This is a genomic window from Bradyrhizobium sp. (assembly GCF_035484855.1).
Lineage (GTDB): Bacteria > Pseudomonadota > Alphaproteobacteria > Rhizobiales > Xanthobacteraceae > Bradyrhizobium.
In genome coordinates, this window is the sequence record NZ_DATHOP010000171.1 from 1 (window position 1) to 50,550 (window position 50,550).

The window sequence follows — 50,550 nt, forward strand, 5'->3', positions numbered from 1 at the left end:
ACGGGCGGCCTGCTAGCAAAGATGCAAACAGGTCAGGAAATGACCGCGCATTTGAACACCACCGGGAGGAAAGCGATGAAGCGTCGCGATTTCATGAAGTTGAGCGCAGGGTTTGGCGCGGCGGGTTTGACGGCTGGTCTGGCGACGCCCTCGCCTGTCGCTGCGCAAACCAAGGCGGTCTTCAAGGCATCCGACGTTCAGCCTCCGGGTTATCCGACGGTGGCAGCGACGGAAAATCTCGGCAAGAAACTCAGCGCGGCTACCGACGGCCGGCTCTCGGTGCAGATGTATCCGTCGATGCAACTCGGCGGCGAGAAGGAAACCATCGAGCAGACGCAGATCGGCGCGATCCAGCTGTTGCGCGTCAGCGTGGGATCGATGGGGCCGATCGTCGACGACATCAACGTCGTCAATATGCCGTTCCTGTTCAAGAACACGGCGCATGCGCAAAGAATGATGGATGGACCGATCGGTCAGGAGTTGCTCGATAAGGTCACGGCGGCGCCCAATGCCGGACTGGTCGCGTTGTGCTGGATGGATTCCGGCGCCCGCAGCCTTTACAATACCAAGAAGCCGATCAAGACCATCGAAGACCTCAAGGGCTTGAAGTTTCGCGTCATCGGCAACCCGATCTTCATCGACATGATGAACGCGCTCGGCGGCAACGGCGTTGCGATGGGCTACGATCAGGTGTTCAGCGCCTTGCAGACCGGCGTCATCGACGGCGCCGAGAACAATCCGCCGAGCTATGTCTTTTCCAATCACTACACGGCGGCAAAATATTTCTCGCTCACCGAGCACCTGATCATTCCCGAAGTGCTGGTGTTCTCCAAGAGGGCATGGAGCCAGCTCTCCGCCGACGATCAGGGCCTGATCAAGAAGTTCGCCCGCGAGGCGCAACTGGAAGAACGCGAACTCTGGAATCAGTATCAGCAGAAGGCGATGGACAAGGCCAAGGCGGCCGGCTGCGAGATCGTCGACATCGCCGACAAGGCGCCGTTCCAGAACGCGGTCAAGCCGGTATGGGACAAGTATGGCCCGAAATACCAGGACATGATCAAGCGCATCCAGGCCATCGCCTGACGCGCGCGGTCGGCTTTGCGGGGCGTCGACGACGCCCTGCAAACGCCCGGCCGACCATCGAAAGATCCAAAGCATGGCCGCACTGTATCGACGAACGATGGACGCGCTCTACCTGGTTTGCGTCATCGTCGGCTGCACCGCGCTGGTGCTGATTTCGGCCGTGATCCCGTGGGCGGTCTTTACCCGCTACGTGCTCAACAGCGCCGCGTCCTGGCCGGAACCGATGGCCGTGCTGCTGACCATCGTGCTGACCTTCGTAGGCGCTGCCGCGGCCTATCGGCTCAATCTGCACATGAATGTTTCCTACTTCGCCGACCAGTTGCCGGGGAGATGGCGCCGCCTGCTCGATCTCGTGGTTCAGTTGCTGATGGGGCTGATCGCGACCTTCATGATCGTGTGGGGCGCGCGCCTGGTCGAAGTGACCTGGTACAACACGATCGCGGATTTCCCGTTCCTGTCGGTGGGCGTCACCTATCTGCCGATCCCGGTCGGCGGCGCCTGCCTGCTGCTGTTCATCATCGAGCGGATTTTTTTGGGCGCACCTCCCGATCCGCTTTCACAAGATCATGAAGTCGTGCCGTTCGACTGACCCGGGGCAAGCGATCCAATGGATATCTTCGTTCTGCTTGCCACCATGCTGGTCTGCTTCGTCATCGGCATGCCGATCGCCTATTCGCTGGCGCTGGCCGCGATCGCCGGCGCCTGGTCGATCGGAATTCCGCTGGAAGCGGTGATGCTGAAAATCTCCGACGGCGTCAGCAAGGTGGCGATGCTGACGATCCCGTTCTTCGTGCTCGCCGGCGCGATCATGGCCGAAGGCGGCATGGCGCGGCGCCTGGTCGCATTCGCCGATGTGCTGGTCGGCTTCACCCGGGTGCGCGGCGGTCTTTCCATCGTCAACGTGCTGGCGACGACATTCCTGAGCGGCATTTCCGGCTCGGCGGTGGCCGATACCTCCGCGATCGGTTCGGTGATGATTCCGCAGATGGAGAAGACCGGCTTTCCCCGGGTGTTCGCCACCAATCTGACCATCACCTCGTCGGTGCAGGCGCTGCTGGTGCCGCCGAGCCACAATGCGGTGCTGTATTCGCTGGCGACCGGCGGCACGATCTCGATCAGCGCGCTGTTCATGGCCGGCGTCTTTCCGGGGCTCCTGCTCGGCTTCTCGCTGATCGTGCTCTGTCTGGTCGTCGCCTACCGTGACGGGCATCCACGCGGCCAGACGGTGCCGGCGAAAGACGCGCTCAGGATCACCATCGACGCCGCCTGGGGCATGGTGACGCTGCTCATCATCCTCGGCGGCATTTTGGGCGGCATCTTCACCGCCATCGAGGCCGGCGCGGTGGCTTGCGTCTGGGCGTTTTTCGTCACAATGTTCATCTACCGCGACTATCGCTGGCGTGACCTGCCGGTGCTGCTGCACCGGACGTTGCGTACGGTCGCGATGGTATTGACGCTGATCGCCTGTGCTTCCAGCGTCGGCTATGTGATGGCGCTGACGCAGATGCCGGCCAAAATGACGGCGTTCTTCCTGTCGATCTCCAGCAATAAATACGTCATCCTGTTCCTGATCAACATCCTGCTATTGGTGCTCGGCACGCTGGTCGACATGGCGCCGTCGATTTTGATCGCAACCCCGATCCTTCTGCCCGTGACGCAGAACTTCGGCGTCGATCCCGTTCATTTCGGCATGATCATGCTGCTCAACCTCGGCATCGGACTATGCCATCCGCCGGTCGGATCGATCCTGTTCGTCGGCTGCGCGGTCGGCAAGGTCACGATCGAGCAGGTGATGCGGAAAATCTGGCCGTTCTACGCGGTGATGTTCGTGGTGCTGATGTGCGTCACCTATATTCCGGAAGTGTCGCTGTGGCTGCCGCGGCATGTGCTGCGCTGAGACGGCGGGCTATGCTACGCTCTGATCTGAGCGAGGTCACCGGCCCTATCGTCCGTCGGCGCAGGCCGCGGTGCGCAACTGGCAGCGGCCCTGCGATCGTTCATCCGAATTGCATCTTGTCATCGCTGCGTTTTGCGCTTCCGGGTAGGTTTCGCCTCCCGCCGTGAAGGACAGGTCCCAGCGCCGCCGCCTGTAGGATCCGATAAACGTCGCCAGCGCCGCGCATTGCTTTCCGGAAAAGCTGACGACCTGACAGCCGCCACGACCGAATGCCGCGCATTTCTTGGCGACCTCCGCCTCGGCTTCCGGTTTCGAGGGCACCTTCCAAATCGAGGAATAGGAGCCGTCCGCGGTAAAGCCGATGGCGCCCCACAACTCCGACGGCTGCTGGTCCGGTTCGTCCGGAGCGGACTGGCTGGGCTGGAGACTTGGCGGAATATAATCGGCCTTTGGCGGCGGCAGAGGCGCGGCCGGCGCCAGCGGCGGCGCGTGGGGATCATGTGAGCCCATGGGCGCCTGCGCGATAATCAGACGGCGCGGCATATCCTGCACGGCTTCGCCGGCGACCGCGTAAGACAGCTGCGGCAGCGCGATCTGAAACGCCGTAATGGCCGCCGCAATCGATGTGACAATGAGTCGAACGGCTCGCATCTTTCGGGATTCCGAACCAGGAAAATCTATAGGGTGCCGATAATGTCCCAAGAATCCCGCTCCCGGACAAGAGCCGAACCCGGCAGCGCGGCGAGATTTTCCCAATGCTTTCCAGGAAGCTCGACACGGCACTGGCCATGGTCAGCTGACTGTCGCATCGAGAAGATCCTCGGTTGTGATCCGTGACAGGTCGGCAACCGCGTCCGTCGAGATGCGGATGGCTTGCGCCTCGCGCGCCTTTTCCAGCAGCGTGCGCATCGACCGTGCATTACCCCAATCGGGCAACCTCGATCGCCCTTCAATCCATGCCGTCAAGGCGCTCGCGAAATCGCCGGGAAGCGTGAAGTGTTGACGTTCCGCCATGCGCTTGAGGATTTCGCAGAGATCGCCGGTTCCATAGGCGGGAAAATCAATCGTCTTGGTGAAGCGGCTGCTCAGGCCCGGATTGCTCTCGATAAACCGCCGCATGTCGTTGGGGTATCCCGCGACGATGACGACGATGCGATCCCGGTTGTCCTCCATGAACTTCAAAAGCGTGTCGATGGCTTCCTTGCCGAAATCATGACCGACGCCGAAACCGGCGTTCGCCGCCAGCGTATAGGCCTCGTCGATGAACAGGATGCCATCGAGCGCCTCGCGGCATTTGTCGAGCGTTTTTGTCGCGGTCTGCCCGACATAGCCGGCCACCAGGCCCGAACGGTCGGTCTCCACGATCTGTCCCTTGCGCAGAACCTTCAGCGCCCGGAAAATCTCGCCGATCACGCGCGCGACCTCGGTCTTGCCGACGCCGGGCGGTCCGGTGAACACCATGTGCTGGCTGAGGGCGACGATCGGAAGCCCCTGCGCGCGGCGTTTCTGCTCGACTTCGAGCCGCGCCGAGAGCCGTTTGACTTCCTGCTTCACCGGCGCAAGACCAACCATGGCGTCGAGTTTCCCGAGCGCGGCGGCAATCGAGACTTCGTTATCTTCCTGCTGCTGGCCGGTTGCCAGAACGACATCCTCGATCGTGACCTTTGAAACATCGGCTGACGGATCGGTCGCGAGCCGCAAGGCCTGTGATTCCCGCGTTTTCTCCAGCAGGGTCCGCATTTCGCGGGCATTGGCCCAGTCTTCCGCTTTCGAGCGGCCCTCGATCCAGGGCCTGAGCTTGGCCTCGAACCCATCGGGCAGAGCGAATTGCTGATGCGCGGCCATGCGCCGGAAGATTTCGCAAAGCTCGCTGGAATCGTAGGAGGGGAACTCGATGGTCTTGCTGAAGCGGCTGTTCAGGCCGGGATTGCTGTCGATGAAGCGCCGCATCTCGTTGCGGTAGCCCGCGACGATCACGACGATGCGCTCGCGATTGTCCTCCATGAATTTCAGCAGCGTCTCGATCGCTTCCTTGCCGAAGTCATGACCTATGGTGATGCCGGCCGGCGTACCCAGCGTGTAGGCCTCGTCGATGAACAGGATGCCGTCGAGCGCCTCGCGGCATTTGTCGAGCGTTTTTGTCGCGGTCTGCCCGACATAGCCTGCCACCAGGCCGGCCCGGTCGGTTTCCACGATATGTCCCTTGCGCAGCACCTTCAGGGCCCGGAAAATCTCGCCGATCAGGCGCGCGACTTCGGTCTTGCCGACGCCCGGCGGACCGGTGAAGACCATGTGCTGGCTCAGCGCGGCGACGGAAAGTCCCTGCTCGCGGCGCTTCTGCTCGACCTGCATGCGTGCGACCAGTCCCTTCATCTCCTGTTTCACGGGGACGAGACCGACCATGGCGTCGAGCTTCTCCAGCGCAGCGGCAATTTGAGCTTCGTTGTCCTCGCTCTGCTGGCCGGTCGCCACGACGACGTCCTCGATCGTGACCTTTGAAACATCGGCCGATGGGTCACTGGCAAGGCGCAATGCCTGGGCCTCCCGCGTTTTCTCCAGCAGGGTTCGCATTTCGCGGGCATTGGCCCAGTCCTCGGCCTTCGAACGGCTTTCGACCCAGGGCCTGAGCTTGGCCTCGAAGCCGTCGGGCAAGGCAAACTTCTGCCGGGCGGCCATGCGGCGGAAGATTTCGCAGAGTTCGCTGGAATCGTAGGAGGGAAACTCGATGGTCTTGCTGAAGCGGCTATTCAGACCCGGATTGCTGTCGATGAAGCGGCGCATTTCATTGCGGTAGCCCGCGACGATCACGACGATGCGCTCGCGATTGTCCTCCATGAATTTCAGCAGCGTCTCGATCGCTTCCTTGCCGAAATCATGAGCTATGGTGATGCCGGCCGGGGTGCCCAGCGTGTAGGCCTCGTCGATGAACAGGATGCCGTCGAGCGCCTCGCGGCATTTGTCGAGCGTCTTGATTGCAGTCTGCCCGACATAGCCCGCCACCAGGCCGGCCCGGTCGGTTTCCACGACGTGTCCCTTGCGCAGCACCTTCAGGGCCCGGAAAACCTCGCCGACGACACGCGCCACCTCGGTCTTGCCGGCGCCGGGCGGGCCGGTGAACACCATGTGCTGGCTCAGCGCCGCGACCGGGAGTCCCTGCTCGCGGCGCTTCTGCTCGACTGCCATGCGTGCGACCAGCCCCTTCATCTCCTGTTTCACGGGGACGAGTCCGACCATGGCGTCGAGTCTCTCGAGCGCGGCGGCAATTTGGGCTTCGTTGTCCTCGCCCTGCTGGCCGGTTGCCACGACGACGTCCTCGATCGTGACCTTTGAAACATCGGCAGATGGATCATTGGCAACCCGCAATGCCTGCGCCTCCCGCGTTTTCTCCAGCAGCGTTCGCATTTCGCGGGCATTGGCCCAGTCTTCGGCCTTCGAACGGCTTTCGATCCAGGGCTTGATCTTGGCCTCGAACCCATCGGGCAGCGCAAACTTCTGCTGGGCGGCCATGCGGCGGAAGATTTCGCAGAGTTCGCTGGAATCGTAGGACGGAAACTCGATGGTCTTGCTGAAGCGGCTGCTAAGCCCCGGATTGCTGTCGATGAAGCGGCGCATCTCGTTGCGGTAGCCCGCGACGATCACGACCAGCCGACCGCGATTGTCCTCCATGAATTTCAGCAGCGTCTCGATCGCTTCCTTGCCGAAGTCATGACCTATGGTGATGCCGGGTGGCGTACCCAGCGCGTAGGCCTCGTCGATGAACAGGATGCCGTCGAGCGCCTCGCGGCATTTGTCGAGCGTTTTTGTCGCGGTCTGCCCGACATAGCCTGCCACCAGGCCGGCCCGGTCGGTTTCCACGACATGTCCCTTGCGCAAAACCTTCAGTGCATGGAAAACCTGACCGACGACACGCGCGACCTCGGTCTTGCCGGCGCCGGGCGGACCGGTGAACACCATGTGCTGGCTCAGCGCGGCGACGGGAAGTCCCTGATCGCGGCGCTTCTGCTCGACTGCCATGCGTGCAACCAGTCCCTTCATCTCCTGTTTCACGGGGACGAGACCGACCATGGCGTCGAGTCTTTCGAGCGCCGCGGCGACCTGCGCTTCGTTGTCCTCGGCCTGCTGGCCGGTCGCCACAACGATGTCTTCGATCGTGATCAGCGAAAGATCCGCCGATGGGTCGAGCGAGATCCGCATCGCCTGCGCCTCGCGCGCCTTTTCCAGCAAGGTGCGCATTTCGCGGGCATTGGCCCAGTCCTCGGTGGTCGCGCGGCCCTCGATCCATGCGTTGAGCCTGACCTCGAAGCCCTCGGGCAGGTTGAACTGTTGCCGGGCCGCCATGCGCCGGAAGATTTCCGATAATTCGGCGGGACTATAGGAGGGAAACTCGACGGTCTTGCTGAAGCGGCTGTTCAGACCGGGATTGCTGTCGATGAAACGCCGCATCTGATTTCGATAGCCGGCGACGATCACGACGATGCGGTCGCGATTGTCCTCCATGAATTTCAGCAGCGTGTCGATCGCCTCCTTGCCGGGATCATAATTGTCGCCGTGCGCCGCGGCCAGGGTGTAGGCTTCGTCGATGAACAGGATGCCGTCCAGTGCCTCGCGGCATTTTTCCAGTGTTCTTGTTGCGGTCTGCCCGATGTATCCAGCCACCATGCCGGCACGGTCGGTCTCGACGACGTGCCCTTTGCGAAGCACCTTCAAGCCTCGAAAGATATCGCCGACGAGACGGGCGACTTCGGTCTTGCCGACGCCGGGCGGTCCGGTAAACACCATGTGCTGGCTGAGCGCGGAGACATCGAGACCCTGATCCCGGCGCTTCTGCTCGACCGACATGCGCGCGACCAGGCTTCTGATCTCCTGCTTGACCGGGGCGAGCCCGACCATGGCGTCGAGCCTGGTAAATGCCATCTCCAGGGGTGACGTCTCGGGCGTGTCGTCAGCGTCGACAATTGTGATGGGACGGATCAGATCGGGCGAATTCGCCATCGAGGGCTGAGCGTGCTGCTGCACCAGCCGCACGGCGATGAACGTCACGCTCAACCCTGCGGTGAGAATGAATACGATCGTGAGCGCCGTTATCGTCATATCATGCTAGCCGCGGCCCGTTGCCCGCATCAGATCCGCGATTTCGATGCGCGAAAGGTCGGCGGACGGATCCACCGAGATGCGCATCGCTTGCGCCTCCCGCGCCTTTTCCAACAGCGTGCGCATCTCCCTCGCGTTGGCCCAGTCCTGGGCGCGTGATCGCTCGCTGATCCAGGGCTTGACCCTGGACTGAAAGCCTTCTGGCAAAGTGAAATGCTGCTTCGCCGCCATGCCGCCAAAGATTTCGCAGAGATTGTTGGCACTATAGGCTGGAAAATCGATCGTCTTTGTAAACCGTCCGGCAAGGCCGGGATTGGCGTCGATGAAACGGCGCATCTCGTTGGGATAGCCGGCGACGATCACCATGATGCGGTCACGGTGGTCTTCCATGAATTTCAGCAGTGCGTCGATCGCTTCCCTGCCGAAGTCTCCGCTCGATCCGGGCGTACCTGCAAGCGTGTAGGCTTCGTCGATGAACAAAATTCCATCGAGCGCTTCCTTGCATTTATCCAGCATTTTGGGCGCGGTTTGCCCGATGAACCCTGCGACGACGTCGGCGCGCTGAACCTCGACCAGGTGTCCGACGCGTAGCGCCCGAAGCGATCGGTAGATTTGTCCAAGCGCGCGCGCGACCTCGGTCTTGCCGACGCCCGGCGGCCCGGTGAACACCATGTGCAGGCTCATCGCGGCCGTGGGTAGCCCCTGGGCGCGCCGCTTTTGCTCGACCTGCAGCCGGGCGATCAGGCCGTTGACCTCGCGCTTGACCGGCACCAGCCCCACCATGGCTTCAAGGTCCTCGATGGCCTTGTTGGGTGGCGTATCGGGAACGGTCCGCTGCGGAGCGAACAGCATTTTGATCACGTCGGACATGCCGCCGGTCGGGGCCGGCTGCAGCGCCCCGGTGCGTGCGCCGACCGACGCGGCAATTGTCAGCAGCAGGCCAACGCTGGCGAGCACCAGGACGATCATGGTGCCGCCCAAGACGGCCTGCGTCGAGGGTGACAGACCCTTGATCCATCCCGCCGGCCCCGATTGCGGATTGAAAATCCAGGCGGTGATAACCGCAGCCGCAACTCCCCCGACGATGATCGGGAGGATCGGCTGGTCCTTGAACGGGTTTTTCATCTCGGACCGCGGTTCAGCTAGCAGGGGTTCACGGGACGCCATACGACGGGGATGCTCTGAGCAGCGGGGAGGTCTATCATAACCCTTGTCGGGGTGAGACCAAGGATTGCACCGTGAGCGTTGCCTTCAACGACAATGGTGCCGACGCCTGATCCGTAAGGCGCCGGATAGGGTACCGCGACCCTCTGCATGCCCTCCGTGACGGTAAAATAGGGAGAAACGTAGCTACCCGATCGGATTCGAATTGTGCTGCCGATATCGGCTGCTCCCCTGTCGATCGTCATCGAGACCAGCGGAATCTTGCAACTCTCCGCGTCCTGCACCAGTGGTCCCGCTGCCGACGGCGTCAGCGTAGCCGCGGCGGCACGAATGTCGCGCTGGGCTACATATGAAAGCGTCGGTTGAGCCGAACTGCCCGACATCGGGCTGAGATCGGTTTTCTGCAGCACCAGCCCGACAGCCCCGGCGACAAGCAGAAAGCCCGCCACGGCGATGATTGCCGCGCGCGGACCGGGGCCGCCGCTCGCTTTGGATCGAGGAGCCGCGCTCGCCGCTTTCTCGCTTGCAGTTGCCGGCGTTTGCCCGGATTCAGACATTGCCCTCGCCCCCTGACCAACCGCCCATCAGCCGCGAATAGTCTACTCAAACCGCAAAAGGGCGCAAAGAAATTTGTCGGGCCGCCTGTCAAAAAAGCCTGTCGCCGGGCGCTTTTACGCCTCACGGTTCCGCCCGCTGACGGTCTTGTGCGAAGCTCAGCGGCGTTGCTCCGGCGCGATGCTTCGACGGCGTTTCCACTTGTTGGCGCAGGATATGCAGGATAATTTCTCGAGGCGATGCTTTAACAACGCAGGCGCAAGGCGGTTGTCGTCCATCGGGCACGCTTTCTGGCTATGAAGTAGAGGCCCTGCAAAGGACCAGGTCTATGAACGCGAGGACTTCTTCCTGGCTGCAAGATCACGGTCGGCTTTGGTATGACGACCGATGGTATCGGATGTCATGGATCATCTGGCCTCAGGCGATTGCGATGCTGGTCTTCGTTCTGGCATGGACGCATCCTGGCAGCATTCCCTGGGGCAAGCCGGCCGAGAGCGTTCCCCAAAAGCCGGCGGAGCAAGTCGATGTTGTGGGATCCGCGTGCAGATCGCAGGATTTCAACCAGCGCATCACGGCATGCTCAAGTCGAATCGCTTCGGGCGAGCTGAAAGGCAACCAACTTGCCGAGGCATACTACCTGCGGGGATATGCTCACTATTCCCTGAAGCAGGCTCAATTGGCGATGAGCGATTACAATCAGGCGCTCGCAATCGCACCTGCCAGTCCGTACTTCCTGAATGATCGAGGCGTCCTGTTTCGCGATCTTGGCGACACCGATCGCGCCATGCAGGATTTCGATCAAGCCATCTCCTTGAATCCCAACTATGCGCTCGCCCATGCCAATCGGGGTTACATGCTCAGAAGCAAGCAACGGATGGACGAAGCGATCGCGGAAACCTCCACGGCGATCAAGCTCGATCCCAAGCTGCTATGGGGCTATGAGAATCGCGCGTTCGCCCTTGAAGACAAGAAACAGTGGCGCGCGCTGTTCGACGATGCCCAAAAGATGATCGAGCTCTCTCCCGATTATCGGCTGGCCTACGAATTTCGGGGGCATGCTTATCTCGAGGTCGGCCAGTACCAGGATGCAATCACGGATTTTACAAGATGCATTTCAATGGATTCGACCACAATCTATGGCTATCGCATGAGGGGCCGTGCATACTATTTTCTCAATCAGTACGACAACGCGGCAGCGGATTTTCAGGCTGCGCTGCGCATCGATCCGAACGATCAAACGACGATTTCCTTTGTCAATGACTTGAAACGTCGGAGGCCCGCGAGTCCATCGCCGTCCAGCCCCCAGCAGTCCCAGAATTTTGCCGACGAGCTGACTGACTGGGGCGTCGCGCCGCAGAGCGAATTGAAAATGGAGGTTGGCAGCCAAACGCCGCTCATCATTCCCGGCGGCCGCCGCGTCACGACTGGCGAAATGGTCAATCTGATCAACACCGACGCGATCGTGGTGGACGTTCTGAGGGACACCACCGGCGGTCACCGCACGCTTCCCGGAGCAATCTATATGCCCGGCGCAGGCGATCCCGGCACCTTCAGGGATCGCCTTCAACGCAGATTTTCCTCGGTACTCGCCCAGTTGACCTCGCAGGACGCCAGTCGAACCTTGGTGTTCCTGTGCCAGGGTTCGAAATGCTGGGAAAGCTACAATGCCGCGCTGCGAGCCATGCAATTGGGATATCGCAACGTCTTGTGGTACCGCGGCGGGCTTAGCGCCTGGATCGCGGCAAACCAGCAGCTGCAGCAACCGGCAGCCGTTCGCGACGTGTCCAACTAGAGACGTGTCCAACTAGAGACGTGCGAACAGCGACGACGCGATGTTCGCCCGCGTCAATCGGCCTTGACGCTGCGGATTTCGCCGGCCGGCTGCGCCAGCTGGGTGGGAGCCGCATCCGGCACGATGAAGCCGGCTTCGGCCTGCGCCGCCTGCGCGATCCAGACGGACGCCTCCGGCTTGGCAATCACCAACGCGACCATGGCGACCGCGATGATGACGGGCAGTGCCAGAAATCCGATGCCTGAACCGCGGTTGCCATCGTCGTTGCGAGTTTCGCGTGACCGCTCGAACGTGCCGTGCATGAAAGCCTCCATCTTGCCGATCACCCCGGCACGACTTAACCCCAATGCAGGCAACACCACTGTGAATTGGCTCACACTGGCTGCGAATTGAAATTCCGGAACCCGCGTCCCGCCAAACGCGATGGTTGTACCGCAGCTCGTATGCAAGATTCGTGAGAGACGATGCGGACGATGCGCGGCGGACCGACCGCGCTCTAATCGTCTTCGGTTGCCGCTCCGGCTTCCGCCAGCGCCTGCAGCGGCACTTCATTCAACACCACGATGGCGCCGTGCTCGAGGCGGACCCAGTTGCGCGCCGCCCAGACCCGCAGCTGCTTGTTGATGCTCTCGCGCGTCATGCCGACCATCTCGCTGATTTCCTGTTGGGTCACGGCGATGGTGCGGCCTCCCGGCGCAAGCTTGTGCTTGTCGGTCAAACGAAGCAGCGCGCTGGCGAGCCGCCCCGGCAGGTTCTGCAGAATGATCTGTTCGACCTGGTCGCTGGTCCATCGCAGCCGCGTGCACAATAGTTCGATAAACTTCATCGCCAGCTCCGGCTGGCTGCGAACGAAGGGCAGGAATTCACGGCGGTCGATGATGAAAACCTCGCAATTGGTATTGGCAATGGCGTCGGCGGACCGCGCCTGGCTGTCGAGCACCGACATTTCCCCGAAAATCTCGCCGGGGCCGATCAGGTTGAAGATTGCGTTGCGGCCATCGGCGGAGGAGATGCTGATCTTCACCGTGCCGCTGATCACCGCAAACAGGCAGGTGCCGGCATCGCCCCTGGAGAAGATCGTGGCGCCGCGCTTCAGCGAAGCGTGCTTGGCGTAGCGGCAAAGCTGGTCGAGGGCGTCGGGATCAAGATCGCAGAAGATCGGATGCTTGCGCAGGACCGAAAGCTTGCTGCTCGGAAATGGCCGAGCGTCACCCGTCCTGTCCTGAGGCACGAAGGTCACGATTAATCAACAAGCCCGTTTTTGGCGGATCGGCTCGATGCGGCTGGAACAGAGCGATCAATCCGCTGGAGATGGAAATTATACCCCTTCGCAACCGCAACAGCAAGAAAGCCGGACCGCCTTGCAAGCCTTCAATCGATGCCCGCGCCGCGGCGTCCGGCCGCACTATTGCAACCGGCGGGGAAGGAGACCGCCACCAATGCTGGTTTTTCGATAATTTGCACCTGCGCCGGTTGCAAAACAGTCACCACCTTTACGGAACCGTCGCGCTATTCCTGCGGGATTCCGGTGTCCTTGATCACGCGCGCATATTTGGCGAGCTGATCGCGGGTCAGGACATCCAGCTCCCTGGCCGACGTCCCGCGCACCGTGAATCCCAAATCCTCCAGCTTGCGGCGAACCTCGGTATCGGCGATTGCGTTGAGAACCTCTGTATTCAGCCTGGCGACGATGTCCCTCGACGTGCCGGCGGGAGCCACGATCGCGAACCAGGAATTGAAGAAAAATCCGGGCAGGCCGGACTCAGAGACGGTGGGCACATCGGGGAATTGCGGCAAGCGCTTTTCGGTGGTCACTCCGATCAATCTGAGCTGACCGCCGCGCACCAGCGCTGCGACGGTCCCGATGCCCTGGAAGCCGACCGGAATCTGGCCAGAGGCGACGTCGGTCGCGGCCTGCGTGGCGCCCTTGTAGGGCACATGGGTCAGCGAGATGCCGGCAGCGGAGGCGAACATTGCCATCGCCAGATGCTGCGGGCTGCCGGGTCCCCCCGAGCCATAGTCGATCTTGCCCGGCGCGGCCTTGGCGGCGGCGATCAGGTCGGCTGCGGTCTTGTAGGGGGTCTTGTTGCCGGCGATCAGTCCCCACTCGACGGTTGCCACCAGCGACACCGGCTCGAAGTCCCGGATGATGTCCCAGGGCATGCTCGCATGCAGGTTGGGCACCATGGTCATGACGCTGTCGTTGAAGCCGCCGATCGTGTAGCCGTCAGGCTCGGCTTTGGCGACCTGCTCGGCGCCGATCAAGCCGGAGGCACCCGGCTGGTTGATGATGACGATTTGCTGGCCCATGTTCTCGGACATCTTCTGCGTCACGATGCGGGCTGCGACATCGACGGCGCTCGCGGCCGCCAGCGGCACGATCATCTTGATGGGCCGGTCGGGATAGACCGACTGCGCGAGCGCGGGCGAACCGACGAGCAGCGCCACCGCCGCAGCCAGCAAACGAACCAGACCCATAGCGGATTTCCCTCTATCTCTCGCCAAATTGCACGACGGCTCTCCGAATTCGGGCCGCGAACTTCTTAAGGGAATCATTGCCCTCTCGCTTCCGGCTTGGCAATGTACGCGGAAGAAATCAAGAACAGCCCGTCAGGGAAGGAACAAGAATGACCACCACCCGGAGAAACTTCCTGAAGGGCGCGGCGGCGAGCGGGATCGTCTTCTGCGGTTGCGGGCTGCAGCACGGCGCGCGAGCCCAGCCGGGCACGGCCCGCCTGCCCGTCAAGGTCGGCGGCAAGCGGGTCATGACCGTCGATGCGCACACCCACTGCTATTTTCATGAAGCTCTCAATTTGATGGGAGATGCCGCCGACAAGATCTTGCCGCCGGTCAAGGGCGTCCCGGAGCATTTCATCGTCATCGAGCAGCGCCTGAAGGAAATGGACGCGATGGCGATCGACATGGAGATATTGTCGATCAATCCGTTCTGGTACGGCAAGGACCGCGACACGGCGGCCGCGATCGTCAAGGTCAACAACGAGAAGCTCGCCGAACTATGCGCGTCGCGGCCGGACCGGTTCGGGGCTTTCGCAACGCTTTCCCTGCAATTTCCCGACCTCGCCGTGCAACAACTGGAAACGGCGATCAAGAAGCAGGGCCTGCGCGGCGCCGCCATCGGTGGCAGCGTGATGGGGGAGGATTTTTCCGATCCCAAATTCCACCCCGTCTGGGCCAAGGCCGAAGAACTCGGCGCCGTCCTGTTCATCCATCCGCAGAGCACGCCGGAACTCGCCAAGCGCTTCAAGGGCAATGGCTGGCTGTCGAACACGATCGGCAATCCGCTCGATACCACGATCGCGCTACAGCATTTGATCTTCGAGGGAACGCTCGACCGCTTCCCGGGCCTGAAAATCCTGGCCGCACACGGCGGCGGCTATCTCGGCTCGTACGCGGCGCGCGACGACCATGCCTGCTTCGTCTCGCCGCAGAACTGCAATCCCGACATCAAGCTGAAGAAGCAGCCTTCGGAATATCTCAACCAGCTGCATTTCGACGCCCTGGTGTTCACGCCGGAGGCCTTGCGCCATCTGGTGGCGCAGGTCGGCGCGAGCCAAATCGTGATGGGCACCGATCATCCGATTCCCTGGGAGCAGCACCCGGTCGATCACGTCTTCGCCACAACTACTCTGTCAGATAAGCAGAAGGTGGCGATTTTGGGCGGCAACGCGGCGCGCCTGTTCGGACTGAAGCAGGCTTGAGATGGTGCCGGGCCACCCGGCGCCAATACTGGTGGCGATCGGCGGCCTGTCCGGGACCGGAAAATCGGTGCTGGCGCGCGCGCTCGCGCCGTCCCTCCTGCCGAGGCCGGGCGCCGCGGTGCTGCGCAGCGACGTGCTGCGCAAGCAGCTGTTCCATGTCAACGAAACCGACCGCCTGCCCGAGAGCGCCTACCGGCCGGAGATTACGGCGCAGATCTACGAAATCCTGACGCAGCGTGCGATGCGGATCCTTTCGCAGGGACGTTCGGTCGTGGCCGACGCGGTATTCGCCGAGCAAGCCGAGCGAGAGGCGATTTTCGAGGCCACGCGGCGGCTCAAGGTCCGGTTTACCGGCTTCTTTCTCCGGACCGACCTTGCGACCCGGCTGAACCGGGTCGGCCGCCGCGAGAAAGATGCATCCGACGCCACGGCCGACATTGCCGGGCTTCAGGAGCGCTATAATATCGGCGCGCTCGACTGGACCATCATCGATGCTTCCGGAACGCCGGAGCAGACCCTGAAACAATGTAAGATCGCGCTCTGAGGGGCGTCACAGGCACCCCGGAAACATCGATGCCACCCTCCTCGAAACCTGCGAAAAAAGCCACCGCACGGCAGGCAGCTGGGCGCCGCAGCCCCGCGCCGCGGCTCGACGCGATGATGGCATGCGATACGGCATTCCGGATGGTGGGGCGCCGCTACCTCGGGGACTTGACCGCAAATCATGAAGCGACCTGCAAGGGCGACGCCAGTGCCCTGCATCGAATGCGCATCGCGCTCACGCGTTTGCGCACCGCCATCCTGTTCTTCTCGCCGATGGTTGCCGACATCAGGCAGACCAAAATCAGGCATGAGTTGAAGTGGCTGAACGGGCACCTCGGCCTGCTGCGCGACCTCGACGTCGCGATCGAACGGCTGAAGGCGCTCGACAAGCAGAAGCCGCGGGCCATCCCCTATTACAGATCCTGGGTGGCGAAACGGTCGGAAAGCCATCGCCAGCTGGCGCGGGCGTTACGCTCGGTTCGTTATCGGCATCTGGTCGAAAGCACCGCCGACTGGATCGAGAGCGGACCCTGGTCCACGTCGGGAGAAAGCCACGCCGCCGGACAGCGCGCTGTCCCGATCGTCGAATACAGCGCGGCGAAACTGGCGCAATGGCTCGCGAAACTGCTGCGGAAAAGCCGCAGGCTTCTGAAAATGGATGCGGAGGAACGCCATCGATTGCGGCTGCTGAACAAGAAATTGAGCTATTCGATCGAGACCTTCGAAGACCTGTTTTCGCACAAGAGATTTTCGCGGCTCGAGGCCGGGCTGAAGCATCTGCGCCGGGCGCAGCGCGCGCTCGGGCAGTTGAACGACGATACCAGGGGCCACGCCCTGGCGGCCGCGTTGCCCCAGGATGGGGCCGCAGTGTCCTTTCGATTTCTCAGCCCGAAGCGCGAAAAACGTCTGTTGCAGACCGCGGTCGAGGCCTACCGCAAGCTGGCGGCGTCGACCGAAGGGCGGGGCAAAGGCTGACTGAGGCGGACTGCCGGATCATTTCACCTCAAGCCAGCGCAATATCCAGCCAGCCGAGCGCATTGACGGCGACGCGATCGCCGTCGCCGACGATGACCGTCGTCGTCTCGGCCTCGATAACAGCAGGGCCTGCGAAAGCGTGGCCCGGCCGGAGCGCGGCGAGCGAATAGACGGGAACCTCGCGCCATCGGCCGAAGAAGGCCTGCCGTGTCGTGCGCGGTGAGCATGTCGATGTCGCGGCTGAGGGCGCGGCGCCGGCGTCGCTTCCGCGCTCCGACACTTCGCCGACCGCCGCGACGCGCGCGTTCACGAACACCACCTCCTGGTCGCGCGAGGCGTAGGTGTAGAGCTCCTCGTGGCGGCGGTGAAAGCGATCCTCGATCCGGTCCACCAGCCCGGCCGCGTCCCAGTCGATGCCATCGAGCGGGACGTCGATCTCGAAGATCTGCTCGCCGTAGCGCATTTCCGCCGATCGTTCGATGGTAAGGCGACCGCCGAACCAGGCGCGCAACCGGCCTGCCGCCTGCTGCTCCAATTGCGCAAACAGCCCGCGCACCTCGTCTGCCGAGATGCGCGAGCCCGCGCCATAATGCGTGCGGCTCACCTCGTAGCGCAAATCGCTGGTCAACATGCCCCATGCCGACAACACCGACGCGGCCGACGGCACGATGATGCGCTTGATCTCCAACTCGCGCGCGACCTCGGCCGCATGCAGGCCGGCGGCGCCGCCAAAGCTGAGCAGCGCAAAGCGGCGGGGATCGACACCGCGGCGCAGCGTCATCAGCCTGATGCCATCAGCCATCTTCAGGTTGATCATGCGATAGATGCCGGCCGCCGCCTCGAGCCGCGTCAGGCCCAGCGCCGCTGCGACCCGATCGACCGCCGCTTCCGCGGCGGCGCGGTCGAGCGGACGCTTTCCTCCCATGAAGGCGCCAGCGTCGAGGTAACCGAGAATGACATTGGCATCGGTGACGGTTGGCGCCGTACCGCCGTTGCCATAGCAGGCCGGTCCCGGGACGGCGCCGGCGCTTTCCGGACCCACATGCAGGGTACCGCCAGGATCGACGCCGGCGATGGACCCGCCTCCGGCGGCGATGCTGCCGATGTCGAGGCTGCGCAAGGCGATGCGTTGCCCGGCAAGCATGCCGTCGGCGGAAAGCGACGCGCGCCCCTCCGTAACCAGCGAGATGTCGGTGCTGGTGCCGCCCATGTCGAATGGCACGAGATCGGCAATGCCGAGAAGGTCGGCGCATCGCCTGGCGCCCGAAATGCCGCCGGCGGGCCCCGACAATACCGTACCTGCGGCAAGCCGCGTGGCTTCCTCAACCGGCGCCATGCCGCCATGCGACAGGATGACGAACAGACTACCCTTGAATCCGGACTCGACGAGCCGCCGCTGCAGGCTGGCGAGATAGTGCCGCACCAGCGGGCCGACATAGGCGTTCACGATCGTGGTCGAGACCCGCTCATATTCCTTGATCTGCGGCAGCACGTCGCTCGATGCGGAAATGCTGACGTGGGGCAGTTCGCGTGCCAGCCGCTCGACGGCTGCGATTTCGTGCACGGGGTTGAGGTAGGAGTGCAGGAAGCAAACCGCGACCGACGTCGCGCCGGAGTGTCTGACGGCAGCGATCGCCTCGCCCAGCGAGCGATCGTCGAGCGGTATCGCGATCTCGCCATTGGCCTTGAGCCGTTCGCTCACGCCAAAGCGCCGTTCGCGCGGCACCAGCGGCTCCGGCGGCGGCGAACGCAGGTCGTAGCGGTCGCCCTTGAGACCTTCGCGCATCTCGATCACATCGCGATGGCCTTCGGTCGTGATCAGCGCGACCTTCGCGCCTTTTCGCTCCAGCAGCGCATTGGTCGCCACCGTCGTGCCGTGAACCAGCCGGTCGGCTCTCGCGAGCATCTGTTCCCGCGACAGGTTCAATCTCGCGGCCAGCTCTTCCAGTCCGGCCATGACGCCGACCGACTGGTCGGCAGGAGTCGACGGCGATTTCGCGAACACGGTTCTTCCGTCCTCGGAGATCGCGACCACGTCCGTGTAGGTGCCGCCGACGTCAACTCCGATGGTGAACATCGTCAGGACGCCCGCGCGGACGTCGCGCCGTCATGCGTCAGGCCCTGCTCACGGTCGCGTTGGCGGGCGTGTCCGGACCGCAACGCCGGCGGGCCCCATCCGCCGCCGCCGGATGAGCGGACTTCGAGGCAATCACCGGGGAGAATTTCGATGCCGGTTTCCTTGGTGCGCAACACCCGAGGCGCGCGTTCAGCCGATGTTAGGCGATAATCGTGGGGAACGCCGTCCTCGCCGCCGAGCATGCCGCAGGGTCCGTAGCGCGCGCCATCGCCCGCGGTATTGCCCCGCGCCGGCTTTTCGGTTTCCAGCACCAGATCGAGCGCGACGCCGAGGCCGCCGCGAAACTGCCCGTCGCCGCCCGAACCGGCGCGATATTCGTGGTGACGGAAATGCAGCGGAAAGCGCACCTCGGCGACCTCGATGCTGCCGAACTTGATGCCGCCGACCGAATGCCATTCGCCGATCGACGACCAGCCGTCGCCGCCGGAGGAAGCGCCGCCGCCCGGTCGCGCCTGGAACATGTGCCAGATGAAATTCCGCCGCGTGCGCGGATCCTCGCCCTGGATCGCGATCCGGAAGCGGCGGCCCCATCCGGCCATGGCGCGCTCCGGGCATGAGGCCGACATCGCCTTGATGATGGCCTCGACGATTTCGTTGGACGGATGGCTGGTGCACAGCGTCACCGGCCGCCCGGGATCGGCCCAGACGATGGTGCCCTGTTTGGCGATGATGGTGAGCGGCCGCAAGGCGCCGGCATTTTTTGGAATCTCGGGATCGATCAGATAGGCAAAGGCCATCACCACAGCCGCCTGCATGTTGGCATGCGATGAATTGACGAAGCTGGTCGATTGCGGATCGGAGTCCGACAGATCGACCTCGATATCGCTGCCCTTTTTCGTCACCTTGGCCGCGATCCGGATGTCGTTGCGGCCATGGCCGTCGTCGTCGAGGAAGGCCTCGCCGTAGAACACGCCGTCCTTCCAGGTCGACACCACCGCACGCGCCTGCTGCTCGGCCGTATCCAGGATGGTTTCCACCGCGGCCTCCACGACATCAGCGCCGAATTCCGCAAACAGCCGTGACAGCCGCCGCTCGCCGAGATGCGCGGCGCCAACCATCGCCGCGAGATCGCCGCGAAACTCCCGGGGGTTGCGGATATTCAGCGCCAGCAGGTCGAGCAAATCGTCGCGCAGGCGCCCGGCTTCGTACAACTTGACCGGCGGAACGCGCAACCCCTCCTGATAGATTTCCGTCGCATCGGGATTGTAGCCGCCATGGGTGGCGCCGCCGATGTCGCTCTGATGCGCGCGCACGATGGTCCACAACAGCCGCCGCTCCCCGTCGAACACCGGCACGAAAGCGGTGAGATCGGGCAGATGGCTGCCGCCGTGATAGGGATCGTTGAGCAGGATCACGTCACCGGGCCGGACATCCTGAAACCGCGCCTCGACCGCGCGCGTCGCCCAAGGCAGCGCGCCGACGTGAACCGGGATGTGATCGGCCTGCGCGATCAGGCGCCCGCTTGTGTCGCAGATCGCCAGCGAAAAATCGCGGCTGGAATTGAGGATCTGCGAATAGGAGGTGCGGAGCATGGCTTCGCCCATTTCCTTGACGATCGAGCTCAGCCGGTGCTGGACGACGGATCGGGTGATGGGATCGATGGTGAGCGACATGGGCTCCTGGGGGATGTAGTTTGCGTCAGGAAGCGAGGTTGCCACCTTCACGGATCAACTTCCACCCCTCACAACAACTTCCCATCCTTGCCAAAAAACGGGTGCGGCCCGTCGAACTCCCCGATCGGGACCTGATGGGTCACGACGTCCCCAAATCCCTCCCCCGGCCACCAGACATGCAAATGAAACGCCGGCGGCTCGACCTTGAAGGAGGGCTCGCGCTGTTCGGCCAGATCGAGATCGACGGCGTGGTTGGGCGCGGGGCAAATCGTGGTTGCGACGCCCGCGAATGTCGCAAACGTCGCGCGGTGGACGTGGCCGGTGGCGATGCGTTGGACGCGCGGGTGGCGTCGCACAATGGCAGCGAGGTCGGCCGCGTTGCGGAGATTCTGGCGGTCCATGTGGCCGATGCCGGTCAGGAACGGTGGATGGTGCAGGAACACGAGCGCCGGCCGGTCCGATGAAGACGCCAGCACGGCCTCGAGCCATTGCAGCGTCGGCGCATCGAGCTGGCCATGCGGTTTGCCGTGGACGCTGGAATCCAGCAGCAGCAGGTCGAGCCCGCCGATTTCGATGCGCTGATCGAGCGGCCCGGATGGCGACGCGTAGGCCGCGGATGGAAGCGCGGCGCGCATCAGCTCGCGGGAATCGTGATTGCCGGGAATGCCGGCGAAGGGCAATTGCAGCGGCGCCAGCAGGCGCTGCAGATGCTGATATTCCTCCGCCACCGGCGTATCGGCCAGATCGCCGGAGATCACCACAAAATCGGGCGTTGGCCCGAACGCGTTCAGCGCCGCCACGCATCGCACCAGCGCGGCTGCCGTGTCGACGCGGCCGTAAGCCAGCGATCCCGGCGGCTTGATGTGCAGGTCGGAAATCTGCGCGATCAGGACTGGCTTTTGCGGCATCAACGTTCTCAGTTTTCCGGTGGCAATAGCCTGACGGCTTCCGGCGCGATCGAGAGCCCTACCCGTTCGCCGGCCCTGGCCAGAACCGTGTTCGGGGCATCGACGGTGAGCAATTTTGCCGATGCGCCGGAGACGATGATGCGTTGCCGGTCGCCGATGAAACTGACGCTGTCGATCATCCCCGCGAGCGGTGCGCCCTCGGCTTCGACGATGCGGATGGTCTCGGGGCGGATCATGGCGATGGCGGCCGGCACGCTGGCGTCGCCGCCGACCGGCTGCCGGCCGCCCGGCAGCACCAGATGGCCCGCCTCGAGCGGCGCCTCGATGATGTTGGCGGCGCCGATGAATTCGGCGACGAAGCGATTTTTCGACGCGAAATAGATTTCGCGCGGCGTGCCGATCTGGGCGATCGATCCCTTCTGCATCACCACGATGCGGTCGCCGAGTTCCATGGCCTCGGACTGGTCGTGCGTGACATAGATCGCGGTGATGCCGAGCGCGCGCAACAGCCGGTTGAGTTCCCCACGCAGCCGGTCGCGAAGTGCCGCGTCGAGCGCAGTCAGGGGCTCGTCGAGCAGGAGGATGCCGGGCCGGATCGCGACCGCGCGCGCGAGCGCCACGCGCTGGCGCTGGCCGCCGGAGAGCTGGTGGATGCGGCGGTTCTCCAGCCCCGAAATATTGGTGAGCCGCACCAGTTCGGCGACGCGCGCGGCGCGCTCCTTCGCCGCCATGCCGCGGATCTTCAGGCCGTAGCCGATATTGTCGGCGACGCTCATGTTGGGAAACAGCGCGTAGGACTGGAACACCATGCCGACATTGCGGCTCTCGATCGGCACCGACGTCATGTCGCGGCCGTCGAACAGCACGCGCCCGCCGGCATCCGGCAATTCCAGGCCGGCGATGATGCGCAGCATCGTGGTCTTGCCGCAGCCGGAAGGGCCGAGCAGCACCAGCGTCTCGCCGCGGGCGATGTCGAGAGTTGCGGGCGCCAGCGCACGGGTGCCGTCGGCAAACGTCTTGCCACAGTTCTCGACGCGCACCGCGGCGCCGTGTCCGATGGCCGCGTTCATCGCGCCTGCTCCCTGTCGGCAAATATCTGCATCGCCACCAGTAGCGGAATGATCATGACAAAGAAGATCAGCGTATAGGCGGAGGCCACTTCCAGCCGCATGGAGGCGTAAGCGTCGGCAAGCCCGATGGGCAGCGTTTTTGTCAATGGCGTATGCAGCATCCAGGTCAGGTTGAATTCGCCGAGCGACAGCGTCACCACCATCAGGCTGCCGGCGAGAATTCCCGGCAGCGCGTTGGGCACGATCACGTCGCGAAACCGCCGCCAGGGCGAGGCGCCGAGCGAGGCCGCGCCCTCGTCGAGCGTCCTGATGTCGACGGTCGCGAACACCGCCATCACCGAGCGCACCATGAACGGCATCGTGAAGACGACATGGCCGGTGAGGATGAACAGCCAGGAGCGGCGAAAATCACTGAAACCCTGGTAGGTGAGCAGCAGCGCCAGCGCGATCGCAAGCCCGGGGATCGCCAGCGGCAAGGTGATGATCTCCTCGACCACGCGCGACAGCCGCCCTCCCCGCACGTGCAGGGCATAGGCCGCGGGAACGCCGGCGAAAAGCGTAACCGCCAGCGTCGCAAAGGCGATCAGGAATGAGAGCAGGATGGTGCCGGCATAGAGGTCCCAGACCTGAAACACCCATTGCAGGGTGAGCCCCGACGATATGCCGCGAAAATAGTTTACGGTAACACCCGCGATGATCGACTGGATCGCCGGCACGACCAGGAAGGCTGCGACCAGCAGCGTGAAGATCAGTTGGCCGGTGAAAATCAGGCGGTCTCGCATGGTCTCATCCAGCCGCCGCGACCGCGCTGCCGCTGAAGGAGCGGGCGAGCGCCAGGATGGCCCAGGTGATGATGCCGAGCCCGATCGACAGCGCGGCCGAGGTCGCGAAATTCGCGGCCAGCGTGAACTCGGTATAGATCAGCATCGGCAGCACATCGATATTGGTCGCAAGCGTAAACGCGGTGCCGAACGCGCCCATCGCGGTGGCAAAGGCGATCGCGCCGGAGGCCACAAACGCCGGCCCCAGCGCCGGCAGCACCACGTCGCGCTGCACCGCCCAGGGGCTCGCGCCGAGCGAGCGCGCGGCTTCCTCGAGGCCGGTGTCGAGCTTCTGCACTGCCGCCATGATGGTGAGGATGACGCGGGGGATCGAGAAATAGAGATAACCCAGGAACAGCCCGTAGATCGAATAGGCAAACACCAGTTTTTCGCCGAACAGGCGGTTGGTGAGATCGCCGATCAGGCCCTGTCTCCCGGCGAGCAGGATAATGAGGAAACCGACGACGACACCGGGAAACGCCAGCGGAAAGGTCAGCATTGCGATCAGCACCGCGCGGCCGGGAAAGCGATGGCGCTGCAGGAACATCCCCGCGACGGTGGCGATGGCAAGGGTTGCGACCGTGGTCGCGGCCGCCAGCAGCACGGTGTTGATCAGGGTGGCGCGGTAGCGCGGCTCGGTCAGGATCGCGAGATATCCTGCAAGCCCTTGCGGGCCTTCGGCTCCCGTCACCACCAGCCGCGCCATCGGCAACAGAAAGAACGCCGTCGTCATCACGGCGAGCGGCAGGAGACAGAGCCAGACGAAAGATCGATGCGACATGAAGAAATGATGCCCCTGGCGCGGGGCATCATAGTGCATCAGCGGACCTCGGCGAGATAGCGGTCGACAAAACCTTTTTGCACGCCCTCCATCTGGCCCCAGTCGACGGCCTTGGCGCGGGCGTAATCGCTGTCGGGCAGGAATTTGGCTTTCACGGCTTCCGGCAATTCGATCGGGCGCGCCGGGCGCAGATAGGCGTTGGTCCAGATCGCCTGGCCCTTGTCGGACAACAGATAGTCCAGCACCTTCTCGGCCTTGGCCTTGTCGGGCGCGTTCTTGACGAGGCCGACGACATAGGGGAATACGACGGATCCCTCGCAGGGGATCACGAACTCGAAATTGCCCTTCTCCTGGTATTTCGCGCGATAGGCGTTGAAGTCGTAATCCAGCAGGATCGGCATCTCGCCCGAAACCACGCGGGCGTAAGACGTCTGCTTCGGCACGATCGGATCGTTCTTGCGCAGCTCCTTGAAGAAAGAGATGGCCGGATCGAAATTCGACGCCGAGCCGCCGAGCGCCAGATTGATCGCGACCGCGCCGACATAGCCGACAGCGGCTGATGACGGATCGAGATAGCCGACCATGCCCTTGTAGTCCGGCTTCAGCAGGTCCTTCCAGCAGGCCGGCACCGGCTTGCCGCCGAGCGCGTCCTTGTTGACGAATAGCCCGAGCGTGCCGGAATGGATCGTGGTCCAGTAGCCGTCGGGATCCTTCAGACCCGCCGGCACCTGGTCCCAATGGGCGGGCTTGTAGGGCTCGAGCGCACCCTCCGCCTTGGCCTTCATGCCAAAAGTGACGCCGAAATAGCCGATATCGCCGACCGGGTTGCTCTTCTCGGCCAGGATCTGCGCCAGCGCCTGGCCCGAATTCTTGTTGTCGTGGGGAATATCGTAGTTGAGATCGGCCTTGACCGCCTTGAGCATCGAGGCCCAGTCCGCCCATTCCGGCGGGCAGTTGTAGCAGATCACGTCGGCCGCCTTGGCGGAGTTGAGCGGCGCCAGCAACGACAGCGCCAGCAAGGCGAGGAAAAAACGGACGGTCTTCATGAAATGGGCTCCGGTTTTGAAGGAATTTCCCGGCCGATCGGGACGTCGACATCAACGGCGACCAAGTATAGGCCGCGGATGAAGGATTTGCGACGACGGGGTTTTTGCGCTGCCGCAAAGCTGTGGAGCGGCATCCATCGCTGGATTCGCGAAATAGAATCGTCAGCTTCAGCAGGCGCCGCTGCACCTCTCCCGCTTGCGGGGGAGGTCGGATCGCATCGAAGATGCGATCCGGGTGGGGGAATTCTCTCCGCTTCCGCCGGCGTTCCGGTCGGGCACCCCCACCCCAGCCCTCCCCCGCAAGTGCGCGCAAGTGCGGGAGAGGGAGCGCACCGGCCGGTGTTTGCCTCACTTTGAGGGGTGATCCGCCGACGCGCCCGCGCATTGGCGATGGCTGGGTTGCAGGGATAGAAGCGACGGCGCCTTGCGGTGCAACAGCGGTTGCAGGTATCCTGAGGTTACTGGCAGTCCTGTCGATCACCCGTCCCAACAGAGAAGCTCCATGACCCCTCCCGTCAATTCTCCCGCCATCCGAGCAGTAAAATCGGTCCGCGAACAGGTGAGCGCGGAGGAGTGGCAAACCCGCGTCGATCTCGCCGCCTGCTACCGCCTCACCGCGATGTACGGCATGACCGAGATGATCGCCAACCACATCTCCTGCCGCGTGCCCGGCACCCACGATCACTTCCTCATCAACCCCTATGGGATGCTCTATGAGGAAATCGATGCCTCCTGCCTGATCAAGATCGACCTCGACGGCAACGTGCTGTTCAACGCCTCCGACTATGGCGTCAACGCCGCCGGCTTCGTCATTCACAGCGCCATCCACATGGCCCGCCACGACGTGGATTGCGTCGCGCATACCCACACACCCGCCGGCATGGCGGTCTCGGCGATGGAATGCGGGCTGCTGCCGCTGGCGCAGACCTCGATGCGGTTCCTCCACATCGGATACCACGATTTTGAGGGCATCGCCGACGATGTCGGCGAGCGCGAGCGGCTGGTGCGAGACCTCGGCGACCACGAGGCGATGATACTGCGCAACCACGGCCTGCTGGTGGTCGGACGCACCGTCCCCGCGACTTTCAACATCCTGTATCGCATGGAGCGCGCCTGCGAGGTGCAGGTGATGGCCTTGTCCTGCAATACCAAGCTGGTCTACCCGCCGCAGGACGTACTGGAAGCCACCTTCGACAAGGTCAAGCCGCGCGCGAACCTGCCCAACCGCAACGGCGATCTGGGCTGGCCGGCGCTGTTGCGCAAGCTCGACCGTGTCGATCCGTCGTATCGGCACTAGCGCCTGAGGTCATCGAGACCGCCAACGGATGTCCGCTATCCAGAGATAGCGGACATATTTTTGTTTTTGCGGGCCGCTTCAGCGGAAATGGCAGGCGACCCAATGCCCGTCGGAACTTTGCTTGAGCGCCGGCTTCTCGCTCTTGCATAGCGGAAACTGCGCGATCGGGCAGCGGGTGTGAAAATGACAGCCCGACGGCGGGTGCGTCGGGCTCGGCACCTCGCCGCGCAACCTGACGCGCTGCCGTTTCACCTTCGGGTCGGGAATCGGAACCGCGGAAAGCAGCGCTTCCGTATAGGGGTGCAGAGGCGAGGTATAAAGCTCCCGCGCACTCGCGGTCTCGACGATGCAGCCAAGATACATCACCGCGACGCGCCTGCTGATATGCTCGACGACGGACAGGTCATGGGCGATGAAGAGATAGGCAAGCCCGAACTTCTGCTGCAGGTCTTCCAGAAGATTGATGACCTGGGCCTGGATCGATACATCGAGCGCCGACACCGGCTCATCGCAGATGATCAGCTTTGGTTCGACGGCGAGCGCGCGCGCGATGCCGATGCGCTGGCGTTGCCCCCCGGAGAACTCATGCGGATGACGGCTCAAATGATCGGCCTGCAAACCGACGGTCTCGAGCAGGCTGACGACACGCTCCTCGAACTGCCGCCTGGTGGTGGTCAATTTGTGGATGATCAGGGCTTCGCCGACGATCGCGGCGACGCTCATGCGCGGATTGAGCGACGCATAGGGGTCCTGAAATATGATCTGGATATCGCGGCGCAGGTTGCGAAGCTCGCCGGCATGCAGCGCTCGGACATCCTTGCCCTCAAACTTGATCTCCCCCGAGGTCGGTTCGATCAGGCGAAGCACGCATCGTCCGGTGGTCGATTTGCCGCAGCCGGATTCGCCGACCAGGCCAAGGGTTTCGCCGCGGTCGATATGAAAATCGACACCGCTGACCGCATGGATGCTGCCGGCGTGACCGCTGAACAGGCCGCCCTTGAGCGGGAACTGCTTGGTCAGGCCGCGGACACCGAGCAGAGGTTGATTCATTGCAAGGCCACCGCCTCCGCATGGATGCACGCCACCTTGTGGCCCGGCTCGAGTTCGCGCAACGCCGGCTGCACGCGCCCGCATTCATCCGTCGCAAACCGGCAACGCGGGGCAAAACGGCAGCCGGGAGGCGGGTCCAGCAGCCTGGGCACGACGCCGGCGATGGTTTCCAGACGAGTCTTGCGGAGGATCGTCATGTCGATGCGCGGAATCGAGCGGATCAAGCCCCGGGTATAGGGGTGGCAGGGATTTGCAAACAACCGCTCGACCGATGCCTCCTCGACGACCTTCCCGGCATACATCACCACGACGCGCTGCGCGACCTCGGCCACCACGCCCATGGCATGGGTGATCAGCATGATCGACATCCCGAAGCGGGATTTCATGTCCTGCAGCAGATCCAGGATCTGCGCCTGAATCGTGACGTCGAGCGCCGTCGTCGGTTCGTCGGCGATCAGCAGTTTTGGACGGCACGACAGTGCCATCGCGATCATCACGCGTTGCCGCATTCCCCCGGAGAACTGATGCGGATAATCGTGGACGCGGCGGGCCGGATTCGGAATCTGAACCAGCGCCAGCATGTCGATGGTCCGTTCCAGCACGGCGCGGCGGCTCAGTCCCTCGTGCAGCGCGATCACTTCGCCGATCTGGTCGCCGATGGTGTAGACCGGGTTGAGGGAAGTCATCGGCTCCTGGAACACGATGGCGATTTCGCGGGCGCGGATGCGGTTCATCTCGTCGGCCGGCAACGGCACGATGTCGCGGCCCTGCCACAGGATCTGGCCGCCGGCGATGCGTCCCGGCGGCATCGCGATCAGCTTGAGCACGGACAGTGCCGTGACAGTCTTGCCGCAGCCGGATTCTCCGACCACGCAAACCGTCTCGCCGCGTTCGACGGTGAGATCGACGCCATCCACCGCATGCACGGTGCCGTCGTCGGTCGTAAAATGTGTCTTGAGCCCCCTGATATCGAGCAGCGCGGCTTCGCTTGCGGATTTGCCGTCGAGGTCCATCGCTCGATTCACATGACTTTCCGGGGATCGAGCACATCGCGCAATCCGTCGCCGATGAAATTGATGGCAAGCACGGTCAGGAAGATGGCGCCGCCGGCAAAAAGCGCCCAATGCGGCGCGATGTCGAGATAGTCCTTGGCATCGAACAACAACCGCCCCCAGGTCGGAATATCAGGTGGAAAGCCGAGGCCAAGGAACGACAGCGTCGATTCCGCGATGATCGCCGCCGCGACGTCGATGGTCCCGGCCACGATGACCGGTCCGAGCGAATTCGGCAGGATATGCCTGATCACGAGGCGCGGCGTCGTGGCGCCGAGCGCGCGGGCCGCTTCGACGAATTCCTTCTCGCGCAGCGACAGGAACTGGGCCCGGACCAGCCGCGCCACCGGCATCCAGCGAAAGCCGCCGATCACGAGCACGATCATGATGAAGACGCCGCCCTCGGGGCCGACCAGGCTTTTGAGATAATCCCGGAACAGATAAATCACCAACAACAGCAGCGGCAATTGCGGCAGCGACAGGAACAGGTCGGTGATCCACATCAGCACGGCATCGACGCTGCCGCGGGAAATGCCCGAGATCGCGCCGATCAGCGTGCCGGCGACCATGGCAACCGCCATGGCCGCGAAACCCACCGCCAGCGAAATCCGTCCGCCATAAAGCATGCGCGCCAGCAGATCCTGACCGAGATCGTCGGTACCGAACGGGTGCTGCCATGATGGCGCACTGAGCCGTGCGGTAAAATCGATCTCGTTGATCGGCACGCGCCAGACCAGCGGGCCGAACAAGACGGCCAGGGCGATGGCCGTCAAAATCACCACGCTGGCAACGGCCATGCGATGGCGGCGAAACTTCCGCCACGCCTCGAGCCCCGGCGAAATGCGGCGCCGGCTGCCCTCGCGCGGGAGGACAACGTCAACGGTAGGAGATGCGTGGGTCAAGCCAGCCATAGATGATATCGGCCAAGAGGTTGAAGATGACGACGAGGCAGGCGAATACAAAGGTCACCGCCATGATGACGGGTGTGTCATTGGCGAGGATCGCAGTGATCAGCAGCGAGCCGATGCCCGGAATGCGGAAGATCTGTTCGGTGACGATGGCGCCGCCGAACACCGCGGGCATCTGCAGCGCGACCAGCGTCACCACCGGGATCAACGCATTGCGGACCACGTGCTTGAGGACGACCTTGCCCTCGCTCAGTCCCTTGGAGCGCGCGGTCGTGACGTAGTCGAGCCGGATGACGTCGAGCACCGCGGAGCGCACGTACCTGGTGTAGGACGCCGCCTGAAACAGCCCGAGGACCGAGACCGGCATGATCGCCTGCTTGAAATATTCCCAGTACCAGTGCCAGCCGGTGGCGTCGATATCGACGCGGTAGACGAAAGGCAGCCAGCCGAGATTGACGCTGAAGATCAGGATCAGCAGCAGTCCCGTGAAGAACGTCGGCAGCGAAAACCCGACAAAGGCGAGCGTGTTGGCGATCTGGTCGAAGATCGAATAGGGCCGCATCGCGGCATAGACGCCGACCGGCAGCGCAATCGCCAAAGCGAGGATCTGCGACGAGCCGACGATGAACAACGTGGTGGGGACGCGCTGCAGGATCAGCCGGTCGACGTCGATCCGGCTTGCAAACGAAAAGCCCCAGTCGCCGTGCAACATCGCAACGAGCCAGCGCAGGTAGCGGACGAGGATGGGATCGTCGATGCCGAATTTCACCCGCAGCGCCGCCTGGACCTCGGGCGGAATATTGGCATTGGCGGCGAGCTCGCCAAACGGATCGCCCGGAGCGAGCGCCAGCAGGACGAAAAGAATAAGACTGATGCCGAGCAGACTGGGAAGAGCGATGATCAGGCGCCTGAGAATGTATTTTCCCATCGTCGTCCCGTGATCGCCGGTTCAGATTCTGAGCATCGAAAATCTCACGTCTCTCACGCCTCCCGATACCAGCTCGCCAGCTGCCACAAATCATTGTCCCAGCCGCTGAGATGCGCAGTCAGCTTGCCATTCAGGGCCGTGACCCTGGGCCGATAGACGACGGGTTGGATATAATTGTCGTCGACCACCATGTCGTTGAGCTTGATATAGATCGCCGCCCGCTTCACCGCGTCGAGTTCGCGCTCAGCCTGACGATAGAGCTCGTCATACTCCTTGCTGGTCCAACGGGAGATATTGCGTCCTTGCCATTTATTGGCCTTGGTCGCCACTTCCGCGGTCAGGTACTGGTTCATGAAGATTTGCGGATCGGGCTGCAGCATCGTGGTAGTGAACATCTCTGCATCGCAGTAAAAATGCGTGTAGGTATCGGGATTGGCCGTATCCGACGAGAAAAATACCGATCCCACCACCGACTTGAGTTCGATTTCGATGCCTGCCTTCTGGCACGCCTGCTTGACGATGGCCTGGGTCTTCTGCCGTGGCGCATTGATCGAGGTCTGGAATACGAACTTCAGCGCTTTGCCGTCCTTGGCGCGAACGCCGTCCGTGCCCTTTTTCCAGCCGGCGGCCTCGAGAATCTCGTTGGCTTTCTCGATATTGAACTCGAATTTGGTATTCTTCGATCGGAAACGTTCCGGGTTGTTCAGGAAGTTCGCGGTAGCGACCGCGGTGCGGCCGTAGATGTATTTCTCGATCGAAGCACGATCGATCAGCAGGTTGACGGCCTGGCGCACGGCGGGGTCGCTGAACAGCGGATGTTTGGTCTTGATGCTCGAGCGCTCACCGTCGACCTCGACCGCGGGATCGGTCACGTTGAGGATCATGAACTCGATATTGCCGGTCGCGACGATGCTGACCTTGCCTTTGCCGCCGTTTTCCAACTTGGTCAGAATCTCGTCTTCCACCTGCATGTTCCAGGCGTAATCATATTCGGCGGTTTGCAGCACCGCGCGCGCGGCCGACACCGCGTCGCCGCCGCCCTTGACTTCCAGCGTATCGAAATACGGCCGGTTCGGGACGTGGTAGTCGGGATTGAGCTTGGCGAGCACCGTGTCGCCCGGCTTGAAATCGACGAATAGAAAAGCACCGGTACCGACCGGCTTCAGGTTAGTCGGCGCGTCGCGCGACTTGGCGCCGGTATAATCCGCGAACAGGTGCTTCGGGATGATCATGCCGTTCGCACTGACGAAGGCGTCGGCCCAGAACGGGGTCGGCTTGGCGAAGGTCACGCGTACGGTAAAGTCGTCGATCTTCTCGACCTTGACATCCCTGTAGCTCGCGATCGTGACCGCCGCGGTTTCGGGGTTGCGCGCGTATTCCCAGGTGAACACCACGTCGTCGGCGGTGAACGGGGTTCCGTCATGCCATTTGACGCCCCGTTTCAGCTTCCAGATCACCGAGAGGCCGTCCTCGGTGAGACCGTCGTTTTCCTTGCTCGGAACCTCGGCGGCCAGCACCGGGACCAGATTGCCATCGCCGTCCCACCCTGCCAGAGGTTCGTAGAAGATCCGGGAGCCTTCCTGATCCTTGGTTCCAACGGCGAAATGCGGGTTGAGCAGGGTCACCGCCTGCCAATACAAAAGCTTCAGCGGGCCGCCGCCGCCAGCTTTGGTCGGCTTGTACGGGATCGCGGTTGCAGCCATCGCCACCCCGGACTGGCTCAGCATCATGCCGGCCATCGGCGCCGTCAGGCCAACGGCAATCATCCGCTGGACAAACGTCCGCCGCGACAATCGGCCGGTTTTTACGTCCGCAATCAGGTCTCGAAGTTCCCGCTCTTTCATTGGATCGGCTCCTCGCTGCTGCTGAATGCTTGACTTATCTCTCGATGCCCCCGTCCGTCGCAGAGGCCTGGAGCGACGGAAAATGGATCAGGTTATGACCAGCCTGTCAAAGCAGGATCCGGGCCAACCTTAGTAGGGTTCAGAAGTGCCTGCGCCCGTACCCCGCGGCACGATCCGATAAACCGTTTGGCTCGACGAGCTTTCAGCCCTAACCTCCCAATGAAAATCCGCCGCCAAAGCGGACCCAAGAACTCCCCGGGAAGGGCGCCATGAAGGTTTTCGTCTTTGATCTGCTCGCCTACGGCGAACAACTCGACCATCTCAAGGTCGGCAGCGAGTTGCCCTACCCGCTCTCGAACCGCTATTTCAAGGCCGACGTCGCGGTTCGCACCTATGCCGAGCATCTCGAGGCCTGGGAGGAGATGGATCGGCTCGGCTACGACGGCGTCGGCTTTAACGAGCATCATTGTTCGCCTTACGGGCTGATGAATTCGCCGAACCTGATGGCGGCCGCCGCCGCGCAACGGACGAAGAAGCTGAAGCTCCTGATCTACGGCAATCTGTTGCCGTTGCACGAACCGCTGCGGCTCGCCGAAGAGCTGGCGATGCTCGACTGCCTCTCGAACGGCCGGCTGATCTCGGGCTTCGCGCGCGGCATCCCGCGCGAATACCAGGTGCACAACATTCCGCTGAACGAATCCCGCGCCCGTTACGAAGAGGCCTACGAGATCGTCACCCGAGCCTGGTCGGAGGAAGTGTTCTCCTACTCCGGAAAATTCTGGTCCTACAAGGATGTCGCACTCTGGCCGCGGCCGGTGCAGCAATCTGGCCCCGAGATCTGGATTCCGATCGTGGGCAGCAAGGAATCAATCGAGTTCGCCGGCAAGAAGAATGCGGTTATCACGCCGGGTCTCGCCCGCGGCGGCCTGCAGGAAGACATCATCCGCTTCTTCGCCAAATGCCTCGCCGCCAACGGCCACAAGATTACGCCACATCATCTCTCGATCGCGCTGTCGGCCTATGTCGCAGACAGCAAGGCCGAGGCGGTGCGCGAATTCGCGCCCTATCACCTCTATTTCAACCGCACGCTGTTCAGCCACGGCAATTTTACCGAAACCGCCAAGCAGCGCGACGCCGGTTATGTCTCGCAGACCTCGAACGACTACGTCCGCCCCGAAAACATGAAGGCGGCGGCGGGCCTACGCGAGGACTACCGCAACATGACAATGGCGGATTTCGAACGGCAGGCGGAAAACATGCCGCTCGGCACGGCGAAAGAAGTCACCGAGCGCATCATCGGCGCCGCCGAGGCGGCGGGCGCCAACCAGGTCCAGATCAGCCTCAACCGCGGCGCGCTGCCGCATGAGATGTTCATGGAGCAGATCCGCCGCTTTGCGCGCGACGTGTTGCCGGCCTTGCAGGCCCACGAGGTGCGTCGGGTGCCGCTGGCGGAGGAAGCCGTGGCCTAGCGACCGGCTCTATTTCAATCGCAAGAAGAGTGTCGGCCTTCCGGTAACGACACCACGGCAAGAAATCAGGGGGAGGACACCATGAGCGTCGAAGCGAGATCGCCTGTCGAAGAGGCGCTTGAAACCCAGCCCTTCGGCCCGTTGCAGTTGCGCGTGGTGCTGCTCTGCGCGCTGGTGCAGGCGTTCGACGGTTTCGATCTCGGCACCATCGGGATGGCGGCGCCTTCGCTGTCGAAAGCCTGGGGCGTCGCGCCGCCGCTGTTCACCACGGCGTTCGTGATGTCGAGCGTCGGCATCCTGTTCGGGGCGTTGTCATCCGGCCCGCTCGGTGACCGCTTCGGGCGCAAACCGCTGCTCATCGTCAGCGTCGGCTTCATCGCCGTATTCTCTGTGCTCAGCGCCCTCGCCTGGTCGATTCCCTCGATCACCGCGATGCGGTTCCTGACCGGACTCGGCATCGGCGGCGCGATGCCGGCGACGGTGGCGCTGACCGCGGACTACAGCCCGATCCAGCGGCGCGCCACGCTGATCATGCTGATGTTCTGCGGCAATACGCTCGGCGGTTTTCTCGGCGGGCAGCTGGTGGCGCAGATCCTTCCGATCTATGGCTGGCAGAGCATCTTTCTTGCGGGCGGCGTCCCGCCGCTGCTGCTGATTCCCATTCTGATGTTCTTTCTGCCGGAGTCGCCGCGATTCCTGATCGCCCATCACGTGGATACACCTTCCGCTCGGGAAATCCTGCGGCGGCTCAACATCAGCGCCCAGATGGTGGCATCGAAACTGGTCGATGTCGCGCGCGGCAATCCGGTGCGGCAGCTGTTCACCGGAGGGCTCGCGGTCACAACGCTACTGCTCTGGGTCTCGTTCTTTGCCAACCTGTTGAACCTGTACCTGTTCGGCTATTGGATGCCGACGGTCCTCACCCTCTCCGGCCTGAAGCCGGAGACCGCCGTGTTCTATGCCAGCATGTTCCAGCTTGGCGGAGTTCTGAGCACGCTACTGCTCGGTCCCATGATCGACCGCTTCGGCGCGCCGCGGGTATTGGCCTGCAGTTTCGCCTCGGGCGTCATCTTCATACTCGCGATCGGACTCAATACCTTGCCGGTGCCGTTCATCATGATCCCGATCTTCGGCGCGGGCGCTGCGATCATCGGCAGCCAGCTCGGCGCCAATGCGATGGCAGCAGGCCTCTACCCGGCGCGCATCCGTTCGACCGGGGTCGGCTGGGCGCTGGGCATCGGGCGGCTCGGCGGCATCGCGGGTCCGGCGATCGGCGGCGCCCTGCTGGCGTTCGGCCTGCCGCCGAAACAAATCTTCCTCTGCGCCTGCGGGCCGGCGCTGATCGCCGCCTGCGCCACGCTGCTGCTGACGGTGAAAGCGGCCTCACGTCGCGAAGTGGAGGCGCCGGCGTAAGCGGCGAACCGTCGCGCCTCGAGCGTTTCGGCACTGATATGCGGTGGCCGTCTACCCGTCGAGCCGGCATCACAGTGGACTTCCGGGCCAATCCGGTTAGCCTCCAAGGCTAGGCTGGAACCACTGAGAACACGAGGCGAACCATGAAGGTTAGCGCCGCCACACCACAGCAGCGGCAAAGCGAGGTGGAAACGGCTTTCGACGCGGTTGTCGTCGGCGCCGGTTTTGCCGGAATGTACATGCTGCATCGGCTGCGCGGACTCGGCTTTTCGGCGCGCGTGTTCGAGGCGGGCGGCGGGGTCGGCGGCACCTGGTACTGGAACCGCTATCCGGGCGCGCGTTGCGACGTCGAGAGCATGCAGTACTCGTTCTCCTTCTCGGAGGAGTTGGACCAGGAGTGGAACTGGTCGGAGAAATACGCGCCGCAACCCGAAATCCTCTCCTACGCCAACCATATTGCCGATCGCTTCGATCTTCGCCGGCATATCGTGTTCGACACCCGCGTCGTCAACGCGACGTTCGATGAAGAGGCGAGCCGCTGGCGCATCGAGACCGATCGCGGCGACCGGGTCAGCGCAAAATTCTGCATCATGGCCGTGGGCTGCCTGTCGGCGCCGAACCGCCCGGCCTTCGAGGGCCTGGCCGATTTTCGCGGGCCCGTCTATCACACCGGGCAATGGCCGCACGAAGGTGTCGATTTCACGGGACTGAGGGTCGGCGTGATCGGCACCGGCTCCTCGGCGATCCAGTCGATCCCGATCATCGCGCAGCAGGCCGCGACGCTGACGGTGTTTCAGCGCACGGCGACCTGGTCGGTGCCGGCCTGGAACGAAAAACTGACGCCGGAATATCGGCAGGCGGTCAAGGCCGACTACCCGTCGCTGCGGGCGAAGGCGCGGGCGCGGCCGACCGGCTTCTATTTTCTGTTCAACACCAAGCCCGCGCTGGAGGCCGAGCCCGCGGACCGCGAGAGGGAGTACGAGGAAGCCTGGGCGCGCGGCGGCCTGCCCTTTCTCGGCGCCTACGGCGATCTCCTGTTCGAAAAGGCCGCCAATGACACCATCGCCGACTTTGCGCGCGCCAAGATCCGCAACATCGTGAAGGATCCGGCCACAGCGGAGTTGCTGTGTCCCGAAAATGTTTTCGGCTGCAAGCGCCTCTGCGTCGATACCGGCTACTTCGAGACCTATAACCTGCCGAACGTCAAACTGGTCGACGTCTCGAAATCGCCGATCGAACGCTTCACCGCCGACGGCATCGAAGTCGCTGGCGTCGAATACAAGCTCGACGCCGTCGTTTGCGCCACCGGCTTTGCCGCCATGACCGGCTCGTTCGACAGGATTGCGATCACCGGCCGCAATGGCCTGACGCTTGCGGAAAAGTGGCGCGCCGGGCCGCGCGCCTATCTCGGCATTGCGTCGGCTGGCTTCCCCAATCTGTTCATGATCACCGGGCCCGGCAGCCCTTCCGTGCTGGCCAGCATGATCCAGGCGATCGAGCAGCATGTCGATTGGCTGGCGGACTGCATGGGCCATATGCGCGACATTGGCGCGGCGACCATCGAGCCCAAGGTCAGCGAGGAGGACGCCTGGGTCGAGCATGTCAACGACGTCTCGACGGTATCGCTGCGATCGACCTGCAGCTCCTGGTATGTCGGCACCAACATCCCGGGCCGACCGCGCGTCTTCATGCCCTATATCGGCGGTTTCCCGGTCTATGTGCAGAAATGCAACGAGGTGATGAACGGCGGCTTCGAGGGCTTTGTGCTGGATGGCGCGCAGCACAGCAACGCAGCGCCTGCGGTGCGCTATACCGAGCGCTGGCGGGTGCCGCTCGATATCGACGTCATTTCGCCGGCCGCGGTTGCCGCCCGGCGGGTCCCGATGATCTGACCGGCGGCTGCGTTCACAGCGCTGTCTCGGTGGCCTTCAGGTTCAACCGGACTTTCAGACGTTCCTCGGCGAAGACGGATTGCGCTTGCGGATCGAGATGCAAGCCCTCGGCCATTTTCTTCTCGATGAAGCTGCAGAACCGGTCGCATTCCAGATAGAAGTGCACGGTCGTGTTCGGGTAGAGCGCGGAATATTCGGTCAGCAGCGGTCCGAGACGTGCGCCGAGCGCGTTGCACAGGCCATAGAGATTTTGCGCCAGCGGCGCGAGCCGGTTCGAACGATACAGCATGCAATTCAGCGCCATGCCGGGCTGATTGACCATGTCGACGAGGCGCCGATGCTCGCGCGCCGACAGATCGTATCGCCGCATCAGCTCCTGCGGGTCGGCGCGTGCCTGCCGGCAGAAGTCCGGTGATGCGACAAGATCGGCGAGCGCCTGCTGGAATTCAAGCAACACGGCTTTGTGTCCTCGAGGCGAGCCGATCCGCCAGCTGGTGCATCCGTTCCAATTCCTCCACAATGCCCTGCATGCCGAGTTTCTCGAAATAGGATTCGTGGAATTCAAACACGATCGCGCGGAGATTTTCAAAGCGCGGTCCGAACTCGTAGGCCCATTCCCAGACTTCGGGCGGCGTCAGGCCGGAATGGGAGTCGGTATAGAAGCCGGCGAGTTCATCGCCGCCGGCGATGTGTATTTCCTCGACGCAGGCTGGATTGATCTCCTCGAGATACTGGCGCGACGACAGCACGCCATTCTGCTGGCCGACATACAGGTTATGCAGATCGAGCAGCGTGCCACAGTCGGCTTCCGAGTAAAGCCGGTTGAGGAACTGCGGTTCGCTCATGTCGCTGTCGGGCACCGGCGTGAACACGGCGGTGTTTTCCATCAGCATCCGGCAGCCGAGCATCGGCTTCAATATCACCAGCTTGCGGCGAATGATCTCGAAACTCTCTTCATCGAAGGCGACCGGCAGCCCCAGGCCGGCTTGGGCGTTGGGAACGCTGCCATGCGCCACCAGGAACATGCTCAAATGTTCGCTGAACCACTGAAACTCCAGCTCGCGCGCGAGCAAGGCGACTTCTTCGGCCATCGCGAGGTCGAGCGGGATGGCGCTCGGCAGCGACAGACCGATGCAGTGGCCGCCGAGAACGCGCCCGGCGGCGCATTGCTTGAGTTCCTCGATCGCACCGGTGACGCGCCGAAACCGCCTGCCACCGGCCTCGCCGAATTCGAAATCATACCAGAGCCGATCGGGTATGACGTCGATATATTCGACGAGATCCGGCGCATGGGCGACGACGGCCGGCACCACCGGGTTGTTGAGCAACCCGACCAGAGCTCTTTCGATTTTCATGCGGAATACGTTCGGCTGAGACTAAAGCTCGACCTGAACGGCCTCCTGAAACACGCTCTCGATCAACACGTTTATCCTGCCCGAAAGACAGGTGCAGCCGGTGTGCGGCCGAACGATATTTTGCACAATATGGTCAGTGAGCCGTGCCAATTCCGGCTCCGTGATCTTTGTCGGCAGCGACACGCGAACCAGCGTGGGCTGTTCCATGTTGTTGATATGAAGTGATGCGGTTCTTGCCATATCCGACCTCCCTGAAAATACGCGGAATGTGACGGTAAGCAGCGAGAGCTTATAGCCCGAAACCGGCATCGAGAAAAGCAAATTCCCGTACACGATGCTTTTTAATAAATTGCAACCCAATAACGATTGCAGGATTTGCCTCAACTTTCCGCGTCGATCAGGGGTTCGAAGATGCGAGAACGGCGAAATCAAGGCACGCCTTGTCGCTGATGATGTTGAAGAATCCGAAAAGCAGTTGGCCTTGCGCCGATCCTAGCGCGGCACTACCGCGGTCGCCTCGATCTCGACCCGCGCCGCCTGTTCGACCAGGCGCACCACCTGGACCAGCGCCATCGCCGGATAATGCGCGCCGAAAATGTCGCGGTAGATTTGGCCAAGCGCCTTCAGGTTCGAAAGATACTCTTCCATGTCGACGACATACCATGTCAGCCGAACCAGATGCTCGGGCCTGGCGCCGCCCTCGCCAAGGATCGCCGAAATGTTGCCGAGCGTTTGGCGAACCTGCGCCGCAAAACCGTCCGGCAGGTGTCCGTGATGATCCCAGCCGATCACGCCGCCGGTCACCACCAGCCTGCCGTCGGCGGCCATGCCGTTGGCATAACCCTTCGGCATCGGCCAGCCGCTCGGCTGCAGGACTTGCGGGGTAGAACTCTCGTCCTTGGCCTTCGGCAACACAGCAAGCGTGGGCGCAGTTGGCGTGCTCACGAACCGTTCTCCATCACGTCAGTTGCATTCATTCCGCGGCCATCCCGGCCGAGTCACCGCCTTCCTGCGCCATCTGGCGCAGCGCATATCGCTTCAACTTGCCGGTCTCGGTCTTCGGCAATTGCGCGACGAATTCGATCGCGCGCGGATATTTGTAAGGCGCGATCTCGCGCTTGACGTGGTCCTGCAATTCGGTCGCCAGCCGCTCGTCAGCCTCGATCCCGGCGGCTGCGACCACATAGGCCTTGACGATCATGCCGCGCGCCTCATCGGGCGCCCCGACCACGCCGCATTCGGCGACGGCCGGATGCGTCAGCAAGGCTGCTTCGATCTCGGGACCTGCGATATTGTAGCCGGAAGAAACGATCATGTCGTCCGAGCGGGCGACGAAAGAGAAGCGCCCCTGCTCGTCGCAAACGAAAGTATCGCCGGTCAAATTCCAGCCGTCGCGTACATAATTCGATTGCCTGCCATCGGCGAGATAGCGGCATCCGGTGGGACCGCGAACCGCAAGCCTGCCGGCGGTACCCGCCGGCAATTCATTCATGTCGGCGTCGAGGATCTTTGCCTCATAACCCGAAACCGGACGGCCGGTCTTTCCGGCAAAGGCATCGCCGACCCGATTGGTGATGAAGATATGCAGCAATTCGGTCGAGCCGATGCCGTCGAGGATCGGTTTTCCAGTCTTTCTGGTCCAGCTTTCGAACACCGGTGCCGGCAGCGTTTCGCCCGCCGAGACCGCAAGCCGCAACGATGACAAATCCGCACCCTTGTCCATCGCGGCCATCATCGCCCGATAGGCGGTCGGCGAGGTGAAGCAGATCGTCGCCTTGTAGGTCTCGATGATCCTGACCATCTCGGGAGGTGCCGCGTTTTCCAGAAGCGTCGCGGTCGCGCCGAACCGCAGCGGGAAGATCGCCAGCCCCCCAAGTCCGAACGTGAACGCCAGCGGCGGCGAGCCGACGAAGACATCGTCCGGCGTGACGTTGAGGACCTCGCGCGCGTAGCCATCGGCGACGATCAGGAGATCGCGATGGAAATGCATCGTCGCCTTCGGCTCGCCCGTGGTACCGGAGGTAAATCCCAATAGCGCGACGTCGTCGCGGCCAGTCTTGACGGCGTCAAACCGCACCGGCTTGTTCAGCGCCACCCGGTCGAGTTCGGCGTCATGGTTCGAGGTGCCGTCGAAATTCACCACCTGTTTCAGGAACCGGCTGGTTTTGGCGCAGGCGACCAGTTCGTCGGCGATCCGGCTATCGGTCAGCGCCAACGCGATTTCGGCCTTGTCGACGATTTTCGTCAGCTCGCCGGCGCGCAGCATCGGCATGGTGTTGACGACGACGGCGCCGGCCTTGGTCGCCGCAAGCCATGCCGCGACCAGCGCCGGATTGTTGCCCGAGCGGATCAGCACGCGGTTGCCGGGCTTGACGCCGTAATTCTCCACCAGCGCATGCGCCAGCCGGTTCGACCAGTCCGCCAGTTCCTTGTAGGTGCGCTGGCGGCCGTTGCCGATCAGCGCGATGCGATCGCCGAGCCCCTTCTCGACGATGCGGTCGGTCAATTCGACCGCGGCGTTGAGATATTCAGGGTACTGAAACTCAGGCCGGTCGAGCCGCAATTCCGGCCACTGATCCGGCGGCGGCAGATTCCGCCGCGAGAAATCATCGACGTGGCCCGATGGACCAAGCTTCTGGATTGCATCCGACATTTGCATTTGCCCCGGTTTTGGGATGAGGCCGCCCGGCATCGCTTTAGTCCTAAACATTTTACACTTAAAGCAATTGGACGCAAGAGCCGGGGCCGCGGCCGTTCACGCTTTTTCAGGCGCCGGCGCATGACCGAACGGTGGGGCCCGTTCGTGCCAAACCCGGAAGTCGCCACGACACGACTTCCAAGCTCATATTGGCCGAGCGGTCGATCTTACTTGTGTGATGGCGACGCCGGAGATCGCGAGCAGCCCACCGACAATCAACTTTGGGGTCATGGGATCGCCAAGGAACAACACGCTCGAAGTCAACGCGAACACCGGCAGCAGCAGGCCGAAGGGTGCGACGCGGCCCATGGAGCAGCGGGCGATCAGCCAGAACCAAAGGCCAAAGCCGACAATTCCTCCGATGAAAATTGTGTATGCGAGTGCCAGCCAACCACGTTCATCCGAGGTGACAAGGCTCGCCAGCTGTCCATGTTCGAGGAGCAACGATATCGACATGACCTGCGGCACAGTGAGCAGCGACGACCACCCCATCAACATCAGGGCATCAAAAGGGCCGTAGCGCTTCGTCAAGACGTTGGACACCGCGAACGCGAAGGCGGCCCCGACCACAAGCAGCAGCGGAAGCGCGTTTGCCGACAGGCCGGGTCCCGCCGCCAACACGACCACGCCGACGAATGCAAGCACCACTCCGGCGGACGTGGTCAGAGACGGCCTCTCCGCGAGCAGCGGCCACGCTAACAGGACGGTGAAGGGCGTGGCGAGTTGATATGCGACGGCCGACATGCTTCCCGAGCCGAGCCCCAGGCCGACATAGAAGAGCCCGAAGTTCAGTCCACCAAGGAAAGCTGAAATAACCGCGATAGGGCCGAACTGTCGACGTGCGGGACTTTTGACGAAGGGAATGAGCAGCAGCGCGATGGCGAGAAAGCGCAGTGCAAGGAAGAAGAGAGGCGGAAACTCCATCACGCCCACTTTGATGGCGACGAACTGATAACCCCAGAGCAAGGGGACAGCCACCGCGCAGATGATCTGGAGGGCAGACATGGCGTTCTTCCTTTCAAGACCATTCGGTCTAGATATCGACGCGCGAACAATCGAGGAGCCCATGGGTTGTCTACCTGATGAAGCGATCGAGAAGGGCGTCAACGGCGGCTTGCGACGTGATCCGTGTCGGTGCCGTCTTGCCGACCACTCGCAGCCCCTCGACGAAACAGACGAGAATCCGGGCGGCACTTAAGGACTCGACACCATCGGCCAGCTTGCCCGCCGCCTTCGCACGGGAAAGCGCATCAGCCACTTTGGCCTCCATGGTTTTGAAAAAGCTTCCGATGCGACGATCAACTTCAGCATCATGGCCCGCCAGTTCCATGGCTGTGGCCACCAGCAGGCATCCGCGCCGTCCATTGGCGCCGCTGGTGCGGTCGACGTAGCCGGCAAGGTAGGTCCGCAGGCCATCGACCGGCTCTTTGCCGGGGTCGAGTTCGATATCCAACCGCGTCAGGGCATCGGCAATGTAGCGATCAAGCGCGCGCAGGAAGAGCGAGTGTTTGTCACCGAAAGCGGCGTAAAGGCTGCCACGCGAGAGCTTCGTCGCACGAAGAAGGTCCGGTAGCGCCGTGGCGTGATACCCGCGCGACCAGAACACACCCATCGCACGTTCGACAGCGGCTTCCGTGTCGAAAGTCCGGGGGCGGCCGCGGGCCGACTGCATTGGGGTTTGGCGGCTCATCGTTCATATATAGACCGATTGGTCTATATTGCAAGAGGCCGCTTTGGATCATTCGCGTCGTCTTTGGGCTCGACTGGCAATTTCACTGAAGCGAAGTCGCCAGTCTCACCGCCCCGCCAATTGCTTCAGTCGCGCCACCATCGGCGAGAACGGGTCGGCCAGCGGAGCAACCGCGGTAAAATGGTTGGCGCCGGCGACGACCCCGAAGCGCGTCGCAAGACCGGCTGCGCCCCAGGCATCGACCATCGTCCGGCTCTGCCGAAAATATTCGGCAGGCTCGCTTTCGCCAACCAGCGCATCGAGACTTCCGTGCGACGGCGCGTTCCAGAACAGCGGGCTCACGGCCCGCGCCGTTGCCTGATCGAGATGCAACGCCTTGTTGATGGAGGTTTCGACCAGCGGCACGAGATCGAACAGGCCGGAAATCGTATAGGCCGCGATGACGAGATTTTCCGGCAGCGACGGATCAAATTTCCGCCAGTCGGTCGCCAGCATGCAGGCGGCGAGATGGCCGCCTGCGGAATGGCCTGACATGACGAGCGGCTGCCCGAGCCGCGCCAGTTCGCGCGTGGCTTGGCGCATCTCGCCGACGATCCCCTCGACGCTGACGTTGGGGCAGAGATCGTAGCTTGGGATCGCGACGGCTATCCCGTGCGCATTCAGGCCTGCCGCGAGATGGCTGGAAGACGAGCCGTCGAGCGCCTGCCAGTAGCCGCCGTGGATGAAGACGACGATCGGACCGTCGCTGCCGCCGGGAAACAAATCGATGACATGGCGCCCGCCCGGGCCATAGCGGATCAGGCGCGGCGGATGCTGTTCGCGATAGGCTGCCGCATCCCTCGCCCAGCCGGCCATGATTTCAGGATTTTCCGGAACCCGCGCCCGGTTGTTGTATTCGACCTCGTAGTCGACGGTGGCGCCCAAGGCTTTAGGCCCGCTTCTGCGCGGACTTTTGCGCCGAGCCCTTGGTCTTGGCGAGTAGCCGCATCAACTCGCGGACATCCTTCGGCGTCAGCTCCGAAAACAGGTCGGCGATCCAGGTCTCGTGCTCTGCCGCCATCCGGCGAAACTCGGCGCGGCCGATTTTCGTCAGCCGGATCACCTGGACGCGGCGGTCGGTATCCGAGGTGCGGCGGTCCAGATGGCCTGATTCAACCAGGCGCTCGACCAGGCCGGTAACGTTGCCGTTAGAAACCATCATCCGCTTCGAGACATCCGACAGCGTCATGCCATCGGCTACCTTGTCGAGCTGCGCCATCAGGTCGAAGCGCGGCAGCGTGACTTCGAACCGCGCGCGGAGCCGGCTGCGCACCTCGCCCTCGATCAAAGTGGTGCAGGTCAACAGCCGCAGCCACAGCCTGAGCTCGTTGCCGTGATCCTCCGGGAGTTCGACGGCCTTGGTCTCGGAATCGAGGGTCATGATGCAGTCATATCCGCTTGGAGCCGGCGACTGCCGGCTCCCGGCCGTTGTTTTGACCTTCAAATAATTCAGCTGTCGCCGCAAGTCAAAACGCCGCCGCCGGCGGGGCTCGCGGCTTTTTCCGGATTTCTTTAGGTTTCAAACAATTGGCGCGCCGCTTGCATGCCGCCGTCGCGGCGGGACAGCCGGTTTCGCCGCTTGCCTTGCGGCGACGGCCATCATCAGAATAAGCTTGAGCTCAAGATCCCCGGATTTGTCGTGCGGAGAGTGTCATGAAACAGCAGCTGAAGTTGGCCGTCCCTGCATTTTTCCTCTGCATCGCGGCCGGTCAGGCGCTTGCTGAGGAAAAACTCAAGATCGGCGTGATCGTCACCCTGTCGGGTCCGGCAGCCGCGCTCGGCCAGCAGGTCCGCGACGGCTTTGCGCTCGCCATCAAGGACCTCGGCGGCAAAATGGCGGGCCGCGAGGTCGAGGTGATCGCGGTCGATGACGAACTCAAGCCCGACGTCGCCGTCACCAAGGTCAAGGGCCTGCTCGAGCGTGACAAGGTCGATTTCGTGGTCGGGCCGATCTTCTCCAACGTGCTGCAGGCGATCCACAAGCCGGTGACCGATACGAAAACTTTTTTGATCAGCCCGAACGCCGGCCCGTCGAGCTACGCCGGCAAGAACTGCAGCCCGTTCTTCTTTGTCACCTCCTACCAGAACGATCAGGTGCACGAGATCCTCGGCAAGGTCGCCCAAGACCGCGGCTACAAGCGCGTCTATGTGATGGTGCCGAACTATCAGGCCGGCAAGGATTCGGCTGCCGGCTTCAAGCTCGACTACAAGGGCGAGATCGTCGAGGAGAGCTACGTGCCCTTGGGCACGCTGGATTTCCAGGTCGAATTGTCCAAGATCGCCTCGCTGAAGCCCGACGCCGTCTTCACCTTCATGCCGGGCGGCATGGGCGTGAGCCTGGTCAAACAGTACAAGCAGGCCGGCCTTGCCGACCAGATTCCGGTGCTGTCGGCCTTCACGGTGGATGAATCGACATTGCCGGCGCAGCAGGATGCCGCGGTCGGCATGTTCGGCGGCGCCGACTGGGCGCCCAATCTCGACAATCCCGCGAGCAAGAAATTCGTCGCCGGCTATGAGGCTGCCTACAACAGCGTGCCCGGCACCTATGCCATGCAGGCCTATGACGCGGCGCTGTTGATCGACAGCGCGGTCAAGGCGGTCAAGGGCGATCTCACCAACAAGGAAGCCGTGTCGGCCGCCCTGAAGAAGGCCGACTTCGCCTCGCTGCGCGGCGGTTTTAAATTCAACAGCAACGGCTATCCGATCCAGGATTTTTACCTGACCAAGGTCGCCAAGCGGCCGGACGGCAAATTCCAGACCGAGATCGTGCAAAAAGTGTTCGAGAATTACGGCGACCGTTATGCCAAGGAATGCACGCCGGGCAATTAAGCAATCCAGGGAAGGAGACAGGGCATGAAAGAAGAGATCGCCGGCATCACGCGCGCCAATGATGGCATCCAGGGCATCTCCTGGAACATCCTCGGCCAGACCTATGTGCCGAAGAGCCGCACCGAGCATTCGTTTTCATGGCATGCGACGTTTCCGCCCGGCACCTTCGTGCCGCCGCACATCCACCCCGACCAGGACGAATATCTCTACATTCTGGAAGGCAAGCTCGACTTCATGCTCGACGGCGCCGACGAATCGGCTACTCCCGGCGATCTCGTGCGGCTGCCGATGGGCAAGCCGCACGGCATCTTCAACAAGTCGCAGCAGAATGCGAAGACGCTGTTCTGGGTGTCGCCGACGCGAAGGCTTTACGACCTGTTCTGGGCCATCCACAACATGAAGCAGCAGAATCCCGAGGACGTGGTCCGGCTCGCCGCCGAGCACAACATCCACTTCCTGCCGCCGCCGCCGCCGTAAGCTCGCTCGCGTTCGTCGCCGTCATCCTGAGGTGCTCGCCGCCTTCGGCGAGCCTCGAAGGATGATTGGCTTGTGTGCCCGTGAATCATCCTTCGAGGCGCGCGAGAGCGCGCACCTCAGGATGACGGCGGTGCGTGACGCGGCAATTGATGGGCACGGCGCAAGGGTGCCTTATCTGCCCTATGCTTAAAGATATTGAGGAGGGTACGGCCTCATCCCGAGAACCCGCGCTCTTGCGCGGCATCTCGAACGATGAAGGCCCGGACGGAAATACAGCCTTACTGCCTCGCCACCACACGCGCGGCAAAGCCCGCCTTGGCCGCGTAGCCGCGCACGATCGCCTCGCGGGCTTCATAGTTGAGAATAGTTTCGACGTCGGTAAAGCCCTGCGGCGCGAGCTGCTCGACGGCATCGATCACGCCCTCGGGGCCGCCGCGGCGGTTGGACGCGACGATGTCGGCCGTCATCGGCAACCGCTGGCGCTCATAGGCCATCAACGCCTGGCGCGGATGTTCCGACCGCGCCAGCGCGTCCGCCAGACAGCGCGCGTCGAGGATCGCCTGCGAGGCGCCATTCGACCCCACCGGATACATCGGATGCGCGGCATCGCCGAGCAGGGTGACGCGGCCGCTGGACCAATAAGGTAGCGGATCACGGTCGCAGCAGGGATATTCCCAGAATTCCGGCGTCGCACTGACAAGGGCCGCGAAATCGACCTGGGGAATCGAGAACCCCGACACATAGGGCATCATTTCCTCGCGCCGGCCGAGGTTCGACCAGTCCTCGCGGCGCGGCGGCGGCGAGGAGCCGTCGCCGATCCGGACCAGCACCGCCCAATTGGTCAGGCGGCTTGCCGGGCTCGAGCCTTCCGCGATCGGGTAAACCACGGCCTTGGCGTTCAGGCCGCCGGCGATGATCATGGAGCGTCCGGTCAAAAATACCGGCCAGTCGGTGGCGCCGCGCCACAGCATCAGGCCGTTCCAGCAGGGCGGTCCTTCCTCGGCAAACAGCGTCTCCCGCACCTTGGAGTGGATGCCGTCGGCGCCGATCAGGATGTCGCCGCGCACGGTGTGCACATGCGCGCCGCCGCGGTCGAAGAAGTAGGCGGTGACGCCGCCCTCGTCCTGCGTGAACGAGCCGAGCCGGCAACCGGTGTGGATGGCGTCTGCGCCCAGCCGCTCGATCACGGCCTGATGAATGACGCCCTGCAGCCGGCCGCGATGGATCGAGAATTGCGGCACGTCATGACCGGCATCGAGCCCGCGCTTCTCGTGCCAGACCTGCTGGCCATGCCGGGTCAGGTAAAACAGCTCGTGGGTGCGGATCGCAACCTCATCGAGCCGGTCCAAAAGGCCGATCGCCGCCAGTTCGCGAATGGCGTGCGGCAAGGTGTTGATGCCGACGCCGAGTTCGCGAATCGTATCCGACTGTTCGAACAATTCGCTGTCGATGCCACGCGCCCGCAGCATCAGCGCGGTGGTGAGGCCACCGATACCGCCGCCGACGATAATCGCCTTCATCGTCAACTCCACTCAAACGCGACTGCCTTGGGCCTTAAACTCGCATAGGCGGTCACTCCGCCGCAAGCGGCTTTGTCGCCTCCGCCTTCAGCTCGGCCCGGGTCTTCGGTTTAGCCTTAATTCTGAGATCCTCGAAATCCTGCCGGTCGCGCACGCTGTTGCGGAAAATCTGGTCCTTGCCGGGCAGATATTGCGGCGGGCAGAACACGCCTCCCGCGCCGTACCAGGCCGCGGCCTTCAGCGTGAACGAGGGATCGACCAGATGCGGCCGTCCCAGCGCTACGAGGTCGGCGCGGCCGGCGGCGAGGATGGTGTTGACCTGATCCGCAGTGGTGATGTTGCCGACGCACATGGTGGCGACGCGCGCCTCGTTGCGGACCTGCTCGGAGAACGGCGTCTGGAACATGCGGCCGTAGACCGGCTGCGCGTCGCGCACGGTCTGCCCGGTGGAAACATCGACCAGGTCGACGCCGGCTTCGGCAAAGGCGCGCGCGATTTCCACCGCATCGTCGCCGGTGATGCCGCCCTCGGCCCAGTCGGTCGCGGAAATGCGCACCGACATCGGCTTGTGCGCGGGCCATGCGGTGCGCAAGGCTTCGAACACTTCCAGCGGAAAGCGCATCCGATTGACCAGCGATCCGCCGTATTCGTCGGTGCGCCGGTTGGTGAGCGGCGAGATGAAACTCGCCAGCAGATAGCCGTGGGCACAATGCAGCTCCAGCATGTCGAAGCCGCAGGCCTCGCCCCGCTCGGCCGCCTGGACGAACGACGCCTTGACCTTATCCATCGCCGCGTGGTCCATTTCGCGCGGCACCTGGCTGTCGGGGAAATAGGGAATCGGCGAGGCCGAGATGACGTCCCAGCCGCCCTCTTCCAGTGGACGGTCCATGCCGTCCCACATCAATTTGGTAGCGCCCTTGCGGCCGGCATGGCCGAGCTGCAGAGCGATTTTCACCGCCGAATTGGCATGGACGAAATCGACGATCCGCCGCCACGCGGCCTGCTGCTCGTCGTTCCAGAGCCCGGCGCAGCCGGGCGTGATGCGGGCAGCGCGGGAGACGCAGGTCATCTCAGTGAAGATCAGCCCGGCGCCGCCGATCGCGCGCGAACCGTAATGCACCAGATGGAAATCGCCGGGCACGCCATCCTTCGCCGAATACATGCACATCGGCGACACCACGGCGCGATTGTTCAATTCCATCTCGCGCAACCGCAGCGGCTGGAACATCGGCGCATTGGGTTTTGCGACATCGACGTCGAATCCCCTGGCGCGGACCTGTCTGGCAAAGGCCTTGTCGACCTCCGCGACGAAATCCGGCGCGCGCAGGGTCAGGTTGTCATAGGTAATCGCCTTCGCGCGGGTCATGACGCCGAAGGCGAATTGCACGGGATCGAAATCCCAGAACCGGTCGACATGCTCGAACCAGACCAGCGAGACGTCGGCGGCGTGCTGGGTTTTTTCCACCTCCTCGCGGCGGCCTTCCTCGTATTGCTTCAACGCGGCCTCGATCGTCGGCGCGCGCTGCATGGCGTCCGCCAGCGCGATCGCATCCTCCATCGCAAGCTTGGTGCCGGAACCGATCGAGAAATGCGCGGTCGCCTTGGCATCGCCCAACAGCACCATGTTATCCCTAACCCAGCGCTTGCTGCGGATCATCGGGAAATTGCGCCACATCGAGCGGTTGATCAGGAGCGGATGGCCCTCGAGGAACCAGCCGAAAATCTGCGCCATCCGGTCGGCGGACTGTTTTTCGCTCAGTCCTTCCAGTCCGGCGCGCCGGAAGGTCGCGGGATCCGTTTCAAAAATCCATGTCGAGCGCCCGGCTTCGTATTGATAGGCGTGTGCGATGAACGGGCCCCACTCGGTCTCCTGGAAGATGAAGGTGAAGGCATCGAGCGGCCGGGTCGAGCCCATCCAGGCGAACTTGTTGGAGCGAAGGTCGATCTCCGGCTGGAAGTGTTCGATATATTTCTCGCGGAAACGGCTGTTGATGCCGTCCGCCAATACCACGAGATCGGCATCGGCAAAGCGCGCTTCGTCCTCGATGTCGGCCTCGAACAGCAACGCGACGCCGAGTTCGCGCGCCCGCCCCTGCAGGATCAGCAATAACGTGCGACGCGAGCAGCCGCAGAAGCCGTTGCCGCCGACGCGGTGCACGGTGCCGCGGAAGTGCACGGCGATATCGTCCCAATAGGCGAATTGCTGGGTGATACGACGATAGCTCGGGGCGTCGTATTTCTCGAAATTGTCCAGCGTCGCGTCCGAGAACACCACGCCGAAACCAAAGGTGTCGTCGGCGCGGTTGCGCTCATAGACCGTGATCTCGGCCTCGGGGCGCTGCTTCTTCAACAGGATCGCGGCATAGAGCCCGGCCGGACCACCGCCGATGATCGCGATCTTCATGGCAAACCTCCGGCACCCCTGTCAGAGCAATCGAATTATTTTAAGCCTAAAGGATTTGCGCGGCAAGGGCCAGCTGGATTCCGTGAAGCCGTTCCGGGGAGATAGGCCATGAAATGCCGCCAAACCAGACGGGTCCCGGCCGACGCCGACCTACGGTATCCCAATACGTTAATGTTTTTTAGATTTTTTTTTCTGAATTAGAGAATTTTTGCTTGACTTGATTCTGGGCCGGCATTATCTATCCGGCATCCCGCCCCACCAAAGGGGCGTTGCGCAACGTCAACAACGCGGGGCGGGATGCGGTGGACGCGGATGGTGCTCTTGACGAAGGCACTTGAAGCGGACGGAGAAGACGTGTGGTTCTGGCACCCCGACGCTGGTGTCAAGTCTGCGAGAAGGAGCGCAGGCGACGGTGGCCAACAAGCCCGGAGCACCGGGAAGAGCACGTTATAATCCGTAAAACCATTGCGTGGGGAATGCCGGGTGATTC

43 protein-coding genes are annotated in these 50,550 nt (G+C 63.0%); 13 read left to right on the plus strand and 30 right to left on the minus strand.

Features of this window, described 5'->3' with window-relative positions; translation table 11 throughout:
- Positions 1-75: 75 nt before the first annotated feature.
- The 3 genes from dctP to VK804_RS19385 all read left to right on the plus strand — a co-directional run bounded on the left by dctP (position 76) and on the right by VK804_RS19385 (position 2,980).
- Positions 76-1,083, plus strand: coding sequence for a TRAP transporter substrate-binding protein DctP (gene dctP, locus VK804_RS19375; protein WP_325373193.1), 1,008 nt, complete (start codon positions 76-78; stop codon positions 1,081-1,083).
- A gap of 73 nt (positions 1,084-1,156) precedes the next feature.
- On the plus strand, positions 1,157-1,672 hold the full coding sequence (locus VK804_RS19380; protein ID WP_325373195.1) for a TRAP transporter small permease: 516 nt from the start codon (positions 1,157-1,159) through the stop codon (positions 1,670-1,672).
- An 18-nt stretch (positions 1,673-1,690) separates the two neighbouring features.
- Positions 1,691-2,980, plus strand: coding sequence for a TRAP transporter large permease (locus VK804_RS19385; RefSeq protein ID WP_325373197.1), 1,290 nt, complete (start codon positions 1,691-1,693; stop codon positions 2,978-2,980).
- A gap of 45 nt (positions 2,981-3,025) precedes the next feature.
- On the opposite strand, the gene VK804_RS19390 is transcribed toward VK804_RS19385, so the two are convergent.
- The 4 genes from VK804_RS19390 to VK804_RS19405 all read right to left on the minus strand — a co-directional run bounded on the left by VK804_RS19390 (position 3,026) and on the right by VK804_RS19405 (position 9,792).
- Positions 3,026-3,631: a DUF4189 domain-containing protein gene (locus tag VK804_RS19390; protein WP_325373199.1), complete on the minus strand. Its 606-nt coding sequence runs from the start codon at positions 3,629-3,631 to the stop codon at positions 3,026-3,028.
- A 141-nt stretch (positions 3,632-3,772) separates the two neighbouring features.
- Positions 3,773-8,071: an AAA family ATPase gene (locus tag VK804_RS19395; RefSeq protein WP_325373201.1), complete on the minus strand. Its 4,299-nt coding sequence runs from the start codon at positions 8,069-8,071 to the stop codon at positions 3,773-3,775.
- Positions 8,072-8,077: 6 nt separating this feature from the next.
- The gene (locus VK804_RS19400; protein ID WP_325373203.1) at positions 8,078-9,196 is read right to left on the minus strand and encodes an AAA family ATPase; all 1,119 of its coding nucleotides are present in this window, start codon (positions 9,194-9,196) and stop codon (positions 8,078-8,080) included.
- A gap of 17 nt (positions 9,197-9,213) precedes the next feature.
- On the minus strand, positions 9,214-9,792 hold the full coding sequence (locus VK804_RS19405; RefSeq protein WP_325373205.1) for a hypothetical protein: 579 nt from the start codon (positions 9,790-9,792) through the stop codon (positions 9,214-9,216).
- A gap of 395 nt (positions 9,793-10,187) precedes the next feature.
- Here VK804_RS19405 and VK804_RS19410 point away from each other — a divergent pair, with 395 nt between their 5' ends.
- Positions 10,188-11,582 (plus strand): tetratricopeptide repeat protein, encoded by a 1,395-nt coding sequence (locus VK804_RS19410; protein ID WP_325373207.1) that lies wholly within the window; start codon positions 10,188-10,190, stop codon positions 11,580-11,582.
- 53 nt (positions 11,583-11,635) lie between these two features.
- On the opposite strand, the gene VK804_RS19415 is transcribed toward VK804_RS19410, so the two are convergent.
- From VK804_RS19415 to VK804_RS19425, 3 genes are all read right to left on the minus strand, one after another.
- Complete coding sequence (locus VK804_RS19415) at positions 11,636-11,959, minus strand: hypothetical protein (RefSeq protein WP_325373209.1); 324 nt, start codon at positions 11,957-11,959, stop codon at positions 11,636-11,638.
- A 119-nt stretch (positions 11,960-12,078) separates the two neighbouring features.
- Positions 12,079-12,813, minus strand: a complete 735-nt coding sequence (locus tag VK804_RS19420) for a Crp/Fnr family transcriptional regulator (RefSeq protein WP_325373262.1) — start codon at positions 12,811-12,813, stop codon at positions 12,079-12,081.
- A 278-nt stretch (positions 12,814-13,091) separates the two neighbouring features.
- Positions 13,092-14,060, minus strand: a complete 969-nt coding sequence (locus VK804_RS19425) for a Bug family tripartite tricarboxylate transporter substrate binding protein (RefSeq protein WP_325373210.1) — start codon at positions 14,058-14,060, stop codon at positions 13,092-13,094.
- A 149-nt stretch (positions 14,061-14,209) separates the two neighbouring features.
- On the opposite strand from VK804_RS19425, the gene VK804_RS19430 reads away from it, so the two are divergent.
- The 3 genes from VK804_RS19430 to VK804_RS19440 all read left to right on the plus strand — a co-directional run bounded on the left by VK804_RS19430 (position 14,210) and on the right by VK804_RS19440 (position 16,819).
- Positions 14,210-15,301, plus strand: coding sequence for an amidohydrolase family protein (locus tag VK804_RS19430; RefSeq protein ID WP_325373212.1), 1,092 nt, complete (start codon positions 14,210-14,212; stop codon positions 15,299-15,301).
- Between the two features lies 1 nt (position 15,302).
- A complete protein-coding gene (locus tag VK804_RS19435; protein ID WP_325373213.1) occupies positions 15,303-15,845 on the plus strand; it encodes an AAA family ATPase in 543 nt (180 codons plus the stop codon).
- Positions 15,846-15,985: 140 nt separating this feature from the next.
- Positions 15,986-16,819, plus strand: a complete 834-nt coding sequence (locus tag VK804_RS19440; protein WP_325373264.1) for a CHAD domain-containing protein — start codon at positions 15,986-15,988, stop codon at positions 16,817-16,819.
- Positions 16,820-16,847: 28 nt separating this feature from the next.
- Here VK804_RS19440 and VK804_RS19445 read toward each other — a convergent pair whose 3' ends face one another.
- The 7 genes from VK804_RS19445 to VK804_RS19475 form a co-directional block, all read right to left on the minus strand.
- Entirely contained in the window at positions 16,848-18,896 is a 2,049-nt protein-coding gene (locus tag VK804_RS19445; protein WP_325373215.1) for a hydantoinase/oxoprolinase family protein, read from the minus strand.
- Between the two features lie 2 nt (positions 18,897-18,898).
- Positions 18,899-20,569 (minus strand): hydantoinase B/oxoprolinase family protein, encoded by a 1,671-nt coding sequence (locus tag VK804_RS19450; RefSeq protein ID WP_325373217.1) that lies wholly within the window; start codon positions 20,567-20,569, stop codon positions 18,899-18,901.
- A gap of 68 nt (positions 20,570-20,637) precedes the next feature.
- Positions 20,638-21,477: a phosphodiesterase gene (locus VK804_RS19455; RefSeq protein ID WP_325373219.1), complete on the minus strand. Its 840-nt coding sequence runs from the start codon at positions 21,475-21,477 to the stop codon at positions 20,638-20,640.
- Positions 21,478-21,485: 8 nt separating this feature from the next.
- Positions 21,486-22,547: an ABC transporter ATP-binding protein gene (locus VK804_RS19460; protein ID WP_325373221.1), complete on the minus strand. Its 1,062-nt coding sequence runs from the start codon at positions 22,545-22,547 to the stop codon at positions 21,486-21,488.
- Positions 22,544-23,329: an ABC transporter permease gene (locus tag VK804_RS19465; RefSeq protein WP_325373222.1), complete on the minus strand. Its 786-nt coding sequence runs from the start codon at positions 23,327-23,329 to the stop codon at positions 22,544-22,546. The genes VK804_RS19460 and VK804_RS19465 overlap by 4 nt, the downstream gene beginning before the upstream one ends.
- A gap of 4 nt (positions 23,330-23,333) precedes the next feature.
- On the minus strand, positions 23,334-24,149 hold the full coding sequence (locus tag VK804_RS19470) for an ABC transporter permease (protein WP_325373266.1): 816 nt from the start codon (positions 24,147-24,149) through the stop codon (positions 23,334-23,336).
- Between the two features lie 38 nt (positions 24,150-24,187).
- The gene (locus VK804_RS19475) at positions 24,188-25,195 is read right to left on the minus strand and encodes an ABC transporter substrate-binding protein (protein WP_325373224.1); all 1,008 of its coding nucleotides are present in this window, start codon (positions 25,193-25,195) and stop codon (positions 24,188-24,190) included.
- Positions 25,196-25,697: 502 nt separating this feature from the next.
- On the opposite strand from VK804_RS19475, the gene VK804_RS19480 reads away from it, so the two are divergent.
- Positions 25,698-26,492 (plus strand): class II aldolase/adducin family protein, encoded by a 795-nt coding sequence (locus tag VK804_RS19480; RefSeq protein ID WP_325373225.1) that lies wholly within the window; start codon positions 25,698-25,700, stop codon positions 26,490-26,492.
- Positions 26,493-26,570: 78 nt separating this feature from the next.
- On the opposite strand, the gene VK804_RS19485 is transcribed toward VK804_RS19480, so the two are convergent.
- From VK804_RS19485 to VK804_RS19505, 5 genes are read right to left on the minus strand one after another with little or no spacing between them, the layout of a single operon-like run.
- Complete coding sequence (locus VK804_RS19485) at positions 26,571-27,542, minus strand: dipeptide ABC transporter ATP-binding protein (protein WP_325373226.1); 972 nt, start codon at positions 27,540-27,542, stop codon at positions 26,571-26,573.
- Positions 27,539-28,555: an ABC transporter ATP-binding protein gene (locus tag VK804_RS19490; RefSeq protein WP_325373268.1), complete on the minus strand. Its 1,017-nt coding sequence runs from the start codon at positions 28,553-28,555 to the stop codon at positions 27,539-27,541. The genes VK804_RS19485 and VK804_RS19490 overlap by 4 nt, the downstream gene beginning before the upstream one ends.
- Positions 28,556-28,563: 8 nt before the next feature.
- Entirely contained in the window at positions 28,564-29,505 is a 942-nt protein-coding gene (locus VK804_RS19495; RefSeq protein ID WP_325373228.1) for an ABC transporter permease, read from the minus strand.
- A complete protein-coding gene (locus tag VK804_RS19500) occupies positions 29,471-30,430 on the minus strand; it encodes an ABC transporter permease (protein ID WP_325373229.1) in 960 nt (319 codons plus the stop codon). Before VK804_RS19500 ends, VK804_RS19495 begins: the two co-directional genes overlap by 35 nt.
- 53 nt (positions 30,431-30,483) lie before the next feature.
- Positions 30,484-32,274: a peptide ABC transporter substrate-binding protein gene (locus tag VK804_RS19505; protein ID WP_325373230.1), complete on the minus strand. Its 1,791-nt coding sequence runs from the start codon at positions 32,272-32,274 to the stop codon at positions 30,484-30,486.
- A gap of 269 nt (positions 32,275-32,543) precedes the next feature.
- Between VK804_RS19505 and VK804_RS19510 the strand changes: the two genes are divergently transcribed.
- The 3 genes from VK804_RS19510 to VK804_RS19520 all read left to right on the plus strand — a co-directional run bounded on the left by VK804_RS19510 (position 32,544) and on the right by VK804_RS19520 (position 37,048).
- Entirely contained in the window at positions 32,544-33,743 is a 1,200-nt protein-coding gene (locus tag VK804_RS19510; RefSeq protein ID WP_325373232.1) for an LLM class flavin-dependent oxidoreductase, read from the plus strand.
- An 81-nt stretch (positions 33,744-33,824) separates the two neighbouring features.
- The gene (locus VK804_RS19515) at positions 33,825-35,156 is read left to right on the plus strand and encodes an MFS transporter (protein ID WP_325373233.1); all 1,332 of its coding nucleotides are present in this window, start codon (positions 33,825-33,827) and stop codon (positions 35,154-35,156) included.
- 143 nt (positions 35,157-35,299) lie between these two features.
- On the plus strand, positions 35,300-37,048 hold the full coding sequence (locus VK804_RS19520) for an NAD(P)/FAD-dependent oxidoreductase (protein ID WP_325373235.1): 1,749 nt from the start codon (positions 35,300-35,302) through the stop codon (positions 37,046-37,048).
- Between the two features lie 13 nt (positions 37,049-37,061).
- Here VK804_RS19520 and VK804_RS19525 read toward each other — a convergent pair whose 3' ends face one another.
- The 9 genes from VK804_RS19525 to VK804_RS19565 all read right to left on the minus strand — a co-directional run bounded on the left by VK804_RS19525 (position 37,062) and on the right by VK804_RS19565 (position 44,211).
- Positions 37,062-37,505, minus strand: a complete 444-nt coding sequence (locus VK804_RS19525; protein WP_325373237.1) for a hypothetical protein — start codon at positions 37,503-37,505, stop codon at positions 37,062-37,064.
- Positions 37,495-38,403 carry a DUF692 domain-containing protein gene (locus VK804_RS19530; RefSeq protein WP_325373239.1) on the minus strand — a complete coding sequence of 303 codons (909 nt, stop codon included), beginning with the start codon at positions 38,401-38,403 and terminating at the stop codon, positions 37,495-37,497. Before VK804_RS19530 ends, VK804_RS19525 begins: the two co-directional genes overlap by 11 nt.
- A gap of 21 nt (positions 38,404-38,424) precedes the next feature.
- A complete protein-coding gene (locus tag VK804_RS19535; protein ID WP_325373241.1) occupies positions 38,425-38,643 on the minus strand; it encodes a hypothetical protein in 219 nt (72 codons plus the stop codon).
- A gap of 252 nt (positions 38,644-38,895) precedes the next feature.
- On the minus strand, positions 38,896-39,348 hold the full coding sequence (locus VK804_RS19540; RefSeq protein WP_325373243.1) for a RidA family protein: 453 nt from the start codon (positions 39,346-39,348) through the stop codon (positions 38,896-38,898).
- A 28-nt stretch (positions 39,349-39,376) separates the two neighbouring features.
- Entirely contained in the window at positions 39,377-41,056 is a 1,680-nt protein-coding gene (locus VK804_RS19545) for an AMP-binding protein (protein ID WP_325373244.1), read from the minus strand.
- 189 nt (positions 41,057-41,245) lie between these two features.
- Positions 41,246-42,106, minus strand: a complete 861-nt coding sequence (locus tag VK804_RS19550) for a DMT family transporter (protein WP_325373246.1) — start codon at positions 42,104-42,106, stop codon at positions 41,246-41,248.
- Between the two features lie 70 nt (positions 42,107-42,176).
- The gene (locus VK804_RS19555) at positions 42,177-42,773 is read right to left on the minus strand and encodes a TetR/AcrR family transcriptional regulator (protein WP_325373248.1); all 597 of its coding nucleotides are present in this window, start codon (positions 42,771-42,773) and stop codon (positions 42,177-42,179) included.
- A gap of 123 nt (positions 42,774-42,896) precedes the next feature.
- The gene (locus VK804_RS19560) at positions 42,897-43,715 is read right to left on the minus strand and encodes an alpha/beta hydrolase (RefSeq protein WP_325373250.1); all 819 of its coding nucleotides are present in this window, start codon (positions 43,713-43,715) and stop codon (positions 42,897-42,899) included.
- A 4-nt stretch (positions 43,716-43,719) separates the two neighbouring features.
- Entirely contained in the window at positions 43,720-44,211 is a 492-nt protein-coding gene (locus VK804_RS19565) for a MarR family winged helix-turn-helix transcriptional regulator (RefSeq protein ID WP_325373252.1), read from the minus strand.
- A 272-nt stretch (positions 44,212-44,483) separates the two neighbouring features.
- On the opposite strand from VK804_RS19565, the gene VK804_RS19570 reads away from it, so the two are divergent.
- Complete coding sequence (locus VK804_RS19570) at positions 44,484-45,659, plus strand: ABC transporter substrate-binding protein (protein ID WP_325373254.1); 1,176 nt, start codon at positions 44,484-44,486, stop codon at positions 45,657-45,659.
- A gap of 24 nt (positions 45,660-45,683) precedes the next feature.
- Positions 45,684-46,136: a cupin domain-containing protein gene (locus tag VK804_RS19575; protein ID WP_325373256.1), complete on the plus strand. Its 453-nt coding sequence runs from the start codon at positions 45,684-45,686 to the stop codon at positions 46,134-46,136.
- Positions 46,137-46,414: 278 nt separating this feature from the next.
- Here the strand turns inward: VK804_RS19575 and VK804_RS19580 are convergent, their stop codons facing one another.
- Both VK804_RS19580 and VK804_RS19585 read right to left on the minus strand, forming a co-directional pair.
- Positions 46,415-47,656 (minus strand): flavin-dependent oxidoreductase, encoded by a 1,242-nt coding sequence (locus VK804_RS19580; RefSeq protein WP_325373258.1) that lies wholly within the window; start codon positions 47,654-47,656, stop codon positions 46,415-46,417.
- 52 nt (positions 47,657-47,708) lie between these two features.
- The gene (locus VK804_RS19585) at positions 47,709-50,060 is read right to left on the minus strand and encodes a bifunctional salicylyl-CoA 5-hydroxylase/oxidoreductase (RefSeq protein WP_325373260.1); all 2,352 of its coding nucleotides are present in this window, start codon (positions 50,058-50,060) and stop codon (positions 47,709-47,711) included.
- Positions 50,061-50,550: the final 490 nt, after the last annotated feature.

What these genes read in the sequence shown, in the direction of transcription:
- dctP (WP_325373193.1), top strand. Translation starts at nt 76, where the DNA reads ATGAAGCGTCGCGATTTCATGAAGTTGAGCGCAGGGTTTGGCGCGGCG.
- VK804_RS19380 (WP_325373195.1), top strand. Translation starts at nt 1,157, where the DNA reads ATGGCCGCACTGTATCGACGAACGATGGACGCGCTCTACCTGGTTTGC.
- VK804_RS19385 (WP_325373197.1), top strand. Translation starts at nt 1,691, where the DNA reads ATGGATATCTTCGTTCTGCTTGCCACCATGCTGGTCTGCTTCGTCATC.
- VK804_RS19390 (WP_325373199.1), bottom strand. Translation starts at nt 3,631, where the DNA reads ATGCGAGCCGTTCGACTCATTGTCACATCGATTGCGGCGGCCATTACG.
- VK804_RS19395 (WP_325373201.1), bottom strand. Translation starts at nt 8,071, where the DNA reads ATGACGATAACGGCGCTCACGATCGTATTCATTCTCACCGCAGGGTTG.
- VK804_RS19400 (WP_325373203.1), bottom strand. Translation starts at nt 9,196, where the DNA reads ATGAAAAACCCGTTCAAGGACCAGCCGATCCTCCCGATCATCGTCGGG.
- VK804_RS19405 (WP_325373205.1), bottom strand. Translation starts at nt 9,792, where the DNA reads ATGTCTGAATCCGGGCAAACGCCGGCAACTGCAAGCGAGAAAGCGGCG.
- VK804_RS19410 (WP_325373207.1), top strand. Translation starts at nt 10,188, where the DNA reads ATGTCATGGATCATCTGGCCTCAGGCGATTGCGATGCTGGTCTTCGTT.
- VK804_RS19425 (WP_325373210.1), bottom strand. Translation starts at nt 14,060, where the DNA reads ATGGGTCTGGTTCGTTTGCTGGCTGCGGCGGTGGCGCTGCTCGTCGGT.
- VK804_RS19430 (WP_325373212.1), top strand. Translation starts at nt 14,210, where the DNA reads ATGACCACCACCCGGAGAAACTTCCTGAAGGGCGCGGCGGCGAGCGGG.
- VK804_RS19435 (WP_325373213.1), top strand. Translation starts at nt 15,303, where the DNA reads ATGGTGCCGGGCCACCCGGCGCCAATACTGGTGGCGATCGGCGGCCTG.
- VK804_RS19440 (WP_325373264.1), top strand. Translation starts at nt 15,986, where the DNA reads ATGGTGGGGCGCCGCTACCTCGGGGACTTGACCGCAAATCATGAAGCG.
- VK804_RS19445 (WP_325373215.1), bottom strand. Translation starts at nt 18,896, where the DNA reads ATGTTCACCATCGGAGTTGACGTCGGCGGCACCTACACGGACGTGGTC.
- VK804_RS19450 (WP_325373217.1), bottom strand. Translation starts at nt 20,569, where the DNA reads ATGTCGCTCACCATCGATCCCATCACCCGATCCGTCGTCCAGCACCGG.
- VK804_RS19455 (WP_325373219.1), bottom strand. Translation starts at nt 21,477, where the DNA reads ATGCCGCAAAAGCCAGTCCTGATCGCGCAGATTTCCGACCTGCACATC.
- VK804_RS19460 (WP_325373221.1), bottom strand. Translation starts at nt 22,547, where the DNA reads ATGAACGCGGCCATCGGACACGGCGCCGCGGTGCGCGTCGAGAACTGT.
- VK804_RS19465 (WP_325373222.1), bottom strand. Translation starts at nt 23,329, where the DNA reads ATGCGAGACCGCCTGATTTTCACCGGCCAACTGATCTTCACGCTGCTG.
- VK804_RS19470 (WP_325373266.1), bottom strand. Translation starts at nt 24,149, where the DNA reads ATGTCGCATCGATCTTTCGTCTGGCTCTGTCTCCTGCCGCTCGCCGTG.
- VK804_RS19475 (WP_325373224.1), bottom strand. Translation starts at nt 25,195, where the DNA reads ATGAAGACCGTCCGTTTTTTCCTCGCCTTGCTGGCGCTGTCGTTGCTG.
- VK804_RS19480 (WP_325373225.1), top strand. Translation starts at nt 25,698, where the DNA reads ATGACCCCTCCCGTCAATTCTCCCGCCATCCGAGCAGTAAAATCGGTC.
- VK804_RS19485 (WP_325373226.1), bottom strand. Translation starts at nt 27,542, where the DNA reads ATGAATCAACCTCTGCTCGGTGTCCGCGGCCTGACCAAGCAGTTCCCG.
- VK804_RS19490 (WP_325373268.1), bottom strand. Translation starts at nt 28,555, where the DNA reads ATGGACCTCGACGGCAAATCCGCAAGCGAAGCCGCGCTGCTCGATATC.
- VK804_RS19495 (WP_325373228.1), bottom strand. Translation starts at nt 29,505, where the DNA reads ATGGCTGGCTTGACCCACGCATCTCCTACCGTTGACGTTGTCCTCCCG.
- VK804_RS19500 (WP_325373229.1), bottom strand. Translation starts at nt 30,430, where the DNA reads ATGGGAAAATACATTCTCAGGCGCCTGATCATCGCTCTTCCCAGTCTG.
- VK804_RS19505 (WP_325373230.1), bottom strand. Translation starts at nt 32,274, where the DNA reads ATGAAAGAGCGGGAACTTCGAGACCTGATTGCGGACGTAAAAACCGGC.
- VK804_RS19510 (WP_325373232.1), top strand. Translation starts at nt 32,544, where the DNA reads ATGAAGGTTTTCGTCTTTGATCTGCTCGCCTACGGCGAACAACTCGAC.
- VK804_RS19515 (WP_325373233.1), top strand. Translation starts at nt 33,825, where the DNA reads ATGAGCGTCGAAGCGAGATCGCCTGTCGAAGAGGCGCTTGAAACCCAG.
- VK804_RS19520 (WP_325373235.1), top strand. Translation starts at nt 35,300, where the DNA reads ATGAAGGTTAGCGCCGCCACACCACAGCAGCGGCAAAGCGAGGTGGAA.
- VK804_RS19530 (WP_325373239.1), bottom strand. Translation starts at nt 38,403, where the DNA reads ATGAAAATCGAAAGAGCTCTGGTCGGGTTGCTCAACAACCCGGTGGTG.
- VK804_RS19535 (WP_325373241.1), bottom strand. Translation starts at nt 38,643, where the DNA reads ATGGCAAGAACCGCATCACTTCATATCAACAACATGGAACAGCCCACG.
- VK804_RS19545 (WP_325373244.1), bottom strand. Translation starts at nt 41,056, where the DNA reads ATGTCGGATGCAATCCAGAAGCTTGGTCCATCGGGCCACGTCGATGAT.
- VK804_RS19550 (WP_325373246.1), bottom strand. Translation starts at nt 42,106, where the DNA reads ATGTCTGCCCTCCAGATCATCTGCGCGGTGGCTGTCCCCTTGCTCTGG.
- VK804_RS19555 (WP_325373248.1), bottom strand. Translation starts at nt 42,773, where the DNA reads ATGCAGTCGGCCCGCGGCCGCCCCCGGACTTTCGACACGGAAGCCGCT.
- VK804_RS19565 (WP_325373252.1), bottom strand. Translation starts at nt 44,211, where the DNA reads ATGACCCTCGATTCCGAGACCAAGGCCGTCGAACTCCCGGAGGATCAC.
- VK804_RS19570 (WP_325373254.1), top strand. Translation starts at nt 44,484, where the DNA reads ATGAAACAGCAGCTGAAGTTGGCCGTCCCTGCATTTTTCCTCTGCATC.
- VK804_RS19575 (WP_325373256.1), top strand. Translation starts at nt 45,684, where the DNA reads ATGAAAGAAGAGATCGCCGGCATCACGCGCGCCAATGATGGCATCCAG.
- VK804_RS19580 (WP_325373258.1), bottom strand. Translation starts at nt 47,656, where the DNA reads ATGAAGGCGATTATCGTCGGCGGCGGTATCGGTGGCCTCACCACCGCG.
- VK804_RS19585 (WP_325373260.1), bottom strand. Translation starts at nt 50,060, where the DNA reads ATGAAGATCGCGATCATCGGCGGTGGTCCGGCCGGGCTCTATGCCGCG.